This is a genomic window from Jatrophihabitans sp. GAS493, from assembly GCF_900230215.1.
GTDB lineage: Bacteria > Actinomycetota > Actinomycetes > Mycobacteriales > Jatrophihabitantaceae > MT45.
Map to the genome: position 1 here is coordinate 1,377,349 of NZ_LT907982.1, position 57,671 is coordinate 1,435,019.

At 67.6% G+C, this 57,671-nt stretch carries 50 protein-coding genes, 1 tRNA gene and 1 other RNA gene (2 of these 52 only partly in view); 43 read left to right on the top strand and 9 right to left on the bottom strand.

What is annotated here, in order from left to right:
• The 12 genes from CPH63_RS06300 to CPH63_RS06355 all read left to right on the top strand — a co-directional run.
• Positions 1-578, top strand: the final stretch of a protein-coding gene (locus CPH63_RS06300) for an acyl-CoA dehydrogenase family protein (protein ID WP_096302063.1). The gene continues 760 nt to the left of window position 1, outside the view; the window shows 578 of its 1,338 coding nt (coding positions 761-1,338); the start codon falls outside the window, past its left edge; the stop codon is at positions 576-578.
• A complete protein-coding gene (locus CPH63_RS06305; RefSeq protein ID WP_096302064.1) occupies positions 568-951 on the top strand; it encodes a carboxymuconolactone decarboxylase family protein in 384 nt (127 codons plus the stop codon). Before CPH63_RS06300 ends, CPH63_RS06305 begins: the two co-directional genes overlap by 11 nt.
• 11 nt (positions 952-962) lie before the next feature.
• On the top strand, positions 963-2,150 hold the full coding sequence (locus CPH63_RS06310; RefSeq protein WP_157749333.1) for an acyl-CoA dehydrogenase family protein: 1,188 nt from the start codon (positions 963-965) through the stop codon (positions 2,148-2,150).
• Entirely contained in the window at positions 2,150-3,157 is a 1,008-nt protein-coding gene (locus tag CPH63_RS22745; RefSeq protein ID WP_197704600.1) for an acyl-CoA dehydrogenase family protein, read from the top strand. The genes CPH63_RS06310 and CPH63_RS22745 overlap by 1 nt, the downstream gene beginning before the upstream one ends.
• 39 nt (positions 3,158-3,196) lie before the next feature.
• On the top strand, positions 3,197-4,330 hold the full coding sequence (locus CPH63_RS06320; RefSeq protein ID WP_096302066.1) for a thiolase family protein: 1,134 nt from the start codon (positions 3,197-3,199) through the stop codon (positions 4,328-4,330).
• A complete protein-coding gene (locus tag CPH63_RS06325) occupies positions 4,327-4,749 on the top strand; it encodes a Zn-ribbon domain-containing OB-fold protein (RefSeq protein WP_096302067.1) in 423 nt (140 codons plus the stop codon). The genes CPH63_RS06320 and CPH63_RS06325 overlap by 4 nt, the downstream gene beginning before the upstream one ends.
• A 13-nt stretch (positions 4,750-4,762) precedes the next feature.
• On the top strand, positions 4,763-5,530 hold the full coding sequence (locus CPH63_RS06330; RefSeq protein ID WP_096302068.1) for an SDR family NAD(P)-dependent oxidoreductase: 768 nt from the start codon (positions 4,763-4,765) through the stop codon (positions 5,528-5,530).
• A 10-nt stretch (positions 5,531-5,540) separates the two neighbouring features.
• A complete protein-coding gene (locus CPH63_RS06335; protein WP_096302069.1) occupies positions 5,541-6,416 on the top strand; it encodes a TIGR03619 family F420-dependent LLM class oxidoreductase in 876 nt (291 codons plus the stop codon).
• Positions 6,417-6,429: 13 nt separating this feature from the next.
• The gene (locus tag CPH63_RS06340) at positions 6,430-6,954 is read left to right on the top strand and encodes a DoxX family protein (RefSeq protein ID WP_096304981.1); all 525 of its coding nucleotides are present in this window, start codon (positions 6,430-6,432) and stop codon (positions 6,952-6,954) included.
• A gap of 364 nt (positions 6,955-7,318) precedes the next feature.
• Positions 7,319-8,857 (top strand): class I adenylate-forming enzyme family protein, encoded by a 1,539-nt coding sequence (locus CPH63_RS06345; RefSeq protein WP_096302070.1) that lies wholly within the window; start codon positions 7,319-7,321, stop codon positions 8,855-8,857.
• Positions 8,858-8,908: 51 nt separating this feature from the next.
• On the top strand, positions 8,909-9,853 hold the full coding sequence (locus CPH63_RS06350; RefSeq protein ID WP_096302071.1) for an SMP-30/gluconolactonase/LRE family protein: 945 nt from the start codon (positions 8,909-8,911) through the stop codon (positions 9,851-9,853).
• Positions 9,850-10,230 carry a nuclear transport factor 2 family protein gene (locus tag CPH63_RS06355; protein WP_096302072.1) on the top strand — a complete coding sequence of 127 codons (381 nt, stop codon included), beginning with the start codon at positions 9,850-9,852 and terminating at the stop codon, positions 10,228-10,230. Before CPH63_RS06350 ends, CPH63_RS06355 begins: the two co-directional genes overlap by 4 nt.
• 130 nt (positions 10,231-10,360) lie before the next feature.
• Here the strand turns inward: CPH63_RS06355 and CPH63_RS06360 are convergent, their stop codons facing one another.
• A complete protein-coding gene (locus tag CPH63_RS06360; RefSeq protein ID WP_096302073.1) occupies positions 10,361-11,518 on the bottom strand; it encodes a CaiB/BaiF CoA-transferase family protein in 1,158 nt (385 codons plus the stop codon).
• Positions 11,519-11,733: 215 nt separating this feature from the next.
• On the opposite strand from CPH63_RS06360, the gene CPH63_RS06365 reads away from it, so the two are divergent.
• The 15 genes from CPH63_RS06365 to CPH63_RS06435 all read left to right on the top strand — a co-directional run bounded on the left by CPH63_RS06365 (position 11,734) and on the right by CPH63_RS06435 (position 28,247).
• On the top strand, positions 11,734-12,846 hold the full coding sequence (locus CPH63_RS06365) for a homogentisate 1,2-dioxygenase (RefSeq protein ID WP_096302074.1): 1,113 nt from the start codon (positions 11,734-11,736) through the stop codon (positions 12,844-12,846).
• Positions 12,843-14,030: a serine aminopeptidase domain-containing protein gene (locus CPH63_RS06370; RefSeq protein WP_096302075.1), complete on the top strand. Its 1,188-nt coding sequence runs from the start codon at positions 12,843-12,845 to the stop codon at positions 14,028-14,030. Before CPH63_RS06365 ends, CPH63_RS06370 begins: the two co-directional genes overlap by 4 nt.
• A 126-nt stretch (positions 14,031-14,156) precedes the next feature.
• Positions 14,157-15,365: an acetyl-CoA C-acyltransferase gene (locus CPH63_RS06375; protein ID WP_096302076.1), complete on the top strand. Its 1,209-nt coding sequence runs from the start codon at positions 14,157-14,159 to the stop codon at positions 15,363-15,365.
• A complete protein-coding gene (locus tag CPH63_RS06380; RefSeq protein ID WP_206745651.1) occupies positions 15,362-16,153 on the top strand; it encodes a crotonase/enoyl-CoA hydratase family protein in 792 nt (263 codons plus the stop codon). The genes CPH63_RS06375 and CPH63_RS06380 overlap by 4 nt, the downstream gene beginning before the upstream one ends.
• Positions 16,150-16,902 (top strand): SDR family NAD(P)-dependent oxidoreductase, encoded by a 753-nt coding sequence (locus CPH63_RS06385; RefSeq protein ID WP_096304983.1) that lies wholly within the window; start codon positions 16,150-16,152, stop codon positions 16,900-16,902. Before CPH63_RS06380 ends, CPH63_RS06385 begins: the two co-directional genes overlap by 4 nt.
• An 18-nt stretch (positions 16,903-16,920) precedes the next feature.
• Complete coding sequence (locus tag CPH63_RS06390) at positions 16,921-18,102, top strand: acyl-CoA dehydrogenase family protein (protein WP_096302077.1); 1,182 nt, start codon at positions 16,921-16,923, stop codon at positions 18,100-18,102.
• Entirely contained in the window at positions 18,099-18,929 is an 831-nt protein-coding gene (locus CPH63_RS06395) for an enoyl-CoA hydratase/isomerase family protein (protein ID WP_096302078.1), read from the top strand. The genes CPH63_RS06390 and CPH63_RS06395 overlap by 4 nt, the downstream gene beginning before the upstream one ends.
• Positions 18,913-19,689 carry an SDR family NAD(P)-dependent oxidoreductase gene (locus tag CPH63_RS06400; protein ID WP_096302079.1) on the top strand — a complete coding sequence of 259 codons (777 nt, stop codon included), beginning with the start codon at positions 18,913-18,915 and terminating at the stop codon, positions 19,687-19,689. Before CPH63_RS06395 ends, CPH63_RS06400 begins: the two co-directional genes overlap by 17 nt.
• A 17-nt stretch (positions 19,690-19,706) precedes the next feature.
• Complete coding sequence (locus CPH63_RS06405; protein ID WP_096302080.1) at positions 19,707-20,891, top strand: acyl-CoA dehydrogenase family protein; 1,185 nt, start codon at positions 19,707-19,709, stop codon at positions 20,889-20,891.
• The gene (locus tag CPH63_RS06410) at positions 20,884-22,269 is read left to right on the top strand and encodes a phosphotransferase family protein (protein WP_096302081.1); all 1,386 of its coding nucleotides are present in this window, start codon (positions 20,884-20,886) and stop codon (positions 22,267-22,269) included. The genes CPH63_RS06405 and CPH63_RS06410 overlap by 8 nt, the downstream gene beginning before the upstream one ends.
• 217 nt (positions 22,270-22,486) lie before the next feature.
• Positions 22,487-24,019, top strand: coding sequence for a sugar ABC transporter ATP-binding protein (locus CPH63_RS06415; protein ID WP_096302082.1), 1,533 nt, complete (start codon positions 22,487-22,489; stop codon positions 24,017-24,019).
• Positions 24,016-25,068 carry an ABC transporter permease gene (locus tag CPH63_RS06420; protein ID WP_096302083.1) on the top strand — a complete coding sequence of 351 codons (1,053 nt, stop codon included), beginning with the start codon at positions 24,016-24,018 and terminating at the stop codon, positions 25,066-25,068. The genes CPH63_RS06415 and CPH63_RS06420 overlap by 4 nt, the downstream gene beginning before the upstream one ends.
• 87 nt (positions 25,069-25,155) lie before the next feature.
• Positions 25,156-25,737: a TetR/AcrR family transcriptional regulator gene (locus CPH63_RS06425; protein ID WP_096302084.1), complete on the top strand. Its 582-nt coding sequence runs from the start codon at positions 25,156-25,158 to the stop codon at positions 25,735-25,737.
• Between the two features lie 257 nt (positions 25,738-25,994).
• Positions 25,995-27,200 carry a substrate-binding domain-containing protein gene (locus CPH63_RS06430; RefSeq protein ID WP_096302085.1) on the top strand — a complete coding sequence of 402 codons (1,206 nt, stop codon included), beginning with the start codon at positions 25,995-25,997 and terminating at the stop codon, positions 27,198-27,200.
• Positions 27,201-27,326: 126 nt separating this feature from the next.
• Positions 27,327-28,247, top strand: coding sequence for a hydroxymethylglutaryl-CoA lyase (locus CPH63_RS06435; RefSeq protein WP_096302086.1), 921 nt, complete (start codon positions 27,327-27,329; stop codon positions 28,245-28,247).
• 72 nt (positions 28,248-28,319) lie between these two features.
• Here the strand turns inward: CPH63_RS06435 and CPH63_RS06440 are convergent.
• Positions 28,320-28,407: transfer RNA gene (locus CPH63_RS06440), tRNA-Ser, on the bottom strand.
• Between the two features lie 106 nt (positions 28,408-28,513).
• Here CPH63_RS06440 and ffs point away from each other — a divergent pair.
• An RNA gene (gene ffs, locus CPH63_RS06445) (signal recognition particle sRNA small type) lies at positions 28,514-28,610 on the top strand.
• A 51-nt stretch (positions 28,611-28,661) separates the two neighbouring features.
• Entirely contained in the window at positions 28,662-30,620 is a 1,959-nt protein-coding gene (locus CPH63_RS06450; protein WP_241895825.1) for a DNA polymerase III subunit gamma and tau, read from the top strand.
• Positions 30,621-30,685: 65 nt separating this feature from the next.
• Here CPH63_RS06450 and CPH63_RS06455 read toward each other — a convergent pair whose 3' ends face one another.
• Positions 30,686-31,675, bottom strand: coding sequence for an N-acetylmuramoyl-L-alanine amidase (locus tag CPH63_RS06455; protein ID WP_197704601.1), 990 nt, complete (start codon positions 31,673-31,675; stop codon positions 30,686-30,688).
• Positions 31,676-31,821: 146 nt separating this feature from the next.
• On the opposite strand from CPH63_RS06455, the gene CPH63_RS06460 reads away from it, so the two are divergent.
• The 5 genes from CPH63_RS06460 (at position 31,822) to CPH63_RS06480 (ending at position 36,961) form a co-directional block, all read left to right on the top strand.
• Complete coding sequence (locus CPH63_RS06460) at positions 31,822-32,169, top strand: YbaB/EbfC family nucleoid-associated protein (RefSeq protein WP_256385817.1); 348 nt, start codon at positions 31,822-31,824, stop codon at positions 32,167-32,169.
• A gap of 41 nt (positions 32,170-32,210) precedes the next feature.
• Positions 32,211-32,807: a recombination mediator RecR gene (gene recR / locus CPH63_RS06465; protein ID WP_096302089.1), complete on the top strand. Its 597-nt coding sequence runs from the start codon at positions 32,211-32,213 to the stop codon at positions 32,805-32,807.
• Positions 32,808-33,908, top strand: a complete 1,101-nt coding sequence (locus CPH63_RS06470; RefSeq protein ID WP_096302090.1) for a hypothetical protein — start codon at positions 32,808-32,810, stop codon at positions 33,906-33,908.
• A complete protein-coding gene (locus CPH63_RS06475) occupies positions 33,905-35,539 on the top strand; it encodes a S8 family serine peptidase (protein ID WP_157749334.1) in 1,635 nt (544 codons plus the stop codon). The genes CPH63_RS06470 and CPH63_RS06475 overlap by 4 nt, the downstream gene beginning before the upstream one ends.
• Before the next feature lie 171 nt (positions 35,540-35,710).
• Entirely contained in the window at positions 35,711-36,961 is a 1,251-nt protein-coding gene (locus CPH63_RS06480; RefSeq protein WP_096302092.1) for a DUF4878 domain-containing protein, read from the top strand.
• 39 nt (positions 36,962-37,000) lie between these two features.
• Here CPH63_RS06480 and leuA read toward each other — a convergent pair whose 3' ends face one another.
• From leuA to CPH63_RS06495, 3 genes are all read right to left on the bottom strand, one after another.
• A complete protein-coding gene (leuA, locus tag CPH63_RS06485; RefSeq protein WP_096302093.1) occupies positions 37,001-38,743 on the bottom strand; it encodes a 2-isopropylmalate synthase in 1,743 nt (580 codons plus the stop codon).
• Between the two features lie 267 nt (positions 38,744-39,010).
• Positions 39,011-40,990 (bottom strand): glycosyltransferase, encoded by a 1,980-nt coding sequence (locus tag CPH63_RS06490; RefSeq protein ID WP_096302094.1) that lies wholly within the window; start codon positions 40,988-40,990, stop codon positions 39,011-39,013.
• The gene (locus CPH63_RS06495; RefSeq protein ID WP_096304985.1) at positions 40,987-41,406 is read right to left on the bottom strand and encodes an FdtA/QdtA family cupin domain-containing protein; all 420 of its coding nucleotides are present in this window, start codon (positions 41,404-41,406) and stop codon (positions 40,987-40,989) included. The genes CPH63_RS06490 and CPH63_RS06495 overlap by 4 nt, the downstream gene beginning before the upstream one ends.
• Positions 41,407-41,626: 220 nt before the next feature.
• Between CPH63_RS06495 and CPH63_RS06500 the strand changes: the two genes are divergently transcribed.
• The 9 genes from CPH63_RS06500 to CPH63_RS06540 all read left to right on the top strand — a co-directional run bounded on the left by CPH63_RS06500 (position 41,627) and on the right by CPH63_RS06540 (position 53,854).
• Complete coding sequence (locus CPH63_RS06500) at positions 41,627-42,655, top strand: GNAT family N-acetyltransferase (protein ID WP_157749335.1); 1,029 nt, start codon at positions 41,627-41,629, stop codon at positions 42,653-42,655.
• Entirely contained in the window at positions 42,652-43,407 is a 756-nt protein-coding gene (locus tag CPH63_RS06505) for a class I SAM-dependent methyltransferase (protein WP_096302097.1), read from the top strand. The genes CPH63_RS06500 and CPH63_RS06505 overlap by 4 nt, the downstream gene beginning before the upstream one ends.
• The gene (locus tag CPH63_RS06510; protein ID WP_096302098.1) at positions 43,400-44,785 is read left to right on the top strand and encodes an FAD/NAD(P)-binding protein; all 1,386 of its coding nucleotides are present in this window, start codon (positions 43,400-43,402) and stop codon (positions 44,783-44,785) included. The genes CPH63_RS06505 and CPH63_RS06510 overlap by 8 nt, the downstream gene beginning before the upstream one ends.
• Positions 44,782-45,549, top strand: a complete 768-nt coding sequence (locus CPH63_RS06515; RefSeq protein WP_096302099.1) for a bifunctional 2-polyprenyl-6-hydroxyphenol methylase/3-demethylubiquinol 3-O-methyltransferase UbiG — start codon at positions 44,782-44,784, stop codon at positions 45,547-45,549. Before CPH63_RS06510 ends, CPH63_RS06515 begins: the two co-directional genes overlap by 4 nt.
• Positions 45,550-45,605: 56 nt before the next feature.
• A complete protein-coding gene (locus CPH63_RS06520) occupies positions 45,606-46,184 on the top strand; it encodes a GNAT family N-acetyltransferase (RefSeq protein ID WP_096302100.1) in 579 nt (192 codons plus the stop codon).
• A 138-nt stretch (positions 46,185-46,322) separates the two neighbouring features.
• Entirely contained in the window at positions 46,323-50,378 is a 4,056-nt protein-coding gene (locus tag CPH63_RS06525; protein WP_096304986.1) for a Pls/PosA family non-ribosomal peptide synthetase, read from the top strand.
• Positions 50,375-51,685 (top strand): M1 family metallopeptidase, encoded by a 1,311-nt coding sequence (locus CPH63_RS06530; RefSeq protein ID WP_096302101.1) that lies wholly within the window; start codon positions 50,375-50,377, stop codon positions 51,683-51,685. The genes CPH63_RS06525 and CPH63_RS06530 overlap by 4 nt, the downstream gene beginning before the upstream one ends.
• A 212-nt stretch (positions 51,686-51,897) precedes the next feature.
• Entirely contained in the window at positions 51,898-52,884 is a 987-nt protein-coding gene (locus CPH63_RS06535) for a GDP-mannose 4,6-dehydratase (RefSeq protein WP_096304987.1), read from the top strand.
• Entirely contained in the window at positions 52,859-53,854 is a 996-nt protein-coding gene (locus CPH63_RS06540; protein WP_241895827.1) for a GDP-mannose 4,6-dehydratase, read from the top strand. Before CPH63_RS06535 ends, CPH63_RS06540 begins: the two co-directional genes overlap by 26 nt.
• A 213-nt stretch (positions 53,855-54,067) precedes the next feature.
• Here the strand turns inward: CPH63_RS06540 and CPH63_RS06545 are convergent, their stop codons facing one another.
• From CPH63_RS06545 to CPH63_RS06555, 3 genes are all read right to left on the bottom strand, one after another.
• A complete protein-coding gene (locus CPH63_RS06545) occupies positions 54,068-54,760 on the bottom strand; it encodes a class I SAM-dependent methyltransferase (protein WP_157749336.1) in 693 nt (230 codons plus the stop codon).
• A gap of 218 nt (positions 54,761-54,978) precedes the next feature.
• Positions 54,979-56,730 carry a glycosyltransferase gene (locus CPH63_RS06550; protein WP_157749337.1) on the bottom strand — a complete coding sequence of 584 codons (1,752 nt, stop codon included), beginning with the start codon at positions 56,728-56,730 and terminating at the stop codon, positions 54,979-54,981.
• 61 nt (positions 56,731-56,791) lie between these two features.
• Positions 56,792-57,671, bottom strand: partial view of a bifunctional 2-polyprenyl-6-hydroxyphenol methylase/3-demethylubiquinol 3-O-methyltransferase UbiG gene (locus tag CPH63_RS06555; RefSeq protein WP_157749338.1) — the 3' portion only. It continues 470 nt past the right edge of the window; only the last 880 of its 1,350 coding nucleotides appear in the window; its start codon lies beyond the right edge, outside the window; its stop codon occupies positions 56,792-56,794.

The window sequence follows — 57,671 nt, forward strand, 5'->3', positions numbered from 1 at the left end:
TCGGCGGCGTCGGGGAGGGGTTCCTGGTCGCCCAGACGCGGCTCTCCGGCGGGCGGGTGCACCACGCGATGCGCAGCGTCGGACATATGAAGGCCGCGTTCGAGATGATGTGCGAACGGGCCCAGTCCCGCTTCACCCAGGGTGAGGTGCTGGGCAACAAGCAGTTGGTGCAGGACATGATCGCCGACGCCTGGATGTCGATCGAACAGTTCCGCCTCTTCGTGCTGCAGACGGCCTGGAAGATCGACAAGTACAACGACTACAAGAAGGTCCGTAAGGACATCGCGGCGTCGAAGGTGATCGCCGGCCGCACCCTGGTCGACGTCGCCACCAAGGCCCTGCAGATCCACGGATCGCTTGGAATATCCGATGAAATGCCGTTCGTCAGCATGATCGTCAACGGACTGCACGTGGGCATCGCCGACGGCCCGACCGAGATCCACAAGATCACCATCGCCCGCGAACTGCTGAAGAGCGTTGAGTCCCATCCCGGTACCTTCCCCTCCCAGCACATTCCGGCGCTGGTGGCCCAGGCCCGGGAGCTCTACGCCGAGACGCTGGCCCGTCATGGCCGATAGCCAAACCGACCAGGCCGGGCCGCAGCGGCGGCGCCGGGCCCAGGGGGCAAAGGCCGACCGGCTGCAGGAGGCACTGGTGTCCCTCGACCCGACGGTGGCCCGCTGGGCCGACGAGTTCGTCTTCGGAGAGGTGTGGGCCGGCGAGGCGCTAGCGCACCGGGACCGGATGCTGGTCGCCATCGCCATGCTCAGCGCCACCACTCGTCGCAATCAGCTGCGCAACTACCTGCACGGCGCCCTGCAGGACGGGATCGCCGAAGCCGAGCTGCGGGAGATCATGAAGATGCTCGTGGTTTACTCGGGATTTCCGGCTGCCCTGGAGGGCATGCAGGAACTCGACGCGGTGCTCGCAGTACACGGCCGGCACGCGTGAGTGCGGCCCCGATGAGTCTCGTGACATCGGCCGAGCACGGGGAGTCCGTCCCCGGGGTGGCCGAGCACGTCATCCGGTTGCGGAACTGGCTGGGCGAACACGACGCCGAACTCGAGCCGTATCGCCGTCGCAGCGCGAACGGCGAGATTGCCCAGGACGTCGAGCACGATCGCGGCCTCATGTCGATGCTTCACGACGCAGGTTGGGGGCGCTGGGGTTGGCCGGTCGGGGCCGGCGGGCTGGGCGGTCCCGCCATTCTGCGGGCGGTGCTCTATGACGAGCTGGCCGGCGCCGGGATCGAGATTCCCGAGGCGTACGTGATGATGGAGACGCTGGCGTCGCTGCTGGTCGAGTACGCGCCGCAGATCGCGGCAGTTCACCTGCCGGCCTTCCTGCAGGGACGAGAGATCTGGTGTCAGGGATTCTCCGAACCCGAAGCGGGTAGCGACCTCGCCCAGCTGCGCACCCGGGCCCGCCCCGAAGGCGACGGCTTCAGGCTCAGCGGGCAGAAGGTCTGGACCACCCTCGGGCAGTTCTCGCAGTACGCGGCGGTGCTGGCCCGCACTGGCGACGCGGCGAGCGCCCACCGGGGATTGACCATGATCTGGGTCGATCTACGGAGTCCCGGCGTCACCGTCCGGGCGATCGAGGCGTCGAACGGCCGCGCCGAATTTGCCGAGATGTTCTTCGATGAGGTCGACATCCCACCTTCGGGCGTCATCGGGCAGGTCGGTGGCGGCTGGGCCGCTGCGATGTATCTGCTGCAGTTTGAACGGGGCATGTACGCCTGGCTGCGTCAGGCCGTGCTGCACCGCCGGCTCCGGGAGGCGGCGAGGCTGGTGGCCGGCCGTGGAACGAAGCCCGGCCCGGCCGCCGAGCAGGCGCTCGGGCGGGCGATCCAGGCGACCGCGATGCTGCGAGCCCGCTCCCGGCGCACCGTCCATCGTCTCTCCGACGGAGAGAATCCCGGGCCGGAGATATCCATCGACAAGGCATTGCTGGGTATCGCTGAGCAGGCCACCTTCGACGCGCTCCGCCTGCTCGATTGGGACGGCATGGCCCTTTCGGACGCCGGTGGCAGCACGACGCAGCGCGAGGAATGGTTCTACAGCCGCGCCACAACCATCTTCGGCGGCGCGATCGACGTGCAGCGTGACATCGTCGCCGAGCGGGTTCTGATGCTGCCCCGGACGCGCTGATGAGAGACGACGCGCTGATGAGCGAGCAGTTGATGAGCGAGCAGGAGCGGGGCCTCTTCGCGGAGTTGGCGACCGAGCTCCTCTCCAATGCCCAAGCCGAGACGCTGATCGAAGAGATCGTCGATTCCGGGATGGGGGGGCAGGTCTGGTCGGATCCGCTCGCGCTCGCCGCCCTCTTCGAAACCCACGGCCGGTACCTGGCCGCCTCCCCGCTACTCGACTACGCGGCGCTGCGTCCGCCGGCCGCGCTCGCCGCCCGGCTGGTGCTCCCCGGTCCCGGCCGGATGGCCGCGCCGGCCCGGCTGGACGGCGATCTGGTCGTCGTCGACGGCATCGTGCTGGCCGCCTCCGCTGCCGACGCCGGCGCATCGGCATCGGCCTCGAAGTCGTCGGGCTACGCACTGGCGACCCGGCACGACGGGGTGCTGCTGGTGGGCGGCGCCGGCCTGGTGCGCACCCCGTCCCCCGGCTTCGACCCCGACCTCGAGGTCTGCACCCTGCGTGGCTCCGTCGAGCGGTCGGCGGTGACGTCGGTGCTCGACGTGGACTGGGACGACCTGCGCACCCGGTTGGCCCGGGCACTGGCCTTCGAACTGCTCGGCATCGCCGCCGAGGCGACCCGACGCGCGGTCCAGCACGTCGGTGAGCGGCAGCAGTTCGGCCGGCCGCTCGCGGCGTTCCAGGTCGTGCGCCATCGGCTGGCCGAGGTGGAGATCGCCCGGATGGGGGCGTGGGAGTTGGCCAGCGCCACGGACGACACCCTTCCCGCCGACACCGCGGTCAACCTCATCAAGGCCGCCGCCGGCCGGGCCGCTCTGGCCGCCGTCGCCCAGGCCCAGCAGGTCTGTGGCGGGATGGGTTTCACAGCCGAGTTCGGACTGCATCGCCTGGTTCGGCGGGCGTATCTGCTCGACTCTCTCCTCGGTGGCTGTGAGGCGGCCGAGGTGGAACTCGGTGCGCAGGCGCTCTCCACCGGACTGGTACCGCAGCCTCTGGTTGCGCTATGAGAATCCGCTTCTCCCATCGGACAATTCTTGGAGGCCGTCATGCGTGAGGTCGTGATCGCCGGCGTCGGCATCCATCCCTTTGGGCGCTTCGACTACGGATGCCGTGAGATGGGGGAGTACGCGGCGCGTGACTGCCTGGCCGACTCCGGGGTCGACCCGCGGGACATCGACATGGTCTTCGTGGCCAACGTCGGGGCCGAGATGGCCAAGGGGCACAACATCATGGATCGGGTGGCCCGTATCGGCGTGCCGATCATCAACGTCGAGGCGGCCTGCGCCTCCAGCGGATCCGCACTCTTCATGGCCGCCCGCCTCATCGAGGGCGGCGGGGCCGACATCGTGCTCTGCATCGGGGTCGAGAAGGCACCGAAGGGATTCATCGCCTCCTCCGGCTTCGAGCCGTGGCAGATCGAGAACGGGCTCGGCGTAAACACGATGTACTTCGCCATCCAGGCCCAGGAGCTGATGGATTCGACCGACGTCACGCTGGCCGACCTGGCCGACGTCTCGGTGAAGAACCATCGGCATGCGGTGGACAACCCGAACGCGATGTTCCGCAAGCCGATCTCCCGTGAGGACGTGCTGGCCAGCCGCCAGATCTCGCCTCCGCTGACACTGCTGATGCTCTGCGCACCGAACGAGGGGGCGGCCGCCGTCCTGCTCATGAGCCGCCGCGAGGCCCGCCGCCGCGGGCTCGGTGACCTCGTCACGCTGGCCGGAATCGGGCTGGTCTCGCGTGGACCGGACGACTGGTTCGTGCCCGCGCCCTCCTATCCGGCCCAGAAGACCAGCCTCACCTCGCGAGCGACTGCGCTGGCGTTGGCCGACGCCGGTGTGTCGATCGACGCGGTGGACTTCGTCGAATGCCAGGACACCGACGCCGCCTCCGAGCTCATCGCCTACTCCGACCTCGGACTCTGCGAACCGGGCGAGGAGGCGCAGTTGCTGCGTAGTGGTGCGACGACTATCGGCGGACGTATCCCGGTGAATGTCTCCGGGGGCCTGCTCTCCAAGGGCGAACCGCTCGGCGCCTCCGGGCTCGGCCAGATACATGAACTGGTCGAACAGCTGCGTGGCCGATCCGGGCTGCGCCAACTCGACAATCCGAAGGTCGGCCTGAGTCATGTGATGGGCGCCGGGCACAACTCCTGCGTCGTCGTGGTGCACAAGTGAGCGCGTTGACGGGCGTCTTCGACGGCGAGCATCCGGCCCCGCCCGCCCTCTTCGCCGCCGCCGACCCCGGGGCGCAGACCACGCTCGGGGCCTCCCACTGCACGTCGTGCCGGCGGGTGCACTTTCCGCGCCGGGTCGAGTGTGCCGCCTGCGGCAGCCCCTGCACCCCGATCGACCTGGCCGGGCCCGCGCGGCTACGAGTTCTCACCGGTGTGCACGCGCAGCCACCGGGGTCGCTGGTCATCGCCCCGTACCTGGTCGGAGTGGCCGAATTTCCCGAAGGAATCTGTGTGATCGGGCTGATCGACGGCGAGGCCGAGCGCGGCGACAGCGTCACGCCGGTGGTGGTCGCGCCGTACGAGGGCGGGCTGACCTTCGGCTTCCGGCGCGCGCAACCTGACCACAACTCACCAGCATGAGGACGGAATCGCAATGAGGCTCAGAGATCGCATCGCCCTGGTCACCGCCGGGGGCTCCGGGATGGGGCGCGCCGCCTGCCTTCGCTTCGCCGAGGAGGGTGCGCATGTCGTCGTCACCGATCTCGACGCCGATGCCGCGAGGGCTACCGTCGCGGCGATCGAGGCAGTCGGCGGTTCGGCCGAGGCCCGTCAGCTCAATGTGGCGGAGACCGCCGCCGTGGCCACCGTGGCCGAAGAGATCCGCGCCCGGCACGGGGTGTTGCACGTCCTGTACAACCACGCCGGGATTCCCGGCGCCTCCGGCATCGACATCTCCGAAGACGCCTTCGACCTGGCTATCGACGTCAACCTGAAGGGCGCGTTCTTCCTGACCGCGCAGTGCGAGGACCTGTTGCGGGCGGCGGACGGGCGGGCGTCGGTCATCTTCACCGCGTCGGTCTCCGGGATCGTCGGCTCGCCGCTCAGCCCGCTCTACTCGATGACCAAGGGCGGTGTGGTGCTGCTGATGAAGTCGCTGGCACTGAAGTTCGGGCCGTTGGGCATCCGCGTCAACGCCATCTGCCCGGGACCGATCGCGACCACGATGCTGCCGCAGTTCTTCGGGCGCGACTCCGACGCCGACGTCTCGGACCTGATCCAGGGATTCACCGCGAACGTGCCGCTGGGGCGCACCGGACGGGCCGAGGAGATCGCCAACGCGGCCCTCTTCCTGGCCAGCGACGAGGCCAGCTTCATCACCGGGGTGGCGCTGCCGGTCGACGGCGGGTATCTGGCCCGATGAGGAGACGTCCATGAAAATCGGGGCAATCTCCTTCATGACCGACACCTCGATCGCTCCGGGCGAGATCGCCGGCGTGCTCGAGGCGGCCGGCTTCGAATCCTTCTGGGCCGGGGATCACTCACACGTTCCGGCGCCGAGCTCCGGAGTGCCGATCGACTCGCGCACCGGTCTACCGGTCCCGAGTGAGTACTGGCATCTGCTCGATCCGTTCCTGGCCCTGACCGCGGCCGCCGCAGCGACCAGCACCATCAACCTCGGAACCGGCATCTGCCTGGTCAATGAGCGGGACCCGATTCACACGGCGAAGTCGGTCGCGTCGCTGAGCCACCTCAGCGGGGGCCGGGTGCTCTTCGGGATCGGCGGAGGGTGGAGCGAGCAGGAGCTGCGCAATCACGGCCTGGAGATCGCCGATCGCTGGGTGTCGATGCGGGAGCGCGTCCTCGCCATGCGCGCCATCTGGTCGCAGGATGTCGCGGAGTTCCAGGGTGAACACGTCAACTTCAGCCCGCTGATGAGCTGGCCCAAGCCGAGTCCGCTCCCGCCCATCCTGATCGGCGGGAACTTCCGCAATATCCCTCGGGTCGTCGACTATGGCGACGGATGGTGCCCCGGTACTCCCGACCTGCCCGACGCTGAGGTCGTCCGGCTGGCCGGCGAGCTGCGCCGGCAAGCGGCGGAGGCGGGGCGCGAGGTGAGCATGACCGCCTTCCACGTCACTACTGTCGTCGGACTCGACCCGGAGTCGGAACTGCGACTGACCCGACGGCGTCTCGACGTGCTCGCCGCCGCCGGGGCCGAGCGAGCCGTCGTCGTGCTGCCGCCTCAGCGTGACGCCTGCCTGCGCATGATCGACCACTACGCGGAAGAGCTCGTCCAGACGCGATGAAATGAGAGACGCCATGAAGCCGAAGACCACCCACCACGCCAGTGTCGAGATCTCCCGAGGCCTGCTGCGGCTCGCGCTCGGCGGCACCATGATCGCCCACGGCGTTCGGCATGCCCGCAGCCTGGAGGGGACCGCCGGCTGGTTCGGCTCCATCGGCTTCCGCGAGCCCCGGCTGCAGGCGCAGCTCAGCTCCGTCGTCGAGGTGGGCGCCGGCACGGCATTGATCTGCGGTGCCGCCACGCCACTCGCGGCCTCGGCCGTGGTCGGCACGATGGCCGTCGCCGCCGAGACCGTGCACCGGCCGAACGGCTACTTCATCACCAGCGAGGGCTGGGAGTACGTCGGGTTCATCAGCGCCGCCGCCGTCGCCCTGGCCGCCATGGGCTCCGGACGCTACAGCCTCGACCGGCTCCTCGGGGTGGAGAACCGGGGCTCCGGGCTCTCCCGTGGGCTGCTCGCCGCCGGCCTGGGCCTCGGCGGTGCGGCCATCCAGCTGAAGACCTTCTGGACCCGACCGGTCGCTGACGCCAGCTCCTGATCGGGCGACCGGGCCGGCCCTGATCACCCCGCCCGCACCACCAAACCTCCGCCGCGCCGGCGCTTCGACTCCCCGGCGCCGGCGGCTTGCTGTCGTTCCTCGATGTAACGCTTGACACGTTCTGCCGCAAGGTTCATATTGTACTGACCGATTGGTACAGAACGGTTGAGCGTCCGAGGCGCTGCGCCAACGACGACTGACGGTTGACGTGAGCCCTCTCCGGGCCCACGGTGGTGCTGCGGCGGGAAGCGGGTTCTGACCTGCGCGTCAATGCGGTGACACCGACGGGAGAGCGCTCATGAGTTGCGGATACCCACAATCTGAGAACAGTCGCACTCACCGGCGATGATCGAGAGAAGGTCCCATGCTTTTCAGTGACGTGTTGCGGCTGAATGCGCACCGTACCCCCGACAAGAACGCCCTGCTGATGCTCGACGGATCAGGCTCGCGAAGTTTCGCCCAGCTCTACGCCCGCTCCAACCGGCTGGCCAACGCCCTGCTCGGCGTCGCCAACCAGGGTGACCGCGTCGCCATGCTGGCCGACAACTGCCCTGAGTACGTCGAGGCGTACTACGGCGTTCCGTCGGCCGGCATGGCGCTCACCATGCTCAACTACCGGCTCCACCCGAAGGAGTGGGTCTGGATCCTGAACAACTCCGGCGCGCAGGTGCTGATCGTCCAGGCGAAGTACCTGGAGACGATCGCCGACCATCTGGTCGAGTTGGATTCGGTCAAGAAGCTCATCGTCATCGGCGAAGCGGCCGCCGGAGCCACCTCCTACGAAGACTTTGTCGGTTTGGCCGCGGCCACCCCGCCCAACATCCGCGTGGCCGAGGATGACATTGCCTGGCTGCTGTACACCAGCGGCACGACCGGCTTCCCGAAAGGCGCGCAGCTGAGCCACCGCAACCTCTGCACCGCGATGCTCGAGTCGGTGCTGGCCTACGAGCCGACCGCTGACTCGTCGTTCCTGAACGCGATGCCCCTGTGCCATGTCGCGGGTTACCTGACGCCGGTGCACCAGTTCTATGGCGGTTCAGTGCTGATGATGTCCAACTGGGAGCCGGAGCTGTGGATGCGGCTGGTCGATGAGCACCAGGTGACCAGCGGCGGTTTCGCCCCCACGATGATGTCGATGCTGCTCGATCACCCGAAGGTGAACGACTACAAGCTCGACAGCCTGCAGTGGATGGGCTACGGCGCCTCGAAGATTCCGGCCGAGGTGCTGCGCCGGGCCATCGAGCGCTTCGGGCCGGTCGTCTACGCCGGCATGGGCATGACCGAACTCGGCGGCAACATCCTCACCCTCGACAAGGCGGCGCACATTCGGGCCGCGGCCGGCGAGGAGCACCTGCTCGACGCGGTCGGCAAACCGATGGCGCTGGCCGACGTGCGGGTTTTCGACGATAACGACGTCGAGTGCGCCGACGGCCAGGTGGGCGAGATCGTGGTCCGCGGTGACCAGGTGACCACCGGCTACTTCGGCAACCCCGACGCCACGGCGGCCGCCAACCGCAACGGCTGGTTCCACACCGGCGACCTGGCCCGGCGGGACGCGGAGGGCTTCCTCTACATCGTCGACCGCATCAAGGACATGATCATCAGTGGCGGCGAGAACGTCTACTCCAGCGAGGTGGAGAACGCGATCTACGCCCACCCGGCGGTGGCCGAAGCCGCAGTCGTCGGCCTGGCCGACGAGCGCTGGGGTGAGCGAGTCGCGGCGGTGGTTGTGCTGCGCCCGGGCCAGCAGGCCAATGCCGAGGAGATCATCACGACGTGCAAGGCCCGCTTGGCCTCCTACAAGCAGCCGCGCGAGGTGATCTTCGTCGACGCCATTCCGAAGAATGTGAGCGGAAAGGTCCTCAAGCGGGAGCTTCGCGAGAGGTACAGCGCCAAGGGCTGACCGGGCCCACCCCCACTCCGAACCCAAACAAGCTATTTGAAAGGTGAATTCATGACCATCACGACTGTGACGGAGGGCCTCCTCTTCCCGGAAGGCCCGGTCGCATTGCCCAACGGCGACGTTCTCGTCGTCGAGATCCACCGGGGCACGCTGACCCGGGTGTCTCCGGACGGCACCAGATCCATCGTCGCCAACGTCGGCGGCGGCCCGAACGGTGCCCAGCTCGGCCCCGACGGTCGCGTCTACCTCTGCAACAACGGTGGCCTGCGCTCCTTCGAGGTCGCGGGGTTCGTCTTCGCCGGCGGCACCCCGGATGATTACACGACCGGCAGCATCCAGGCCGTCGACCTCAGCACCGGCGCCGTCGAGACCCTCTACACCGAGTGCGACGGCAGCGGGCTGCGCGGCCCGAACGACCTGGTCTTCGACGCCCACGGTGGCTTCTACTTCACCGACTACGGCAAGAGCAACGGCGCGGTCGAGGATCTCGGGCGAGTCTTCTACGCCACCGCGGACGGCAGCAGCATTCGCCAGGTGGCCGGTGGTATGCAAGGCCCGAACGGGGCCGGACTATCACCGGACGGCACGCGCCTCTACGTCAGCGAGACCTACACCGCGCGGGTCTGGTGGTGGGAGGTGACCGGACCCGGCGAGATCGTCGGTGGAAAGTCGCTCGGCGGTTCCGGCGGCGGTAACTTCCTTTACACCGCAGCGAATTACACGAACTTCGACTCACTCGGCGTCGAAGCCAGCGGCAACGTCTGCGTGGCCTCGATGGTTCACTCGGGCATCTCGGTGATCAGCCCGGAGGGAGAGCTGGTGGAGTTCGTCGAACTGCCCGGCGACCCGGGTATCACCAACATCTGCTGGGGCGGACCGCAGTTGGAGACGGCGTTCATCACCTCCTCCAGCACCGGCAAGCTGCTGAAGGTGGATTGGGCCCGTCCCGGACTGGCCCCGAACTTCAGCGGCCTGGACCACCTCGTCGGCGCGTGAGCGGCGGCATCGAGGCAGTTGCCGACCGCTTCTTCGCCGCGGTCTCCACGGGAGACGTGGAGACGCTCGAGGCGATCTACCGCGACGACGTGGCGGTCTGGCACAACTATGACGACGTCTCGCAGTCCAAGGCCGAGAGCATCCGGCTGCTCGGATGGCTCACCCGCAAGGTCGGGCCACTGAACTACGTCGAAGTCCGGCGTCTGGTGCTCGCCGACGGGTTCATCCAGCAGCATGTGGTCGAGGTTGCCGCAGCGGCCGGCGATCCGATCCGGATGCCGGCCATGCTGCGGGTCTACTGCGACGCCGAGCAGGTCAGCCGGATCGAGGAGTACGTCGATCCAACGCCGATCAACTCGCTCATCCCGGCGACCTAGGACACACGGGAAGGTTAGGCAACTCGCTGCCATCGCGGCAACTCGCGAGAGAAATTGAACAGATGACAGAGGCGGGGCCGGCACCGGCCCCGCCTCTGTTTTTGTATGTCTGTGTAGCCGCTACCGCGACTCAACCAGCCTGCGGGGCCAGCCCGAGCTCGTCGATGACGGCGTCGTTGTGTTCGCCCAGGCGAGCGCCGACGTGCCGGATCGCCCCCGGTGTGCGGCTGAACTTGGGGACGACCCCGGGCATCGGCACCGGGTCGGCCAGTCCGTCCACCGGCATCCGAACCACCATCTCGCGCGCGGCGTACTGCTCGTCGTCGAGGATGTCCTGCGGGGTGTAGATGCGGCCGCGCGGGATTCCGTGCTCGTCCAGGAGCTTCTCCAGCTGTGCGACCGGTAGCGCCGAGGTCCACTCCTCGATGATCGAATCGAGGACAGCTGCGTTGGCGCCGCGGGCCTGATGGGTCTGGTACTTCGGGTCGTCCAGCAGGTCAGGGCGTGCCATCGCCGTGCAGAGACGCTGGAAGAGACTGTCGCCGTTGGCCGCGATGAGCAGTTCGTGGCCGTCCTCGGTGCCATAGACGTTCGACGGCGCAACGCCGGGGAGGGCGCTGCCGGCCCGGGAGCGCTCGACTCCGCCGAGCTGGAAGTCCGCCAGCAATGACTCGGTCAGGGCGAAGACCGACTCGTAGAGTGCGACGTCCACCTCCTGACCGACTCCGCTGACATCCCGCTCGCGCAGGGCGGCCAGGGCGCCTACGACGGCGAAGAGGCCGGCCGTCGCGTCGCCGAGGCTCACCCCGGTGCGGACCGGAGGGCGATCGGGGAAGCCGGTCAGGTTGCGCAGGCCGCCCATCGCCTCGGCGATACTGCCGAAGCCCCGATCGGTGGCCCGTGGTCCGTCCTGCCCGTAGCCCGAGACATGCACCATAATCAGCCGCGGGTTCTCCTTGGCGATCGTCGCGTAGTCCAGGCCCCACTGGGCCATCCGGCCGGGGGCGAAGTTCTCCAGCACGATGTCGACCTGGCTGCACAACTGGGCGGCTACGGCGCGGTCGGCCGGATCACGCAGGTCGAGGCGCACCGACTCCTTGTTGCGTCCGAGAGAGGGCCACCAGAGACCGATGTCGTCGCGCATCACGCCCCAGTTGCGGATGGGATCTCCGGCCGGGGGTTCGATCTTGATCACCCGAGCGCCGTAGTCGCCCATCAGCTGACCCGCATACGGACCGGCTATGAAGCCGCCGAGCTCCAACACGGTGATTCCATCGAGTGGGCCCATGCCGACACCCGCCTTCCGCCGCCGGACGGTACTGAACCGGTGGCGGCGGCTTGGCCCGACCGGAGGTTATCTGTGATGTAGTCGATGGGCGTCGGTCTTGCTTGACGACGACGACCTACAAACGTAATGTACCGATCGGTCGGTACTATTGCCAGCGCGGGTGGCAAACCGTGACCGGCCCCCTCAGTCTGAGACTGCGACAAGGAAGCGGAGCAATGGAGTCGTTCATTCAATTGCGCAAGGGCAAGACCCCCCGGCGGATGCACGCCGACCTCGATGGTCTGAAGGACGACGAGCTCGGTCGCGCCGGTTTCACCGGGCGCAGCACCCAGCTGTATCGCCGTCACGACCCGACGGCATTCCGCGCTGTCGGTGCCCTGGCCGGCGTCGACGTGGACACCAACCTGCTCGAGCCCACCGACCTGTCCGACCCGGCCGGTGAGCCGCTGATGCTCTTCAGCAACAGCGACTGCCGGATCCTGCTGAGCCGCCGGGCGGCCGCCGCTCCCTTCTACGTCCGCAACGTCGACGGCGACGAGCTGCACTTCGTGCATCGCGGCACGGGAAAGTTCGTCACCGAGTTCGGCGAGCTGCGCTACCGGCCCGGTGACTACGTCTACATCCCGAAGGCCACCACCTACCGGCAGGTGCCCGACGAGGGTGGTTCCTTCGTCCTCATCGTCGAAGCGGTCGAGGAGTTCCGCGTTCCCGAGGCGGGCATCGGTGGCCGGCAGTTCCCCTTCGACCCCGCGCTCGTCGTCATCCCGGAGCCCGCTCCGGTCGAGGACGACGGTCGGGCCGAGTACGAGGTGCGGCTGCACCACTCCGGCGAGCACACCTCGCTCTTCTACGCCTTCGATCCCTGTGACGTCGAGGGGTGGCGGGGCGACAACTTCCCCTTCACCTTCAACATCGACGACTACAACGTGCTCACCTCCGAGAGCACGCACCTGCCGCCGACGCTGCACCTGTTCATGCAGGCCACCGGGGTCTACGTACTGCACTTCCTGCCCCGCGCGGCCGAGTCCGTCCCCGGCACCGAACGCTTCCCCTGGTATCACCGCAACGTCGACTACGACGAGATCGCCTTCTATCACGGAGGAAATGTCTTCGGCATCGACATGCCGGCCGGGCTGCTGTCGCACGCCGCGCAAGGCGTGCACCACGGTGCGCCGGAGGCGGCACGCGAGCGTTCGCGACGCCGCTACGACAAGGACTCCCGGGTGGAGTGGAAGATCATCGCCATCGATACCCGCCGCCGGCTGGTGCCGAGCGCGGCCGTGCTGGCCGCCGCTCCGGTTCAGGTCGCCGGGGAGGTGCAGGTATGAGCAGCGAGACCTCGCGCGGTTACGACCGCATCCCCTATCTGGTGATCTTCGATGACACGTCGGCCTTCCGCGACACGTATGGCGGCTCGGCTTCCTACGTCGCGTTGGAGAGCTACCTGCTGAAGCCACGGGATCTCCCTTCCGACACCGCGATCGTCTTCATGCACCCGATCGGCGGTGGCGCCTACCTGCCGATGATGAACGCCTTGGCCAAAGCGGGCAACCACGTCATCTACTGCAACAGCCGCTATCGCGGTGTCGACAACGCGCTGATCATGGAGAAGGTCGTCCAGGATCTCGGCGCCTGCATCCGGGATGCCCGCGAGCGGCTGGGCTACTCCAAGATCGTGCTGGCCGGCTGGAGCGGTGGCGGGGCTCTCTCGCTCTACTACCAGCAGCAGGCCCAGCGCCCGACGGTCACCGCCACCCCCGCCGGCGACCCCTTCGATCTGGCCCAGCTCGGCCTGCACCCGGCCGATGGCTTGATGCTGCTGGCGGCCCACGTCAGCCGGCACGGCACCCTCACCGAGTGGATGGACGCCTCCATCCTGGACGAGACCAACCCTGACCTGCGCGATCCGGAGCTGGATCTCTACGACCCGAAGAACCCGAACCAGCCGCCGTACAGCGATGAGTTCGTGGCTCGCTACCGGGTCGCTCAGATCGCTCGGAACCGGCGGATCACGGCCTGGGTCAAGAATCAGCTGGCTGAGCTACGGGCGAGCGGACGCGGCCAGGAGGAGCGGGGCTTCGTCACCCACGGCACCATGGCCGATCCGCGCTGGCTCGATCCGGCGGTCGACCCGAACGACCGTGTCCCCGGGCAGTGTTTCCTGGGTGATCCGCGGATCGCCAACATGGGTCCAGTGGGCCTGGCCCGCTTCAGCACCCTGCGCAGCTGGCTGTCGCAGTGGAGCTACGACGACGCCAACGCCGACGGGCTGCGCTGCGCGGCCGACCTGCAGGTGCCAACCCTGGTCATCGGCAACGGCGCAGACGACGCCTGCACCCCGAGTCACACCCACCGCCTCTACGAGGCCGTCGGGCACCCTGACAAGACGCTGCACATCGTGCCCGGAGCGACCCACTACTACTCCGGCCCCGACCAGCGAGCCCCGCTCGCCGAGGCCGTGGCCACCGTCACCGAATGGTGCGCCAAACGGGGATTCTCGCCTCAGCTCTGATCCGCAATCGGGCACCGGCAAGCGCCAACCTCCCAGCGCCACCACCAAGCGCACCACCTCGCGACAACCATCGCCGGCCGCAGCTACGCGGTCGCGCGCCCTAAACCACGTTGAAGGAAGCACATCATGGCTGATGCCGTAATTGTCGACGCTGTCCGCACCGCCGCCGGGAAGCGAAATGGTTCGCTCTCCGGTTGGCACCCGGCTGAGCTCGTCGCCCAGACCCTGGTCGCCCTGCAGGAGAGCACCGGTATCGACCCGGCGATCGTGGACGACGTCATGATGGGCTGCGTGACCCAGATCGGGCCGCAGAGCACCAACATCGCCCGCACCAGCGTGCTCGCCGCCGGTTGGCCGGAGACCGTCCCGGCGACCACCATCGACCGGCAGTGCGGCTCGTCGCAGCAGGCGATCCACTTCGCCGCGCAGTCGGTGATGGCCGGCGTCAATGACGTGGTGGTGGCTGCGGGGGTCGAGTGCATGAGCACGGTCCCGATGTTCTCCAACGCGCCCGGCGGAGACATCCGAGAGGTGTACGGCCCCGCGGCCCAGGCCCGGTACAGCGACCGCAGCGCCTACGGCTACAGCGGGCTCGTCCCCCAGGGCATCTCCGCCGAGCTCATCGCCGATCGTTGGGGGTTGACCCGCGAGGAACTGGACGCCTACGGCCTGCAGAGCCAGCGGCGGGCCGCCACCGCGCGCGACGAGGGGCGCTTCGCCCGCGAGATCATCCCGGTGGTGCGCAAGCACCGTGACCTGGAGACCGGCGAGATCAAGGTCCTCGACGGACTGCTGGGCGAGGACGAGTGCATCCGCGCGACATCGGCCGAAGCGCTGGCCGCACTCAAGCCGTCATTCATACCCGAAGGGCGCGTCACCGCCGGCAATGCCTCGCAGATCGTGGATGGAGCGGCCGCCGTGCTCATCATGAGCGCGCAGCGCGCCCGTGACCTCGGCCTGCGGCCGCGTGCGGTGATCCGGCAGATGACCGTCGTCGGTGCCGATCCGGTGGAGATGCTCTCGGCGCCGATTCCGGCGACGCGGCGCTGCCTGCAGCGGGCCGGACTCAGCGTGGAGGAGATCGACCTCTTCGAGGTGAACGAGGCCTTCGCCCCGGTGGTTCTTGCCTGGCAGCGCGAGCTCGGCGCCGACCCGGCGAAGGTGAACGTCAACGGCGGTGGCATCTCGTTGGGACACCCGCTCGGCGCGTCCGGCGCCAAGCTGATGGTCACGCTGCTGCACGAGCTGGAGCGAACCGGAGGCCGCTTCGGCCTGCAGACCATGTGCGAAGGCGGCGGCATGGCCAACGCCACCCTTATCGAGGTGCTCACGTGACGGCGACGCTCTCGACCTCGGTGGACGGTCTGCGCGAGGAGCGCATCGGCGCTACCGTCGTCTTCACCCTGGACCGCCCGAAGTCCCGGAATGCCATCGACATCGCGCTGGCCCGGCGTATCGAAGCACGACTGGACGCGGTGGAGGCTGACGTCTCGGTGCGAGCCATCGTGCTGGCCGGCTCGCCTCCGGTCTTCTGCGCCGGAGCCGACCTCACGGTCATCAACGAAGGCCGCATCTCGGAGCTGAGCACCGAACGGGGCGGCTTCGCCGGCCTGGTCAAGCGTGAGCGCAGGCTGCCCCTCATCGCCGCCGTTGAGGGAGCGGCCCTGGCCGGTGGCTGCGAACTCGTGCTGGCCGCCGACCTCGTCGTCGCCTCCGAGACGGCGATATTTGGGCTCCCCGAAGTGAAGCGCTGCCTCGTCGCCGGTGCCGGCGGCCTATTCCGCCTCGGCCGGAAGATGCCGCTGAACATCGCCATGGAGTGCGTGCTGACCGGCGATCCAATCAGTGCGAAACGGGCCGCGGCCTTCGGGCTGGTCAATGTCCTCAGCGAACCCGGCGACGCGTTGGCGCAAGCCGTCGCGTTGGCTGAGGCGATCAGCGCGAACGCTCCGATCGCCGTGCAGGAATCCCGCGCAGCCGTTCTCGCCACCACCTACGCCGACGACGAGTCGGCTTGGGTGCGCTCGGCGCAGGCGATGGATCGCGTGCTGGCGAGCGAGGACGTCGGTGAGGGTGTCCGCGCTTTCCTGGAGAAGCGGCCGCCGCAGTGGAGCGGGCGATGACGGCGACGACCGACCTGACCGGACAGGTCGCGGTGGTCACGGGTGCCTCCAGTGGGCTGGGGCGCCACTTCGCAGTGGTACTGGCCGACGCCGGTGCCACCGTGGTCGCGGCCGCTCGACGCCTGGATCGCCTGGAGGAGTTGGCTGCCTCGCACACCGGCATCGTCGCCCAGCAGTGCGACGTGACCAACTCAGCGGACTGTGCAGCCCTGATCCAACGGGCTACGGAACTGGGCGGCGTCGACATCCTGGTCAACAACGCCGGCTGGGCCGACCCGCAGCCCGCACTTGAGCAGCCAGTTGAATCCTTCCGCAAAACACTGGACATCGACCTGACGGCCACCTTCGAGCTGAGCGCCGCCGCTGCCCGCTCGATGATCCCGCGCGGTGGCGGCAGCATCGTCAACATCGCCTCCGTCCTCGGTCTGGTCGCAGCCGCGCCGATCACCCAGGCCGCCTACTGTGCCGCAAAAGGTGGGGTAATCAGTCTCACCCGCCAGCTGGCCTGCGAGTGGGCCGCCCAGGGAGTGCGAGTGAATGCGATCGCGCCCGGGTGGTTTCCGAGCGAGCTCACCGACGAGATGCTCGCCACCGAGAGCTCGCGGCGCTGGATCGAACGCAATACCCCAATGGGACGCCCGGGGCGCCCGGCGGAACTATCAGGACCGCTCCTTCTGCTCGCGGGGCCGGCCGGCGCCTTCATCACCGGCCAGACCCTCGCCGTAGACGGCGGTTGGACAGCACGATGAATCGACAGGATCAAGCTCATGGCCGTTGACCGAGACCTCTTCGACGAGACCCACGAGGCGTTTCGAGACAGCTTCCGCAAGTTCGTCCGCGCCGAGATCGTCCCCCACCACGACAAGTGGGAGGAGGCCGGCGTGGTCGACCGATCGATGTTCCTGGCCGCCGGCGAACTCGGCTTCCTCGGCATGGCTGTCCCCGCGGAGTACGGCGGTTCGGGCGAGCCCGACTTCCGCTACAACGTCATCATCTCCGAGGAACTCCAACGGGCGAACGTCATCGGCTCGGGCATGTGCATCACCCTGCACAACGACATCGTGCTGCCCTACCTGCTCTCGGCGACGAACGAGGAGCAGCGGAGGAGGTGGCTGCCCGGGATGGTCACCGGCGAGCGGATGGGCGCGATCTCGATGACCGAGCCGGGTGCGGGCTCCGACCTCGCGTCGATCCGTACGACGGCCCGCCTCGACGGCGACGTCTTCATGGTCAACGGATCGAAGACCTTCGTTACCAACGGGCTCAACGCTGATGTGATCGTCGTGGCGGTGAAGACCGATCCTGCGCTGCGTCACAAGGGCATCAGCCTGATCGTCGTGGAGGAGGGGACCCCTGGCCTGCAGCGCGGGCGTCGCCTCGAGAAGATCGGCCTGAAGAGCCAGGACACCGCGGAACTCTTCTTCGACGACGCGGCCGTTCCGGTCGCGAATCTCCTGGGAGCTGAGGGCAGCGGCTTCGGGCTGCTCATGCAGAACCTGGCTCAGGAGCGGCTGGCCCTGTCGGTCTCGGCGCTCGCCGGTTCGCGCATCGTGCTGGAGTGGACGCTGGAATACTGCCGAAACCGCGAGGCCTTCGGCGAGCGGCTCTCCTCCTTCCAGAACACCCGGTTCGTGCTGGCTGAGCTGGTTACCGCAACCGAGGTGGCTCAGGTCTACCTCGACTACCTGATCCGCCGGCACCTGCGCGATGAGCTGAGTGCCGAGGACGCGGCCAAGGCGAAGTGGTGGACCACCCAGCTGCAGCAGGATGTCGTGAACCGCTGCCTGCAGCTGCATGGCGGCTATGGCTTCATGCACGAGACGCCGGTGGCTCGCGCCTTCCTCGATGCCCGCGTGCAGACCATCTACGGCGGAACCAACGAGATCATGAAGGAGATCATCGGACGGTCCCTGGACAAGCCGGCCGCCTCCCGCCGGAGTGGATCATGAGCACCGACGTCAGTCGCGATGCAGTCGACGTCAGGCGCTCCGGGGATGTCGTCACGATCACCTTGAATCGTCCGGCGAAACGCAATGCGATGACCGACGAGATGTGGCAGCGACTCGAACTGACCCTGACCGAGCTGCAGAACGACACCAGCGCTCGCGTCGTCGTCCTGGCCGGGGCCGGTGGGGCCTTCTGCGGCGGCTCCGACGTCACCGGACTCCTCGACGACCTCGACGCCCTCCCGGAACGGATGCGCGTCTCCAACCGATGCGTCCAAGCGGTGCACGACCTACCGATCCCCACGATCGCCCTCGTCGACGGCGTTGCCGCCGGCTCCGGCGTGAACCTGGCACTGGCCTGCGATTTCGTGTTGGCGACGGACCGAGCCCAGTTCGCCCAACTCTTCATCCGGCGCGGACTCTCCCTGGACAGCGGGGCCAGCTGGCTGCTGCCCCGGCTGGTCGGGGATCGACGGGCCCGTCAGCTGGCACTCCTGGGCGACGCGCTGGACGCTCCGACCGCGCTGGCCTGGGGAATGGTGAACGAGGTCGTCGAACCGCAGCACCTCGCCACCGCCACGGCCGCCCTCGTCGATCGGCTGTGTCGCTGCGCGCCGCGGGCCGTGGCCGGAACGAAGGCGCTGCTCAACCAGGCCTGGGAGGTCCCGCTGGCCGAGGCTCTGGAGGCGGAGATCACGAACCAGGTGACGGTCATCAACTCACCCGAGGCGCAGGCCTCGATCTCGGCCTTCCGCCGGAAGTCCGACGTCAGCTCGACCCCAGACGCGAAGTTCAGTTCAGAAGGAGATTGCAATGCAGTTGGCCGGTAGTTCAGCGATAGTCACCGGGGGCGGTTCGGGCCTCGGTGAAGCCACCTGTCGGATCCTGGCCGGCAACGGCCTCCAGGTGACCGTCCTCGACCTGGACGTCAAGGGGGGCACCCGCGTCGCCGGCGAGATCGGCGGCCAGTTCGTCGCCGCCGACGTCACCAGCCCCGAGCAGGTGATCGACGCCGTCGACGCGGCCGTCGAGCGGGCCCCGCTGCGCGTCGTGGTGAACTGCGCCGGTGTCCCCAGCCTGGCCCGTACCGTCGGCCGGGACGGCAACTACGCCTCCGCCCATGACCTCGACGCCTTCCGTCGAGTCGTCGAGATCAACCTGATCGGCACCTTCAACGTGGTGCGCCTGGCCGCGACCGCGATGTCGCACAACGAGCCGAATGCGGACGGGGAGCGGGGCGTCGTCATCAACACGACGTCGGTCGCCGCCTTCGAGGGGCAGGTCGGTCAGGTCGCCTATAGCGCGTCGAAAGGTGGCATCGTGGGCCTGACCCTGCCGCTGGCGCGTGACCTCGCGGTGGTCGGCGTCCGGGTCAACACCATCGCCCCGGGGCTCATCGAGACCCCGATCTACGGCAGTGGTGCCGAAGCTGAGGCGTTCAAGAGCGGGCTGGCCAAGGATGTCGTCTTCCCGAAGCGCCTCGGCCGACCGGAGGAGTTCGGGCGGCTGGCGTGGGAGATGATCAGCAATGGCTATCTGAATGGTGAGGTGATCCGGCTCGACGCCGGCGTTCGCCTCCCCCCGAAATGACAGATGCGGAGCCTTTGATGAGTACCGACAGCGGGATTCGCGCCGCGATGCGCGTCTTTATCGACGAAGAGGTGATCCCGGCCGAGCGTGAGCTCCGGGCACGTGACGATAACTCGGCCCAGGTGCTGGCGCGACTGCAGCGTAGCGCCAAGGCTCAGGGGCTCTGGGCGCTCGGGCACCCGACCGAGATCGGCGGCGGCGGGATGGGCTTCTACGACTTCGCGCTGGTCAACGAGATCATCGGGCGCTCCAGCTTCGGCCAACTGGCGGCCGGAACGCTCAGCATGCAGGACTCGATCATGCTGCACCGTTTCGGCAGCTCGTCGCAGCGGCAGCGATGGCTCGAACCTCTGGTCGCCGGCGAGATCCTGCCCAGCACCGGGATGACCGAGCCCGAAGTGGCCGGCTCCGATCCGACGCTGATCCAGGCGACAGCCCGTCTCGACGGCGACGAGTGGGTCATCGACGCGCACAAGTGGTTCACCACGGGCGGCGCGAGCGCGGCCTTCACCACCATCTTCGCCCGCACCGAGTCGGCGGATGTCGAGGCCCACCGGGCGCTGTCGGCGATCATCGTGCCGGTCGGCACCCCCGGCATGGAACTCGTCCGCGTCCTGAAGACGATGGGCTCGACCGACGGCGAGCACTGCGAAATCCAGCTCACCGGCGTGCGGGTTCCGGCCGAGAACCTGCTCGGCGAGCGTGGGGAGGGCTTCAGCGTCGGGCAGACGCGGCTGGGTCCGGGCCGGATCTTTCACTGCATGCGCTGGCTGGGTCAGGCTCAGCGGGCCTTCGAGCTCATGTGCGAGCGAGCCAAACACCGCTACGCACACGGCTCGTTGCTGTCGGAGAAGGGCGAGATCCAGCGCTACATCGCTGAGTCGGCCGCCCAGATTCACGCGGCCCGTTTGATGATTCTCGACGCCGCACGGCAGTACGACCTGGACGGGCAGGCTCGCGTGCAGATAAGCATCGTGAAGTTCTGGGCCGCGCAGATGCTGCACGACGTGATCGATCGGGCCATCCAGGTCCACGGCGCGCTCGGCGTCACCGATGACACCCCGCTCGAGCAGATGTACCGGGAGGCGCGGTATGCACGTATCTATGACGGCCCGGACGAGGTGCATCGCATGGTGGTGGCCCGTCGATTGCTGAAGGACCCGTCGTCGGCGCCCTGGCTGCAGTCCGACGGCCATGCCTGACCCGGCCTCGGTGACCGCGCTACAGCGTGCGCTGGAGCAGCGCCTCGAACTGCGCTGGGGGTCGGCGGTGGGCATCGACGGGCTGGCCGAACTGGCCGGGGGCGCCAGCCGCCAGACCACCCGGTTCGTCGCCCGAACCGGCACCGGCGAAAGGGCACTGGTGCTGCGCCGGGATCTCGCCGGGGCGGCCGGGGCGGCCGAGATGAACCGGGAGGCCGAGGCGATGGCCGCTGCGGCCAAGGTCGGGGTACCGGTCCCCGAGATCGTCGACAGCGGCGCCGATCTGCTCGGAACGCCGTTCATCGTGATGGGCTACGTCGAGGGCGAGTCGATCCCGCGTCGGTTGCTGCGCGAGGAGACCTTCGCCGCCATCCGTCCCACCATGGCCCACGAGCTGGGACGGCTGGCCGCGCGAATTCACACCATGTCGCTGGCCGAGGCGCCGAGCCTGCAGCGCCCCGATCCGCTGGCCATGCTGCGGCAACTCTCCGAGCGCTACGACGAACCTCGCCCCACCGTTGAGTTGGCCCTGCACTGGCTGCAGACGAACCGGTCGCCCGCGACCGTCGATACGGTCGTGCACGGCGACCTTCGCAACGGCAACATCCTGGTTGGCCCAGACGGCATCCGTGGCGTCCTGGACTGGGAGCTGGTGCACCGCGGTGACCCGGTCGAAGATCTGGGCTGGCTCTGCGTCAAGGCCTGGCGCTTCGGATCTGCCGAGGCGGTCGGTGGGTTCGGTAGCCGGCAGCAGTTGCTCGACGGCTACGCGTCGGTGGCCGGCTGGCGCCCGACCGAAGCGCAGCTGCACTGGTGGGAGGTCTACGGCCACCTGCACTGGGTGCTGCTGTGCCGGCTGCAGGCAGCCATTCACCTGCACGGGAAACGGGATTCTCTCGAACATGCGGTGATCGGCCGGCGCGTCTGCGAGGCCGAGTTCGATCTGCTGCTGAGTCTCGGGCTGGCCGAGCCGGTGGCCCAGGTCGATCCCTTGGACGGGGTCGAGGAACTGGCGACGCTCACTCGCGCCGCGACTCCCCACGACGCCCCGGATGCCGACCACCTGCTGGCCGTGGTGCAGCGCTTCCTCTCCGAAGGTTCCCCCACTCATACCGATGGGCCGCAGCGCTTCCTGGCCCGGGTTGCGGCGAACGCGATTCGGATCGCCCGGCGGGAACTACTGCTGCAGCAGGGGCAGGGCGAGGAGCATCGGCGCCGCCTCAACTCGCTGGGGTTCGCCGACGATGCCGCGTTTGCGACAGCTATCCGGGCCGCAGCGATCGATCCACTCGGGGGCGAGGCGGTGGCGGCCATTCGCGCCGCCGTTCTCGAGAAGCTCCTGGTTGCCAATCCCCGTTACAGCTCGCAACCGGGCTGACCGCCGGCGGTCCTGACGGCACTGGACGGCACCACCCAGCAGCCGGCCGAGCTGACTTCGGGCAGAGCCCCGCCTTGACTATGAGCCGGGCCACAACTACTGTACTGATCGGTCGGTACGTCGGAAGAGACGCGACCCTGCGCTCGGGCCGGCGGACCAGTCGATTCACATGGTCGGAACCGCGGACTGGTGCCTAACGAACGAAGGGTGTTAGCTGATGCATTCCGAAGCCGACGACGTGGTGCTCTCAGTATCTGGGCTCTCGAAGACCTACGGCGGAACCAAGGCGTTGGACGATGTGTCTCTGCGGGTGCGGCGAGCGACCGTGCACTCGCTCATCGGCGGAAACGGCTCCGGCAAGTCCACCCTGATCAAGATCCTGGCCGGGGTCGTCAAGTCCGACCCGGGCGGAGTCGTCACCGTGGGTGGCCTCGAGCGCCGCTGCGACCAGCTCACCCCAGCGTTGGCCCGCGAGGCCGGCCTGCACATCGTGCACCAGGAACTCGGTGTCTTCCCCGACATGTCAGTGGCGGAGAATCTGTCGATCGGCCGCGGCTTCGATACCCGGGTCGGCGGCCGAATCGGGTGGTCAGCGGTCGCGCGACGCACTCGCCGCGTGCTGGAGCGCTTCGACCTCGACTTCGAGCCCGAGCAGACAATGAGCTCACTCAGCCCGGCCCAGCAGACGATGGTCGCCGTCGCCCGCGCCCTTCAAGACCAGGAAGACACGCACGCGGGCGTGCTCATCCTCGACGAACCGACCGCGGCGCTGTCGGCATCGGAGGTCCAGTTGCTGTTGTCGGCGCTGCGTCGTTACGCCGAGCGAGGTCAATCGATCGTCTTCGTCAGCCATCGCCTCGACGAGGTCCTGGCGATCAGCGATTCGATCTCGGTGCTTCGTGACGGTCGCAACGTGGAGACGGTTGAAGCGGCCACCGCGAGTCCGGCGAGCTTGTCCCGGCTGATCGTCGGACGCGAGCAGCCGCCGGCTGCCCCGCGGACGCCCCCGCAGACTGGCGCCCCGCTGCTGCAGGTCAAAGCGCTGCGCTCCGGTCCGCTGCACGACATATCCTTCGATGTTCGCGCCGGGGAAATCGTCGGAATCGCGGGCCTCCTCGGCTCGGGGCGGAGCCGACTGCTGCGCGCACTCTTCGGCCTGCACGAGCGAACCGGAAGCATCATGCTCGACGGAGACCCGGTAGCGGTGCACGGAGCGGCGGAGGCGATGAACGCCGGCATCGGATACGTGCCCGAGGATCGTCCGGGCGAAGGCGCGTTCATCGAACTCAGCGTTGCCAGCAACCTGTCCGCCACGGACGTGCGTCGTTACTGGCGCCGCTGGTGGCTGCACGACGCGGCCGAGCGGGCGGACGCGCGCGATGCGGTGCGCGACTTCGGCATCAAGCTTCCCTCGATTGATGCGCCGATGGCGTATCTCTCCGGCGGGAATCAGCAGAAGGTCGTGGTCGCCCGCAGCCTGCGCCGCCGCCCGCGGCTGCTGCTGCTCGACGAGCCCTCACAAGGCGTGGACGTCGGTGCCCGGTATGAACTGCATCGGTTGGTGGAGCGAGCGGCCGCCGAGGGCGCGGCCATCATCGCGGTGAGCTCGGACTTTTCCGAACTGGCCGAGTTGTGCGACCGGATCCTGGTGCTCGTCGATGGGCGAATCGCCCACGTCCTTGACGGCGATCAGCTAGATCCCGCAGAAGTAACACGATTGGCCTATGTGCCCATGGAGGAGACGGCATGACAACAGAACAAGCCACAATCAACGAGCCGTCGGTCCCCGCCGTCACGGAGACGTCCTCGGCTCCCGGCGCCGAGTCGGCGACGACTCGATTCGGTCCTCGATCGCTGACCCTGCAACTTGAGCGCTTCGGGCTCCTCGGCCTGCTGCTGGTCGTCCTGCTGGTCTTCAGCCTGAAGAGCAGCCAGTTCCATTCCTCCAGCAATATCAGGATCGTTCTGGGCACCCAGGCCGTCCTGGGGTTGCTGGCGCTGGCCTCCATCGTGCCGCTGATCGCCGGGCAGTTCGACCTGTCGGTCGGCGCGATCATGGGAACAACTTCGATCGTGACGGCCGCGGTAATGTCGCGCTATCACGGCAATCTGGCGCTGGCGATCCTCGTCGCGGTCGGGGTCGGCTTGCTCATCGGCTTGGTCAATGGACTGCTGGTCTCTCGTGTCGGAGTGAGCTCCTTCATCGTCACCCTCGCGTCGGCTACCGTGCTGCAGGGTGTCGTGCAGTGGTACAGCAACGGAGAGACGATCTCTGATGGAATTTCGAAGTCGCTCATCAGCGCCGGCAGCGGCGATGCCCTCGGAATTCCGAAGGGCCTGCTCTGGCTACTGCCCGCGGCCGTGCTGTCCTGGTACATGATCGGTCATACCCCGTGGGGTCGATACCTGACCGCGATCGGCTCCAACGCCCGAGCGGCCAAGCTGGCCGGTCTGCGCGTCGACGGTATGGTGCTCTCATCGTTCCTGTACTCCGGGGCGCTGGCTGGGCTGGCCGGCGTGCTGCAGACCGGCCAGGCCGGATCGGCCGACCCACAGTCGGTGCTCGGCGCGATGCTGCTTCCGGCGCTCGCGGCAGCGTTCCTCGGGGCCAGTGCCTTCACCCCGGGCCGCTTCAACGTCTGGGGCACCCTGCTAGCCGTCTATTTCGTGGCATTCACGGTGAGCGGGTTCCAGTTCATCGGCGCGGCATCGTGGATCCAGCAGGTCTTCGACGGACTGGCGCTGGCCGGTGCGGTGGCCCTGTCGACGATTCTGCGCCGGCGCAACGGGCGAGCTTAGTATCGCGCCCCGCCTCAGTAGTAGAGCCGGCCCATGGTTGCGGGCTCATAGACTGGGCTTTTCTATCTCGGATGATTAGGTAGGTACATGGTTCGCGACTCACGCCAGAAGGCCCGCATTCTCTCTGCAGCGGCCGAACTCTTCGCCGAGCACGGGTATCACGGCACCGGGATGGCGCAACTGGAGGCGGCCGTCGGGCTGCAGCGCGGGGCCCTGTACCACCACATCGGTAGTAAGGAGGCGCTGCTGTATGAGATCAGCAGTTCCCCGCTGCGTCTGATGATCGAGATAGCGACCGCGATCGCCGCTCGGGTGAAGGACCCGGAGGAGCGAATCCGCGAGCTGGCCCGCGCGATCATGGCCAACGTCGCCGACCATCGCCTGGAGTGGACTGTGCACTACCGCGACTTCAACGCCCTGACCGGCGAGCGTCTGCAGTCCGTGCTGGAGATGCGCAGGGACTACGAGCAGATCTGGTGGCGAGCCCTCATGGACGGCATCACGGCCGGCGACTTCGAACCGATCCAGGAAGCCGTTGCTCTGAAGGGCATTCTCGGGATGTTCAACTACTCCTACGTCTGGTTGGACAAGAGCGGGCCGCAGAAGCCCCACGAGATCGCTGACATCTTCTGCAACACGTTCCTGGACGGCATCCGCCGCGTCGCCTGACCTGCGGTCGTTCCCCAGCCAGTTGGGTACCCACTGCGGCGAATGACCTTAATTTTGCGGGTGAGTCTCACCCGCTGACGACCGTCGCCCCGCGTGTCGGGTGCCAGTCTGCCCTGCCCGGACCACAACAGGCGTCTGTGTGCAGGGGTAGATCCGCCCCGCAGATCCACCTCAACTTTCGCTTGACGAGAAGAGACTTACGCCATACTGTACTGATCGGTCGGTACTCGACCGACTCTGGAACAGGAGTACATGACGTGATCCAAGAGCACACGAAGTCAAAGGCACGGCGTTGGACGGGCAGCAGCCGATTGCTGCAGGTCGTGGTCGGCGGTACGGCGATCGTCGCCCTGATGGCCGGTTGCACGAGTCAGGGCAAGTCCGATGCGACCGGCGCGGCCGGTACCTCGAGCGGTGGCGGGTCGGCGACGCAGAGCGCCGGCGATGCCGCGGCCCTGGTCGCGAAGTACTACAAGGGCACGGTCACCGCGCCACCGGCCGACGGGCCCGCGGCCGTCACCGGCAAGAAGGTTTGGATCATCTCCTGCGGCCAGGCGGCACCCAGTTGCTCCGAGCCCGTCGCCGCCATGAAGACCGCCGCACAGGCCATCGGCTGGAATGTCACCGTATTCGACGGGCAGCTCAATCCGGCGAAGTACTCGCAAGGCATCAGCCAGGCGATCGCCGCGGGCGCTGACGGCATTCTCGTCAACTCCATCGACTGCGCCGCGGCCCCGGGCCCGTTCGAACAGGCGAAGAAGGCCGGCATCGTGATCGCCGGTCTCTACGCCTTCGACTGTGACAAGGACCCCGTCTTCTCGACCTGGCCGAAGTGGAGCGGCTACGACGACCTCGCGCAGGTCTACCAGGCGTGGGGAGCGGCCCGGGCGGCTTGGATCATCGATCAGACCAAGGGCAAGGCCAACGTCATCGATACGACAGTCCCCAGCTACCGCGGGCTGGTCGAGGCTGAGAAGGGCTTCAAGGCTGAGATGGCCACCTGCTCCGGATGCAAGGTTGCGACGACCGTCTCGCTCCCCGTCGGGGACATCGTCGCCGGCACCGCCGGAGCCAAGGTCACCAACGCGCTGCAGCAGCACCCGGACGCGAACTCCTTCCTGTCCTACAACGACGCCGGCTTCACCCAGTTCGAGAACGCATCGTTCCACGCGGCCGGCGCCACCAAGCTGCTGACGATGGGCGGCGAATGCCTGCCTGGCAACGTTGATGAGATCCGCTCCGGTGGCCCTGAAGACGCTTGCGCCGTTCTGCCCCAGGACTGGCACGGCTGGGCCGTCGTCGACGAGGTCAACCGGCAGTTCGCCAAGCCGGGGAGTGCTCCGGTGGACGAGGGTCTGGGTATGCAGATCATCGACAAGGATCACAACCTGCCAGCCAGCGGCGGTTGGGTTCCCCCGGTCGACTTCAAGGCCGCTTACATGAAGGTGTGGGGCGTCAGCTGATGCCGCGGGCTCGCTGGTCACTGCAGTCTCGGTGGCCAGCGAGCCCATCTCCCGCACCTGCGATGCTAGTTGCGCCGACGGTGACCGATCCCGGGTCTGTCGGCCGACCATGAGGAGCCTTCCCGCATGACGTCACTGCCAGCCGTAGAACTTGTCGAAGTCGCCGCTCGCGACGGTCTGCAGAATGAAAAACGCAGCCTGAGCACCGACCACAAGCTGGAGCTGATCCGGCGGGCCGCCGACGCGGGATCGCGCCGGATCGAAGTGACTTCGTTTGTGAATCCGAGTCGGGTTCCGCAGCTCGCCGACGCTGAAGCGGTGGTTGCCGGACTCCCCGAACTCACCGGCGTGACCTACACGGCGCTTGTGCTGAACGAGCGAGGCTATGAGCGAGCCATCGCGGCTGGCGTCACCGAGATCAACACCGTTGTCATCTCCACCGACACTTTCAGTCGGCGCAACCAGGGTGTGGCCACTCGCGAGATGCTCGCGTCGCTCGCCCGGATTCGTGCCCGTGCTCGCGCCGACGCCGTCACTATGGCCGTGACTATTGCGGCCGCCTTCGGCTGCCCGTTCGAGGGTGAGGTACCTGAGAGTCGGTTCACCTCGGTCGTGGCGCAGGTGGCCGACCTGGCTCCGGACGAGATCTTGCTGGCCGACACCATCGGGGTGGCCGTGCCATCCGAGGTCGAGCATCGCTTCGGCATCCTTGGAGCGGCCGCTCCCCAGACCCAACTCCGTGCGCACTTTCACGACACCCGCAACACCGGAATCGCCAACGTCGTGGCCGCGGTGCGGGCCGGCGTGCTGCGGCTGGATACCAGTGTCGGCGGACTCGGTGGTTGCCCCTTTGCCCCCGCGGCGACTGGAAACGTCGCCACCGAAGACGTGGCTTACACCCTTGGCCGCATGGGCTACTCGATCGAAGTCGATGTCGACCAGACCATCGAGACGGCCCGTTGGGTGACCGATCTGCTCGACGTGCCGGTGGCTGGCAGCCTCACCCGCGCCGGCAACTTCCCGCCGAACCCGTCTCCGGCCGCCTGAAAACGACGAATCCTCCTGCGTTTCCGGGGCTATCACGCCCCAGACGCAGGAGGATCGGTCGGGCCAGACGATTGGCGGAGGATGGGGGATTTGAACCCCCGAGGGATTGCTCCCAACTCGCATTCCAAGCGAGCGCCATAGGCCACTAGGCGAATCCTCCGTCGGTGAGACTACTGCAATGGTGGCCCAATCGACGACTTCGGCCGTCCCTGCGAGGCCGCTCACACGATTTGGCAACGCCCCGGGGGCACCGCGTAGAGTTCAGGCCCGGCCCCTCGTGCGGCGCCCATCCTACGAACCTCCCCAGGGCCGGAAGGCAGCAAGGATAAGAAGGCTCTGGCGGGTGCGCGAGGGGTCCTTCACATCTTCCCGGCGAGTCGTCCACCTGTCGGTGGTGTCAATTAAGGTCGGTACGTGGCTTCACACTTGGCGTTGTATCGCAAATACCGGTCGGCCACCTTCGCCGACGTCATCGGCCAAGAGCACGTCACCGCGCCCCTAATGCAGGCCCTGACGGCTGGCCGCATCAACCACGCGTACCTCTTCTCCGGCCCGCGCGGCTGCGGCAAGACCTCCAGCGCCCGCATCCTGGCCCGCTCGCTGAACTGCGCCGAGGGCCCAACGGCCACCCCCTGCGGGGTCTGCCCGTCCTGCATCGAGCTGGCCCCCAACGGCCCCGGCTCCATCGACGTGATCGAGATCGACGCCGCCAGCCACGGCGGTGTGGACGATGCCCGTGACCTGCGTGAGCGGGCCTTCTACTCCCCGGTGCGCGACCGTTTCAAGGTTTACATCATCGACGAGGCGCACATGGTCTCGACGCAGGGTTTCAACGCCCTGCTCAAGCTGGTTGAGGAGCCGCCGGAGTTCCTGGTCTTCGTCTTCGCGACCACCGAACCCGACAAGGTCCTACAGACGATCCGCTCGCGCACTCATCACTACCCGTTCCGGCTAATCCCGCCGGCGGCCATGCGCGCCCACCTGGAGGGGATCTGCGCAGCCGAGGGGATCACCGTCGAACCGGCGGTGTTGCCGCTGGTCGTCCGGGCCGGCGGCGGCTCAGCCCGTGACTCGCTGTCGCTGCTGGACCAGCTGCTGGCCGGTGCCGGTGCGGAGGGCGTCACCTACGTCCGCGCGGTCGCCCTGCTCGGCGTCACCGACAACGCTCTGCTGGACGCGATGGTTGACGCGCTGGCCGCCGGCGATGCCGCCTCGGTCTACGGAACGGTCAACTCCGTCGTCGAGGCCGGGCATGATCCGCGGCGCTTTGCCGCCGACCTGCTCGACCGATTCCGCGATCTGCTCCTGCTCGCCGCCGTCCCCGACGCGGTGAGCCGTGGGCTCATCGAGTCCTCCGGCGACGACGCCGACCTGATGGGCAAGCAGGCCGAGCGGATCGGCGCCGCTTCCCTCGCCCGCTACGCCGAGATCGTGCACAACGCGCTGATCGAGATGCGCGGAACCACGTCGGCCCGATTGGTCCTGGAGTTGCTCTGCGCGCGGATGCTGCTCCCCGACGCCAGCGCCGACTCGGCCGCACTGCTGCAGCGTCTGGAGCGCATCGAGCGCCGCTTCGACGCTGCGCCCGCCGCCGCAACGGCGACTCCGGCGCCCGCCCAACCGACTCGGGAGGCAGTCGCACCGGCTCCCGTTACGGCCACTCCAGCTGCGCCCGCTCCCGCCGTGGCCGCTCCAGCTCCGGCTGTTTCGGCTCCGGTCGCTCCCGCTCCTGAGGTGCCGGCTGCAGCGGCGCCGATGGTTGCGGCCGACCCAGCTCCGTCAGCGACCCCAACAGCGGATGCGGCCACCGCCGTAGCGCCGGGGGCACTGGACGCCACCGCGATCCGACGTCTCTGGCCGCAGTTGCTGGACGTCGTCAAGCAGTCATCGCGGCGCACCCGGGCGCTGCTGGACAACGCTCAGGTCGGCGACGTGAAGGGCGATGTTGTCGTCCTCACCGCTCCGAGCGCAACGCTGGCCAAGATGATCAGCGACGACAGCAACACCTCCGTCCTACGGGCCGCGCTGACCGCCGAGATCGGCGGCAAGTGGACGGTCGAGGTGCAGGTCGAGAGTGATGACGTGCCCCAGCGTCAAGTGGTGCCCGAGACCGAGCCCAGCCCGGAGCAGGAGAGCGCAGCCAGTGCCCAGGCGGCGGCAGCGGCCAAGGCCACTGCGGCCCGGGCGGCGGCGGCTCGCGAGGTCGCCGACGCGCAGGCGGCTCAAGACAGCGCCGGTGACGCCGACCCGCGTGACAGCAGCGAGCCGGTGGCCACGGGCGAGGTCGCGGCCCGGCTGGATCCGGAGGCATCGGCCATCCAGCTACTTCGCAGCACTCTGGACGCCAAGCCGCTCGACGCCAGCGGCCGCTGACCCCTGAACGCTCCTGCTACTTGTAGGCTGGCGCGCCTAATTGGCAGGAGGGTTCGGCGAACAGCTCAGCGGCTCAGGTAGGCCAGAATCCCGGACGCCACGGCCACCGCGATCCGCTGGCGACCGGCCGCGGAGGTCTGGATCGCCGCGTCACCGGCGTTGCGCATATTGCCGATCTCCAGGAACGTGGCCGGCTTCAGGGCCAGGTTCAGCCCGGCCAGGTCGTCGCGGGGGTAGTACCCATTCTTACCGAGGTAGCTCGAGACGGTCATCCCCGACCCGGCCAGCAGTGAGTCGTGCAGGGCCTTGGTCAGCGCGCTCGACTGGGCGGCGACCGCCGCTCCGGCCGGCTGCCGGCTGTCCTGGCAGACGTGGAAGCCGTGCCCGGAGACCGGTGCCCCGTCGGCGTGGATGGAGATGACCGCCGCCACCCCAGGCTGATTGCCGATCGCGGCGCGCTGATCCACGCAGGGGCCGAATGAGTCGTCGTTCGGCCGGGTCATCGTCACCCGCACCCCGTGCGAGCGCAGCAGCGCGGCCACCCGGGTCGAGACATCCCAGTTGAAGGCATGCTCGGGGTAGCCGGCGTTGGTGTTCGTCCCGGTCGTCTCGCAGTCCTTCATCTCACCGAACCCAGCCGGTACCTGACGCCGCAGGGCGGCCAGGTTGGCCGCGTCCCCACCGTTGTGTCCCGGGTTGAGCACGACCAGCGGTGAGCCTGCGACATTCGGCAGCGGTACCGCCCCACCCACCGGGGGAGACGTGGCTACGACCGGCCTCGGCGTGGCGGCCCGCGGCGTCGCGGTCGGCTTTGGAGTTGGCTTCGCGGTGGGCGCCGGGGTCATTGTGGCGATCGGGGTCGGGATCGGAGTTGGAACCGGTGTCGACGCTGGAGTGGCGCTGGGCGAGGGGAGCTGGCTCAGCGCGGCCGGCTGAGCGGACTTATGCCCTGCGCTGCAGCCGCCGAGCGCGCCGGCGACCACGATCACCACGCCGAAGAGTGCGGCGGCGGTGAATGGGCGATGAGCGGGGTGAGAGGTCGCGGATGGTGGCACTTGCACACTCTGACACGTCGGGGCCGGCGACCCGATGAGCCCTTGGCCGTTACTCATGGCATGTTTATGCTGGCGCACCGTCGTCTTCTAGGGATTTTGTCAGGCGTTGCCGCTACCCTAATTGAAACGAGAGAGGTTGGATTGTTGTGAGTTCACGCAGTGGCGGCAGTTTCGGCGGAGGCGCGCCGAACATGCAGCAGCTTATGAAGCAGGCGCAGAAGATGCAGCAGCAACTTGCCGTCGCGCAGGCTGAGCTTGCTGAGACTGAAGTCACCGGTTCAGCCGGTGGTGGTCTGGTCTCGGCCACCGTCACCGGTTCCGGTGAACTCAAGTCCATCGTGATCTCGCCCAGCGTGGTCGACCCGGATGACGTCGACACGCTCCAGGATCTGGTCGTGGCCGCGATCCGTGACGCGAATCGAGTCGCCAGTGAGCTCGCAGAAGAGAAGATGGCGCCGCTCGGTGGCGCCAATCTCGGCATCCCCGGCCTGTGACCCTGCTTACTGATCGCAGTACGGAGAACTAGTTGTCCGCGATGTACGAGGGCGCCGTCCAGGACCTCATCGACGAGTTGGGTCGCCTCCCCGGCGTCGGACCGAAGAGCGCGCAGCGAATCGCGTTTCATCTGCTGGCCGCCGAGGCCGCCGACGTCGACCGGCTCGGCAGCGCGCTGCGCCGGGTGAAGGAGAAGGTGCGATTCTGCCGCATCTGCGGCAACGTCACCGAGCAGGAAGAGTGCCGCATCTGCCGCGACGAGCGGCGGGACCCCTCGATCATCTGCGTGGTCGAGGAGCCCAAGGATGTGGTCGTCGTGGAGCGCACCCGGGAGTTCCGCGGGCGCTATCACGTCCTCGGCGGCGCTATCAGCCCGATCGACGGCGTCGGACCGGACGATCTGCGCATCCGTGAGCTGATGGTCCGGTTGGCCGACGGCAGCGTCACCGAACTGATTCTCGCCACCGACCCGAACCTGGAGGGCGAGGCGACGGCAACCTACCTGGCCCGGCTCGTCATTCCGATGGGAGTGACCGTGTCGCGGCTGGCCAGCGGTCTGCCGGTCGGCGGCGACCTGGAGTACGCCGACGAGGTGACGCTCGGCCGCGCGTTCTCCGGGCGAAGGCGGGTGGAGTAGATGAGCCACCCCGACGACCCCTCGGTCGCCACCCAGACTCAGTCGCCGTCCGCGACACCCACCGTGGTTCCGACGGCGGAGTACGGCTACCCCGGCACCTCGTTCTCGGCACCACTGCCCATCGTGGATGCGACTCCGGCCTCGACCGTGCGCCCCCGGCGACGGCTGCGCGGCTTGTTCTGGGTCGCCGTCCTCGGCTCGGTCGCCGTGCTGGTGGCCGGGCTGGTCACCGCCGTCATCACCTACCTCGACGAGGGGAAGGCGGGCGGAGTGGTGCAGCGCTACTTCTCGGCGCTCTCCAGCGGTGACGCGGCGGCGGCGCTGGGCTTCGGTCAGGTGCCGGCCGGTTCCCGCACGATGCTCACCGAACCCGTGCTCAAGGCCCAGCTGGCCCGCGGACACATAGGCAACGTGGCCGTGCTGGCCGAGTCAGCGGTCGGCAGTGAGACGGACGTCGACGTGCAGTACACACTCACGGCATCGGAGGGGCCGATGACCGTCACCGACACCATCGCCATGGTCCCCAGCGGCCGCACCTGGCGGCTGAAATCGACGGCTGTTCCAGTGCAGGTGGCGTTCTCCGGGGCGGCCAACCGGATCACCGTCGCCGGCGCGATGGCCCCGATGGGTCGCCAGCTGATGTTCCCCGGGGCGGCCCCCTTCGCCTTCGACACGAAGAATCTGGAGCTGGCCCCCCAGTCGGCCGTGATCCGCTTCGCCGAGATGCCTTCGCCCCTGGACGTCCAGCTCAGCGGCGTCGGGAAACGGGCGGTCGAAGCCAGTCTGGACAAGGCCTTCAACGCCTGCATCGGCGGTAGCGCGCCAACCCCCGCGGTCTGCCCGGCACCGAGTGACACGCGTGCCGTTCCGGGAACCTTCAAGGGGGTGGCGAGCAAGCCCGCTTCGGCGAACGCGAACCTCTCGGTCAACGAGAGCGTGGACGGGGTCGTGCAGGAGAACGCGACCGTCCCGGTGACCGGCACCTATAGCCAACTCGACTTCAACAACCTGCCGCACCTCAAGCAGTTCACCGGAAGTATGGTCCTCACCGCGCAGGCGCTGGCCGGCGCACCGGCTCGTGTCGTCTGGGACAACCCGTGACGCGGCGGTTCGGGCGCAGGGCCCGCATCCTGGTCGTGCTGCTCAGCTGCGCGGTGGTGATCGTGGCCCAGACGGGTACGGCTGTGGCCGCACCCGGCCCGGACGGCGCCCCGCAGTGGTGGTTCGACAGCTGGGGCGTCCCGGCGCTGTGGGCCAGCGGGGCCCGTGGCGCGGGCATCACCATCGCCGAGATCGATACCGGCGTCAACGCCCAGGTCCCGCAGATCCGGGCCAGTCTGGTCCCCGGCTTCGACTTCGGCGTCCCGGGCGGCGTCGGCTTCGTCGACCATGAGGTGAAGGCCTTCGGCCACGGAACCGCAATGGCCTCGCTGATGGTCGCCCGCCCCAGTTCGCTGGGTGTCGTCGGGCTTGCTCCGGGCGCCAAGGTCATGCCGATCGCGCTACCGATCGACGGCACCGACGACGCCGCCGGCTCCGGAGCCGACCACCTACCGGACGCCATCCGCTGGGCCGCCGACAATGGCGGCAAGATCATCAGCATGTCGCTCGGCGGCGAGCGAGACCCGTCGCAGGACAGCGTCCCGTGTCCCAGCGACGAGCAGGCCGCAATCACCTACGCGATCAGCAAGGGCCTCATCGTGGTTGCCGCCTCCGGCAACGGCGGGGAGGATGGCAGCCCCGTAGAGGATCCCGGAGTCTGCCTCGGTGTGGTGTCGGTCGGCGCGGTAGACCAGTCGAACAACGTCGCCTCCTTCTCCTCGCGCCACCCCTACTTGACCACCAGCGCGCCGGGTGTGAATATCCCGACGCTGGGCCGCATTCCGGGGAAGGTGTACAGCGGCGAGGGGACTAGCCAGTCCACCGCAATCGTCTCCGCCGCGTTGGCCCTCATCTGGTCGAAGTTCCCGACGCTCTCCGGACGGCAGATCGTGTCGAAGGCGCTGTCCGGCCTCGACAAGCGTTCGCTGGTGCGCGACCCGGGGCTTGGATTCGGCATCATCAATCCGGCGACGGCGATCAAGTCCGGCAACCCGAACGCGCGGAACCCGGTCTACGACAGCGTCGATCCGTATGTATCCCAGCTTGTCGCCGCAGACGCCGACACTGTGCTGAAATCGCCGCCGGCGACGACCAACACCCATGTGCCGGGTGGCGTCATCATCGGACCGGCCCCGTCACCCTGGTCTTCGGCCGTCGTTGCCGCGCTGCTGGTTGCCCTCGTCGGGCTGGTGGTGCTGATACTGCTCACGCTGGGCGGGCTACGGGCCAGACGGCGGCGTGCCGCGTTCGCGCAGACGACCGCCCAGGTCTATGGCGTCACCATCGGTGGCGGCCACTTCGACGGTCCGCCGACGAGTGGGTACATCCTCCCGAACTCCTCGGACGGGCGCTTCGACCAGCCACCGGTCGCGCTCGCCCCTCCGGCGCAGGCGGCCCAGCCGCAACCCCAGCCGGTGGCTCCCGCATCGCCGGCCGCACCTCCCGCGCCGGCTCAGTCCGCAGCTCCGGTATCAACGCCGGCGCCAGCGCTAATCCCAACGCCGGCCCCAACGCCACCGCCACTGCAACCTGGCCGACCGATTAACCGGCCAGTCATGCCAACCGTGGAGGACGAAGACGCGGCGCAGTGGCAGGAAGTCATCTCGGCTGAGGACGAAGGACAGGACTGAGCGTCGGCCGGTGAGGTTCGGCTCAGTCCCCGACCCAAGCTGTGGATAGTCGATGGGGTGTCACAGCGGTTGAGTAGTGTCTAACCCGCCCGCGACAACCGCGGGGGTGCCCGGGTCGGAGTTTGGTGAACCCGCCTTGGGGGCCGCTGCGTCGCAAGCGGGAGGATTCTTATGACCGGTCCGACGGATCCAGTCGGCTCTGGAACGCCGGGGGAGCCCACCCCAGCCGAGTGGTCGGGGTACGACCCGAATCAGCCCTACGCCGCGCCGCCGCCGGGGTACGACCCGAATCAGCCCTACGCCGCGCCGCCGCCGGGGTACGACCCGAACCAGCCACCCCCAGCACCGCCGGCCTATCCGGGCTACGCCGCACCGTACGGCGGTTACGGACAACCCGGCCAGCCCGGACCGCTCGGACAACCAGGCCAGGATCCCAATCAGTACGGCTTCGCGCCGGCAGTCGCGACCAAGAAGTCGCGCAAGCCGCTCTGGATTACGTTGATCGTCGTTGCCCTGCTGATCGTCGGTGGCGGCGTCACGCTCGCCGTCCTGGTCAGCAAGAACTCCGGGTCGGCCGAGAGCGCCGTCAAGGACTATCTGACCGCGCTCTCCACCAACGACGCCAAGGGCGCGCTCAATGCGTCGGCGCTGCAGCCTTCGTCGACCACCTTCGTCACCAACGAGGTGCTGACCAAGCAGCAGTCGATCGCCAAGATCTCGAACATCAAAGTGACCAAGGTTTCGGGCTCGTCGACGCAGGCAATGGTGCATGCCACCTACACCTTCGGCACCCAGAACGCTGAGGAGACGTACGCGGTCTCGAAAGTCGGCGGTGAGTGGCGGATCGCCACCGCGACGCTGCCGATCGATGTCTCGACCGTCGATGACATCCCGGGGCTCACCCTCTTCGGAACCGAAGTGAAGGGGCTCGGGAAGGTCTTCGTCTTCCCCGGTCCACTGCAGTGGGGCACCAGCAACCCGGACTACACCGTGACCGACAAGGACGCGGAGAAGTTCGCCGTCAGCCCGGAGTCGACGACGTGGAACTCGTTCACGCTCGACTACGACCTCAGCGATAGCGGTCAGCAGAAGATCGTGACCGCCGTCGACGCGTACCTGCAGCAATGCGCGGCGGTGAAGACACTGGAGCCGCAGAACTGCCCGCAGCGGGTCTACGACTTCGAAGCTGTGGAGGGTACGGCCACCTGGAAGATCACCAGCGATGTCACGTCGTCGCTGAAGTATTCAGTCAACGACGACGATCCGACCAAAGTCGACGTCACCGCAGATGTGAAGTGGGGCGTGACCTACCAGTCCAAAGACTTCGAGGGGAAGGTCACGACCCACAGCGACACCGACAACAGCACTATCTACGGGTCGGTAGACATCTCAGCCAGCCCGCCCACTTTCACTCCTGATTAGCCACCACCGACCAGCTGCGGGCCAGTTCCGCGTGTGGTGTCAGGCGTTCGCCGCGTCCATCCGGGCGGCCCGGTTGACCGCACTGACGACCGCCCGCAGGGATGCCCCGACGATCGACTCGCTGACGCCGACCCCCCACAGCACCCGCTCGCCGATCTCGATCTCCAGGTAGGCGGCCGCCTCGGCGTCCCGGCCCGCGGTGAGGGCGTGCTCGGCGTAGTCCAGGACGCGCACGTTCACGCCGCCCAGCCCCATGTCGATCCCCGACAGCGCGTCGCAGAACGCGGCGATCGGGCCATTGCCGACGCCGTTGAGCTCGTAGCTGTGGCCGAAGGCGCGCACCGTTGTCGCGATGTTCTCGATCTCGTCGGCGCTGCGGGAGCTGAAGCTCTGCAGCTCGAACGGGCCGTCCTTGGAGAGGTACTCGTCGCTGAAGATCTGCCACATCTGGGCGGAGTCCACCTCGCCGCCCTCACCGTCGGTGTGGCGCTGGATCACCTGGCTGAACTCGATCTGCAGACGCCGGGGCAGATCGAGATGATGATCGGTCTTCATGATGTAGGCCACGCCGCCCTTGCCGGACTGCGAGTTGACCCGGATCACCGCTTCGTAGGAACGCCCCACGTCCTTCGGATCGATCGGCAGGTACGGGATCTGCCACGGCATGTCGGCGACCGGCTTCCCAGCCTCGGCGGCGGCCCGGTCGAGGGCGTCGAAGCCCTTCTTGATCGCGTCCTGGTGCGAGCCCGAGAACGAGGTGTAGACCAGGTCGCCGACGTACGGGTGACGCTCGTGGACGCCGATCCGGTTGCAGTACTCGACGGTGCGGCGGATCTCATCGATGTCGCTGAAGTCGATCTGCGGGTCGATGCCCTGGCTGAAGAGGTTCAGCCCGAGGATCATCAGGTCGACGTTGCCCGAGCGTTCGCCGTTGCCCAGCAGGCACCCCTCGACGCGGTCGGCCCCGGCCAGCATGGCCAGTTCGGCGTCGGCGGTGGCGGTGCCGCGGTCGTTGTGGGTGTGCACGCTCAGTGCGATGTGCTCGCGGCGGGAGAGGTTGCGGCTCATCCACTCGATCTGGTCGGCGTAGACGTTCGGGGTGCTCCGCTCGACGGTGCAGGGCAGGTTCAGCACGATCTCGCGCTCGGCGTCGGGCTGCCATACGTCCATCACCGCCTCGCAGATGTCCAGCGCGAACTCGGCCTCGGTGTCCATGAAGATCTCCGGCGAATACTCATAGCCGAAGGTTGTGCCGCTCAGATAGTTCTCGGCGTACTTCATCACCGAACGGGTGCCCGAGGTCGCCACGTCGCGGCACTGCTCACGTCCGTCACCCGGCCAGCCGAAGACGACGCTGCGGAAGACCGGTGCCGCCGCGTTGTACATGTGCACCGTCGCTCGCTGGGCGCCGACCAGAGACTGGACGGTGCGCTCGATGAGTTCGTCACGGGCCTGAGTGAGGACGGAGATGGTGACGTCGTCGGGGATTCGGTCGGACTCGATCAGTTCCCGGACGAAGTCGAAGTCGGTCTGGCTCGCGGCCGGGAAGCCGACCTCGATCTCCTTGTAACCGATGCGGACCAGCAGGTCGAACATGGCCCGCTTGCGGGAGGCGCTCATCGGGTCGATCAGCGCCTGGTTTCCGTCGCGCAGGTCGGTCGAGAGCCAGCGCGGTGCTGCGGTGATGGTGCGGTCGGGCCACTGCCGGTCGGGCAGAGCGACCGGGGGAAAGGGCTGATAGCGGTGGCACGGCATGCCGGACGGTTGCTGCAGGTTCTTCATCTGAGATATCTCCTGATGGGGCACAGCTTCAGTGTGCCAAGTCGTGGGGTCTGCCGACCAGCCTCGGCGGCGTGAAAGCCGGCCCGACCTGGTGGCGGAGGGGTACGAACTCGCTCAGGCGAGTTGTGAAACGCAGGACGACGTCGGCAGCACTGCGGCCCGCGACGAGGGGCCGACTGAGTGTGTTTCTCAGGCCTCGCCGCGGCTGGCAAGAAGTAGCAGCGCGCGCATAGTGAATCGACTATAACCGATCCTGGCGGTTCGAGCTCACGCAACCGCCACCGAATCGGCGAGCAGCGTCGGCGCTGGATCGCCGACGGGCTGCCGCCGCAGCAGCTGGTTGCTGAGGGCAGCGAAGAAGTCGAGCCCGTTGGCGGTGAACTGCAGGCGCAGCGCCAGCGCGTCGACCAGCTCGTCAGCCTCGATCGAGACGTTGCCACAGGAGTCGCCGTCCAGGCCCAGTTCGCCCAGCAATTCAAGGACGATCGCCAGTAGGGCCTCATCCTCGGCGCCCTCCAGCACCGGCAGGCTCAACGCGATCCCCGGGTTGGTCGAGCAGAGACGCAGCGCGCGCAGCATCCAGGCCCGGTGCTGCGGCCACTGCGGCCCGACGCGCAGCGTCAGCGGTGATCGGCTACGGCGGGCCCCGATGGTGGCCGCGAAGAGCTCGGCATGCAGCCGGGTCCCAACCACCTGGGCCAGCGGCAGGTTGATCCGCTCGAAGGGCGTCGGCTCGTCACTGCCGCGCATGAAACGCAGCAGCTCCCGGTTGTACTGAGCCTGGGCCGGGGTCGGCTCGACCTGGCTGACCGCCGCCAAGTCCGCCGACGGCACCCGGCGAGCCTGGGCGTAGACGGCCTCGAGGCGCTGCGACCAGCCCGAGCCGGTGTGCGCGGCCAGTACAGTCCGTCGAGCCGCCTCGCCATGCTGACGGCGCAGCTTGGCCGACGCGGCCAGCGCGGCGATGCGTTCGAGATACTCACCGCGTGAACCGGCCCGGTGCAGCGGGTCGGTGAGACCGGGGGACTCGGCCGTCCATACGTCGCTGTACTTCTCCGGCTCCTGCAGGCTCAGCGTCGGTAGGCCGGCGACCGCCGCCTCGAGCAGCGCCGTGCCGGACGAGATCGGGTAGGCGTCGAGGTAGATGTCGCAGACCGGGTAGAGGGACGCCGCGTCACTGAGCAGCCCGAGGGCGAAGAAACGATTCGGGAACCGATCCATCAGGTCGCGCCACTCGCCCTGGGCCGGCGGTCCGACCAGTAGCAGGGTCAGCGCCGGAACCCGCTCCAGCAGCTCGGCGGCGATCTCGGCGAAGCCGGTCCCGAAGACCGGGCGCAGCTTCCCCGCCCCGGCGACGCAGACGGCGATCACACTGTCGGCGGGGATGCCGAGCCGGGCCCGGAGTTCGCCCCGGCTGCTCCCGGCCGAAGCCGGCTGGGCGTCGACCGAGAGCGGGAGCAGGCTCAGACGTTGCGCCGGTATCCCGCGAACCTCCGCGCAGAGACGGCCGCCGATGGGCCGGTTGTCGGTGACCACATCCGCCATCGACAGCCCGAGCCAGTAGGTGTGGTCGGCGTGGTTTTCGAAGATGATCGGCGGGCGGACACCGGGCAGGTTGGCCGCGGCGATCGCTACGGCGTCGAACGGGTGGGTATGCATGACGACGATGTCGGCCCGCTCCATCAGCCGTCGTAGCTCATAGGCCTGCTCCAGCAGGCTTCCGTAGGCCGCGGTGAGGTCGTGCACGCCGCCGCCGGAGCGGGCCACCGCGGAGAGCATCTCGGCCGGCACCGCTGAGGTCTGGTGGGTGAGGGCGACGTCGGCCCTCCGGGTGTCACGCTGGATCCAGCGCCAGGCGAGGCGCGAGTGCCCGCCGATGTCTCCGCAGTGGGTGAGGACGTGCAACACTCGCCCGTTGCTGCGCGACCGGTCGACCTGCGGGGCGGCCGTACCGGGAGCCCGGACCGAGTCGGTGATCATCGACTCCAGCCTCGGGTCGTTGAGGATGCCGATCGCGGCGTTCCAGGCGAAGTTCGCGGCGATCGTCGCCGCCAGCAGGACGTTCTCGGGGTCCGCGGCGAGCAGATGTCCGGCCGCGACGTCGACGAGGGCGTCATAGCAAGCCCGATTGGCGGCCAGCGAGCGGTCAGCCGCCGAAGCCGAGATTCCGCTTGACTTCTCTCCGGTTGTCTTCTCTCCGGTTGACTTCTCTCCGGTTGACTTCTCTGTGGTGGCGCCGTCGTTCATGAGTCCCAGCCGAGCCGGTTCCCGGCGTCGACGGCGAACTCTTCGTATTCGCGGTAGTAGTCGTCCTCGTCGTAGTGGGCTGAGGCCAGCACCATGCAGACGGAGCCCGAGGAGAAGTTGTCGATCTCGCGCCAGACCATCGGCGGCACGTAGAGCCCCTTGTAGGAGCGGTTCAGGCTGTGGATGCGGCGCTCGACGCCGTCGTCGAGGACGATGTCGAAGCTGCCCGACATGGCGATGATGAGCTGGTGCAGCCCCTTGTGCGCATGGCCGCCGCGACTGGCGCCGCCGGGGACGTCATAGAGGTAGTACACCCGCTCGATGGCGAACGGGATGTGCCTACCGGCCTCGACGAAGGTGAGGTTGCCGCGCGGGTCCCCGACAATCGGGAGATCGACGACCAAGGAGCGGGTCAACGGGTTGGCCGGGCGGGTGCGCAGCGTGGTGCTCGGGAATTGGGTCAGATCCGTCAGGGGGGTGGCTGACACGCGATTTCTCCTACTCAACTCGGCGCCCGTGAAGTACCGGCTGAACCCCTCATCGGCCCGCCGCCGGGGAATGTGAGCGAGATCAACGCATTTACCTACCGTGACTCAGGTATCTGCGCCGGGGGCCGATAGCTCTTATGTGACCCTCGTGACGGAGCTCGACACCCTGCGCTTTGCCGCGCCCGGAAGTCAGAATGCCCGGTGGCGACGCCTCTTCAACTGGGCGTCCTTCCATGAGCTCAACCTGGGCGCCGCTCCCGGCGCCGGTCAGTCCACGCCGCAGACTGGCCTCAGCGAGCAGGACGTCCTCTTCACCGAGGTGCATGACGACGCCGGCCGCATGCTCGGCGGCCTCAGCGGGGTCCGCGACGGGGACACCTTCATCTCCGGCTACAGCGCGCCGTTCGGCGGAGTCGACCTGGTCGACGACCGCGAGACCAACGACAACATCGCTGACGTGGTGCTCGGGTCGGTGCGCAACATCGAGGCGGCCGGTGTTCGCTCGCTGCGGCTGAAGCTGCCCCCAGCCTGCTACTCCGACAACGAACCGGTCGTCCAGTTCACCCTCCTCAACGCCGGCTTCACCGTCGAACGCTGCGAGCTGAACCAGCACATCCCGGTGAGCAACTGGCGCACTCCGCTGGAGTACGTGCACGCCCTACGCCCGGCGGCCCAGAAGACGCTGCGCTACCTGCTCACCGAGGAGTTGACCTTCAGCGAGGTCAGCGACGACGCCCTCTGGGCGCAGGCGTACACGCTGCTGGCCGAGAACCGGCTGCGCAAGGGGCGTCGCTTCGCCCTCTCGGCCGACTACCTCACCCGCGCCCGCACTCAGCTCAACCCACACGTGCGGATGTTCGCGCTGCGCCACGGTGGCGGGCTGGTCGCGGCCGCACTGGTCTACCGGGTCGCACCCGGACGGGACCTTGTCGTCGCCTGGGGCGACGCCGAGCACGAGCTGAAGCGCTCCCCGATGATGCTGCTGGCCTACCGGCTGGTGGAGCGGGCGATCACCGACGGCGTCGGGGTCATCGACCTGGGCATCTCCAACGAACCCGAGCCACGACTGAACGAGGGGGGCTCCGGACTGGTTCCGAACTCCGGGCTCGTGCAGTTCAAGCGCAGCGTGCTTGCCAAGATCGAGCCGCGACTCACCCTGGTAAAGGACCTCCGATGACCGGAATCGACTACGCAGACACCTATGACCCGGATACCGACTTCGACCGGTACTACACGATCGCGACCTCGCGTCGCATCGCGGAGCGGATCACCGTCGGCGATCGGGTGCTCGAGCTCGGCTGTGCGACCGGCTTGATGTCCAGCAAAACGTTGGCTCTCAGCGCGCCCAGTTGCTGGGTCGGCGTCGATCGCTCGGAGGTCTTCCTGGATCGGGCCCGGCAGCGCGGTCTGCTCGGTGCGCGCTTCGAGGTAGGTGACCTCGACGATCTGCAGGTGGGGGTCAAGCGTTACGAGCATCTCCTCGCCACCAACGTGCTCCACGAGCTGGCCGACCCGGTCGAGTTCCTGCGCCGCTGCTCGCAGCTGCTGGTGCCGGGCGGAATGATCCACATAACGCTGCAGAATCCGCACTCCATTCATCGCCTCTGCGCGCTGGAGATGGGACTCATCTCATCCCTCGACGAGATCTCCGAGCGCGGCAGCCAGTGGGGCACCCGTGGGCTCTGGGGCGCCGACGAACTGCAGGCGCTGGCCGAGCGGGCCGGGCTCTCGGTCGCCGCGCGCGAGGGCATCATGCTCAAGCCGCTGCCGAACAGCCTGATGAGCCAGCTGCCCGAGGAGGTCATCGAGGGGTTCATCCGCGGTGCCGTCCACCTGCCCGACGTCGCGGCCATGACCTACCTGGTGCTGACGAACGACAGCCAGCTCGATTCGGCCCTCACCGACAGCCTGGTCTGCACCGATGACTGAACGGATCGTCGTCGGGTCGAGCATCGCCTCCCTGGTCGCCGCTGACCGCCTGGCCGCCGCCGGTGAGCCGGTGCGGCTGCTGGTCGACCGGCGCCCACCCGGAGGTGGCTTCGGCTCCATGCGCCTGGACGGGCGCGTCCTGGAGCTCGGCGTCCGGCTGCTTGAACTGAGCTACGAGCAGAGCACGTCGACGCCCCCGTTGAGCTCCTACGTGCCGGGTCCGGCCGGTCACCGGCACTACGTGTCGACGATCAGCACGTACCTCAGCGACCTCGTCGGTGATCGGCTGGTGCAGGTGGCGCGTCCGCAGATGCTCTTCAACGGCCGCGTCGTCGACGACCTGTATTTCACGACCGATGCCGCCGCCCTGCGCGAGGCGCTCAGCGACACCGAGCGCGCGGCGATTCGCTGCGAGGCGATGGCCTGCTGGCGGGGCATGGGTGACCCGGCCGGTCTGCTGGCCGCCGACACCGTGCGCCGGCTGGACCAGATGACTCTCGGCGACGCGTCGTTCGTCAACCACGGTGAGACCTTCCACCGTCTGTTCATGGAGCCGATGGCGGAGAAGTTCGTCGCCGGTGGCTGCACTGATGTGATCGCGGCGCTGCGCCGCAAGATCTGGCTGCCGCTCTTCTGGCCGCAGACGCTGGCCCAGGCCGCCGGGGACGAGAAGATTCAGTTCGCCGTCGACCGGCCGTTTCACAGCGTCGCCGGTGGTGGTGCCGGCGAGGTGGTGGCCGAGCTGCTGGCCCGGCTGGCGACTCACGGGGTGCGTCCGGAGCAGGTCGGCGCCCTCACGGCGCTGGAGTCGCTGCCGAACGGGGCGACCCGGATCGGCTTCGCCGACGGGCTCACCCTGGACGCCGACTACCCGGTCATCGGCGCGCCGGCCGGGCAGCTCTTCGCCGCCGTCGGGGCCGAGTACACCCCTGACTCGGCACGCACCGTCATCAGCTGGCTCGAAGTCGCCGACGACGACCTGCTGCAGCTGCCGTCGCTGCTGAACATCGTGGATTCCGACGTGCCGGCGATCCGGATCTCCTCCGGCGGCGTCGGCTCGCCGGGGCACAGTGTGCTCACGGTGGAGCTGCGTCATGACACGCCGGAGGTGGAGATCGTCGCCGCCGCCCGCAAATCAGTGGAGCGCGCCGCGATCCTGCGCGCCGGGGCCGAGATGGTCGAACTGCGCAGCGGCGCAGTCAACTCCTTCCCGCTGCCGACGCACGCGAACTCGCTGCGTTTCGGTCAGGCCGCGACCGCGGTTGACCACGCCAACCTCAATGCCGAGATCGTCGGCGCCGGCCTGCAGTTCGGCGCCGACGCCCTCGGCGAACAGATCGTCCAGGGACTACGAGCAGCGGAGGCGCTGAGCCGATGACACTGACCACCGAGACCCAGCCGGTCTCCAACGAATTGACGCCGGAGAAGCTCGACGCCTTCGCCGACGAGTACTACCTCAACGCGGCGGTGGCCGACGTCGACATCGAGGAGATGGGGCAGGAGCGTTCGCTGGACCGCACCCTGGCCGCCCTGCACGGCGCCGAGCGGGTGCTGGAGATGGGCTTCGGCACCGGTCTTGTCACCGGCGAACTGCTGGCCCGCGGCGTGAACATCGAGGTCGTCGAGGGCTCCCCCCGGCTGGCCCAGGCCGCGCTGGAGAAGCACGCCGGCACCGGCCTGGTCGTGCACACCGCGATGTTCGAGGAGTTCACCCCGGCCGAACCCTACGACGCCGTACTCGCGCTGCACATCGCCGAACACGTCGACGACCCGGTCGCTCTCTTCAGCCAGATCCGCACCTGGCTGCGTCCCGGTGGGGCGCTGATCGTCATGGTCCCCAATGCCGAGTCGCTGCACCGCCGCCTCGCCGTCCGGATGGGCTTCATGGATCGCCTGGACGTGCTCAGCGACCGTGACCGTCTGGTCGGCCACCTGCGGGTCTTCGACTTCGACATGCTCGGGCGGGACCTGAACGCCGCCGGGTTCAGTGTCACCGAGCAGTTCGGCTACCAGCTGAAGACGGTTCCGAACTCGATGATGCTCGACTGGCCGCAGGAGCTCATCGCCGCGCTGATCGACATCAGCCCGGAGATCCCGCCGGCCATGCTGGCCAACATCGGCGTGCGGGCCATCGCGAACTGACAGGGCGTCGCGCTAATTGCGGTGCTCGTCGCCGCGTCGTGGTGTTCGATGGGGTTATGGGCCTCAGCACGCAAACGTCCTCGGCCATCGCGCCGGTCGAACTCGCCTCCGTCCCCTCCCCCGGGTGGGCCGCGGTGCGCCTGCGCCCGCTCACCGATGCCGACGTGCCGGCGATCGTAGTCGCCTGCCAGGACGGGCAGACGCAGCGCTTCACCACCATCCCGATCCCGTACACCGAGCAGGATGGGCAGGAATTCATTGCCCTTGCCGCCTCCGGGTACGCCAACGGTCGTAACCCGATCTTCGCGATCTCGACCGACGAGCACCCATACGCCGGCAGTATCGATCTGCGCCTCGACGGCGAGGGTGGCGCCGAGGTGGGGTTCGCCGTCGCGCCCTGGGCCCGCTGCAACGGGGTCGCCAGCTCCGCGCTGCGCACCATCTGCGACTGGGGCTTCGACGCATTGGCGCTGCAGCGCATCGAGTGGTTGGCCTTCGTCGGCAACTGGGGATCGCGGCGCACCGCCGAACGGGTCGGCTTCCAGTACGAGGGGATCGCGCGCTCGCGCTGTGTCGCCCGCGGCGTCCGCCATGACGCCTGGGTGGCCGCGCTCCTGCCGGGCGACCGCCACTGACCGGCCTGTCGAACGCCGTTCACCTGAACCTGAGACTATGAGGGCACCTGCCCCATTGGCCGAGTTGGTGAAGACAGGACCGTGACCGAAGAGCCCGCACCGCCCGCCCTGTCGGCGACTCCGGCCCCGACCGGCGATGTGCACGGCCATGTGCACGGCGATGTAAACGGCCATGTGCTTGGCGACGTCGCCGCTGCCCCGGCGGTGCGCACCCTCATCGACGTCTTCGCCGCCACCGTCGCCGCGTTCCCGGCGGCGCCGGCGCTGGACGACGGCACGAGCACCGTCAGCTACGGCGAGCTGCAGCGGGCCGTGACGAGCTTTGCCGAGAACCTGGTCGAGGCCGGGGTGCGGCGCGGTGACCGGGTCGGAGTCCGGCTCCCGTCGGGAACCCACGATCTGTACATCGCCATCCTGGCTATTCTCAGCGCCGGCGCGGCCTACGTCCCGGTGGATGCCGACGACCCGCCGGAGCGGGCGGAACTGGTCTTCTCCGAGGCGGCGGTGCGCTTGGTCGTCGACACCGAATTCTGGGCCAGATCCGGGACCGAGTCCGGGTCTGAGTCCGGGCCGTCCCGTCCGACCGCGGACCAGAGCCGACCCGCACCGGAGCAGCCGACCCCCGCGGATGACGCCTGGATCATCTTCACCTCGGGCTCGACGGGAACGCCGAAGGGCGTCGCGGTGAGCCACCGCAGCGCGGCCGCCTTCGTCGACGCCGAGGCGAGAATGTTCCTGCCGAATCAGCCGATCGTCCCCGGAGACCGGGTGCTTGCCGGTCTCTCCGTGGCCTTCGACGCCTCCTGCGAGGAGATGTGGCTGGCCTGGCGCTACGGGGCCTGCCTGGTGCCGGCGCCCCGCTCCCTGGTGCGCAGCGGTATCGACCTCGGCCCCTGGCTCATCCGGCAGCGGATCACCATCGTCTCGACCGTCCCGACACTGGCCGCGCTCTGGCCGCCGGACTGCCTGGACGGGGTGCGGCTGCTCATCTTCGGCGGCGAGGCCTGCCCGCCGGAGCTGGTCGACCGGCTGGTCGAGGAGGGGCGCGAAGTCTGGAACACCTACGGCCCGACCGAGGCGACGGTGGTGGCCTGCGGCGCCCTGCTACGGGAGGATGAGCCGGTCCGGATCGGGCTTCCGCTGGACGGCTGGGAGTTGGCCGTGGTGGACGGGCAGGGTCAGCCGGTCGAGGTGGGTGCGGTCGGCGAGCTGATCATCGGCGGGGTCGGGCTGGCCCGCTACCTGGACCCGCAGAAGGACGCCGAGAAGTTCGCGCCGTTCCCGACCTTGGGCTGGCCGCGGGCCTACCGCTCGGGCGACCTGGTCCGCTACGAGACGGATGGCCTTGTTTTTCAGGGACGAGCCGACGAACAGGTGAAGCTCGGCGGGCGGCGCATCGAGCTCGGCGAGGTGGACGCGGCGCTGCAGGCACTGCCCGACGTGGTGGCCGCCGCCGCCGCGGTGAAGAGCACGCCGGCCGGCAACCAGATCCTGGTCGGCTACGTCGTCATCAGCCCGGAGCAGGAGTTCGTGCCGTCTGAGGCGCTCGCCCGGCTGCGCGAACAGCTGCCGGCCGCGCTGGTGCCGGTGCTGGCCGTGGTGGATGACCTCCCCACCCGGACCTCCGGCAAGGTCGACCGCAACGCGCTGCCGTGGCCGCTCACCGGCGGCGCTCCGGCCGAGGCGAACCACAATCTCACCGGCACCGCCGCGTGGCTGGCCGAACGCTGGTCGGGGGTGCTCGGCAGTCAGGTGCTGGGTGCCGACGATGACTTCTTCGCCCACGGCGGGGGGAGCCTGTCGGCGGCGCGTCTCATCTCGATGCTGCGGGAGCGCTTCACCAGCGTGACGGTGGCCGACATCTACCAGAACCCGCGACTGGGAGACCTGGCCGACCTGCTGGACGTGTCGGCACCGGCGAAGGAAGCCGTGGTGCGGTCCATGCGCCCGGTACCGCGAGCGACCCAGCTCGTCCAGGTGCTGCTCACCCTGGCGCTGCAGACCGTCACCGGACTGCGCTGGCTCACCGTGCTCGGGTTGCTCAACAACCTGTTGAACCGCTACGGCCGCCCGTCCGGCTACGAGTGGGCACCGACCGTCTCCTGGTGGTGGTTGCTGGGCGCGCTCATCGTTCTGGTCAGCCCGCCGGGGCGGATGGGACTGGCCGTCCTCGGAGCCCGGGCCCTGCTGTGGGGCGTGCAACCGGGGGAGCATCCGCGGGGTGGCTCGGTGCACATCCGGGTCTGGACGGCCGAACGGCTGGCCGATGCGGTCGGTGCGGCCAACCTGGCCGGCGCGCCGTGGATCGCCTACTACGCAAGGGCATTGGGGGCCAAGGTCGGGCGCGACGTGCACCTGCATTCGCTGCCACCGATCACCGGGATGCTGACCCTGGGCCGCGGCGCAGCGATCGAACCCGAGGTCGACCTCTCCGGGTACTGGATCGACGGGGACGTGCTGCGTCTGGGACGGGTGCACGTCGGGGTCAACGCCACCGTCGGCTCCCGCAGCACCCTGGCCCCCGGGGCCCGGGTCGGCCGGGACGCCCAGGTCGAGGCCGGCTCCTGGGTGACCGGGCAGGTCGGCGATGGCGAGAAGTGGGCCGGAGCGCCGGCCGCGTACGAAGGGCTGGCCAAGGACGACTGGCCGCATCAGGTGCCACGGCGACGGCGCTGGGTGATCGCCTACGCCCTGGCGTCGGCGGTCTTCGCGCTGCTGCCGGTGCTGGCGCTGCTGCCCGGCCTCGCCCTGGTCGCCCGCCTGGTGCACGAGGCCGACACGCTGGCGGCGGCGACGCGGGCGGTGGCGATCGCCGTGCCCGCGGTGGCATTGAGCTGGCTGGTCGGCTATGCGCTCCTGACCCTGCTCATCGTGCGGGCCCTCGGCATCGGCGTGCGGGCCGGCGAGTTCCCGGTCCGCAGCCGGATCGGTTGGCAGGTGTGGGCCACCGAGCGGCTGATGGACTCGGCCCGCTCGCTGCTCTTCCCGATCTACTCGAGCCTCTTCACCCCGATCTGGCTGCGGGCGCTCGGGGCGCAGATCGGTCGCGGGGTCGAGGCGTCCACGGTGCTGCTGCTGCCCAAGATGACCCAGGTGAACGACGGCGCCTTCCTGGCCGATGACACCATGATCGCCTCCTATGAGCTCGGTCGCGGCTGGCTGCGGATCGCGCCGGCCAAGGTCGGGAAGAGGGCGTTCCTCGGGAACTCCGCCATGGCCGCGCCCGGACGCTCGGTGCCGAAGAACGGCCTCATCGCCGTCCTCTCCGTCTCACCGGAGAAGGCGAAGAAGGGCTCCTCCTGGCTGGGGAGTCCGCCGGTGCAGCTGCGTCGCTCGGCCGACGAGGCGGACCGGGCCCGCACCTTCGCCCCGAGCCGGCGGGTCCGGCTGGCCCGCTCCCTGGTCGAGCTCTGCCGGGCCATCCCGCTCATCGTCACCTTCGCCGTCGGCGCCGGGGTGCTGCTCGCCCTGCAATGGCTGGCCGTGCAGCGTGGCTACTGGCTGGCCGCTCTCTGCGGCGGGCTCGTCCTGCTGGCCGCCGGTGCGGTGGCCGGTGCGATCACCACCGCGGCCAAGTGGCTGCTCGTCGGGCGGCTGCGGGTCGTCGAGCACCCGCTGTGGAGTTCCTTCGTCTGGCGCAACGAAGTCGTCGACACCTTCGTCGAGATGGTGGCCGCCCCATGGTTCGCCCGGGCGGCGACCGGCACCCCGGTCCTCAACCTCTGGCTGCGGACGCTGGGGGCCAGGATCGGTCGGGGCGTCTGGTGCGAGACGTACTGGCTACCGGAGGCCGATCTGGTGCAACTGGGCGACGCGGTGACGGTGAACCGGGGGTGCGTCCTGCAGACCCACCTGTTCCATGATCGGATTATGCGTATGGACACCGTCGAGTTGGCTGCGGGCGCAACGCTCGGGCCGCACGGTGTCATCCTGCCGGCCGCGGCGATCGGGCCCGGGGCCACCGTCGGACCGGCGTCGCTGGTGATGCGCGGCGAGCTGGTGCCGGCCGGGACGCGCTGGATCGGCAACCCGATCTCCCCCTGGAGCGAGCCGCTCAACGAGCCGGCGGACGGGGTATCCGATCAGGGCCAGCCGGCCGAGTTGAGCCACCGCCTCCAGCAGCCCGAGCAGTCGTCACAGGCTGCCCAGCCCGAGCAACCGATCCGGCCGGCCCGCAGCGAGTTGGGGCTTTGAGCAGCGCTCGGGGCGTCGCCGATCCCTACGTTCCGGATAGCGGCGACCTCAGCTTCGACGTCCACCGTTACGACCTTGAGCTGAGCTATCGCCTCTCCAGCAATCGATTGGCCGGCCGGGCGATCATCTCGGCCCGAGCCAACAGCGGTATCTCGATGTTCAGCCTGGACCTGGCGGGCATGCAGGTGAAGAAGGTGACCGTCGACGGCGCCCGGGTGAAGCGTTTCGTGCACGGCCGCCGCAAGCTCCAGGTGTGGTTGGCCCGAACGATCCCGGCCGGTGCGGGCTTCGTCGTCGAGGTGCACTACTCCGGTAACCCGAAGCCGTTACGCGGGGCCTGGGGAAGCATCGGTTGGGAGGAGCTCGATGACGGGGTCATCGTCGCCAGCCAGCCCAACGGCGCCGCATCCTGGTTCCCCTGCAATGACCGTCCGAGCAACAAGGCGAGCTACCGGATCACCTTCAGCACAGATTCGCCCTACCGGGTGGTCTCCAACGGAACCCTGCTCTCGCAACGGGCCGGCGCCGGGCAGACGACCTGGATCTTCGACCAGCCGGAACCGATGGCGACCTACCTGGCCAGCGTGCAGGTCGGGCAGTATGAGCTGCTCTCCATCGCCAGCGCGCCGGTGCCACAGCTGGCCGCCCTCCCACCGCGGGTCCGGCCTCGGTTCGACGTCGACTTCGGGCGCCAGCCGCTGATGATGGAGATCTTCACCCGTCTCTTCGGGCGCTACCCGTACGCGCGGTACACGGTGGTGATCACCGACGACGCGCTGGAGATCCCGCTCGAGGCGCAGGGGATGTCGGTATTCGGCTCCAACTTCGTCGACGGGCGGCGCAGCTACGAGCGGCTGGTGGCCCACGAGTTGGCCCACCAGTGGTTCGGCAACAGCCTGACGGTGGCCGGCTGGCGTGACATCTGGCTCAACGAGGGATTCGCCTGCTACGCGGAGTGGCTCTTCTCCGAGTTCTCCGGTGGCCCGACGGCCCAGCAGTTGGCGGCGAAATACTTCGAGCGGTTGCGTGGTCTGCCGCAGAACCTGATCATCGCCGATCCGGGACCGCAGCTGATGTTCGACGACCGCCTCTACAAGCGCGGTGCGCTCACTCTGCACGCGCTGCGGCGCCGTCTCGGAGATGCGGCCTTCTTTGAACTGCTCCTCTCCTGGACCGCCGAGAATGCCCATGGCTGTGTGCGGACGGCCGACTTCATTTCGCACGCACAGGCTTGGAGCAGTCTCTCGCTCGACGAGTTCTTCGACGGCTGGCTCTTCAAGGGCTCGCTGCCCAACGCAATTCGTTAGGGTCGGGTTGAGTTGAGCTTGCGACGCGGGTAGACCAACGCCGCCCCCAGGCTGCCACGGATTTTGGTTGGGCCGGGCTGACGGCTACGCTCGCCGTGGGGCTCCGGACGGAGCAGTTGAAGCGGATTGTCTGCGGTACACATCACGCGTCCACCGAGCGGCGCAGGGAGCTGCACCCGGATCGGTCCATGACACGACGAAGAGAGTTTTCCTTGGCACGCGCGCTCATCACTGGAATCACAGGCCAGGACGGAATGTATCTCGCAGAGTTGCTGCTCTCGAAGGGGTACGAGGTGTTCGGCCTGGTTCGCGGGCAGAACAACCCGAAGCGAACGATCATCGAGAGCGTGCTGCCTGACGTCAAGATCATCACCGGCGACCTCAACGACATGTCCAGCCTGATGCGCGCGTTGAAGGATTCGCAGCCGTCGGAGGTCTACAACCTCGGCGCGATTTCCTTCGTGCCGTATTCATGGGAGAACGCTCGGATCACCTCGGAGGTGACCGGCATGGGGGTTCTCAACATTCTCGAGGCCATTCGCCTGCACGCAGGTCCCGACGCGGCAGAGATTCGCTTCTACCAAGCATCTAGCTCGGAGATGTTCGGCAAGGTGCGTGAGGTTCCTCAGCGCGAGACGACTTTGCTGTGGCCGCGGTCCCCCTACGGTGTGGCGAAGGTTTTCGGCCACTACATGACGATCAACTATCGCGAGTCCTACGGCATGCATGCGTCTTCGGGCATGCTGTTCAATCATGAGTCCCCGCGCCGAGGGCCAGAATTCGTTACGCGCAAGATCAGCAAGGCAGTCGCGCGGATATCGTTGGGCCTGCAGGAGAACGTCGCACTCGGAAACCTCGAAGCCAAGCGAGACTGGGGCTTCGCCGGGGACTACGTCGATGCCATGTGGCGCATGTTGCAGCAGGACGTTGCCGATGACTACGTGATCGCGACGGGGGAGACCCACTCGATTCGTGAGTTTCTCGATGTCGCGTTCCGCCATGTCGGAATTGACGCCTGGGACACGTACGTGATCCAGGATCCGCGATTTTTCCGGCCTGCCGAGGTGGACCTGCTCGTCGGTGATCCAATAAAGGCGCATGAGCAGCTTGGGTGGAAACCGCAGGTCAGTTTTGATGAACTTGTCACGATGATGGTGGACGCAGACTTAGCACTTGAGCAGTCCACTCTGGACGACTGACGTGCCGCGTGCCCTGATCACCGGGATCACCGGCCAGGACGGTAGGTATCTCACCGAAAAGCTTCTCGAACTCGGATGGGATGTTCACGGTGTAGTACGCGAAGGTGACACGGAGATCAGACATCTCCCGGAGAGCGTCCCGAAAGAGAGTCTTCATTTCGGTGATCTCTCGAACTCGTATCGCGTCCAGGAGATCGTAGACGCGGTCCAACCTGACAACATCTTCAATCTAGGTGGCATTAGCTCAGTCGCGCTGTCATGGCAACAGCCCTTGATGACGGTTGAGGTTACTGGCCTTGGCGCCGCCGCGGTCCTTGAGGCGGCGTGGCAGCTTCAGGAGCGCTCCGGCCGTCAGGTGCGTGTCTTGCAAGCGTCGAGTGCCGAGATATTCGGAAGTCCGTGCGAGTCGCCACAGACCGAGCTGACGCCGATCAGACCTTCCACACCGTACGGTGCAGCGAAGTCGCTGGCCCACCACCTGGTGAGCGTATATCGCGGGCGGGGACTGTTTGCCAGTAGCGTGATCCTGTACAACCACGAATCGCCTCGGCGACCTGAAACCTTCGTCACCCGAAAGATCACCAGCTCGGTCGCTCGCATCGCGGCGGGAAAGCAGGATCACCTGACGCTGGGCAATCTAGAGGCTCGGCGTGACTGGGGGTGGGCACCAGATTATGTGGATGCGATCTACGGCACCATTAGCGCTGAGATTGCCGATGACTTTGTCGTTGCAACCGGTGTGGCCCACTCAGTTCGTGACTTCGTCGCCGCCGCGTTCTCCCACGCCGGCATAGCCGACTGGGAATCGCTTGTCAGTTCAGATAGTCAATTCACCCGCTCCGGCGACGCTCCTGAGCTCGTTGGAGATGCTACGAAGGCTCGTGAACGCCTCGGGTGGAGACCTGCAACGACGTTTGCCGAGATTGTCGGACGAATGGTCGATCACGATATCGAGCTGCTCAACGCTTAGCTCTTTTCAATCTTAGGACTCCGCTCTTCTCCAGTCGTCTTAACGGCTCGGGCGTTGCGATGGCCGGCGTTACGGCCGCGTTTGCCGGCCATCAACGCCCAGGCCTGCGTGACGACGGCAGGCCCATTCCGCATCCGCAGGCCCGGAGCAGTGTCGAGTCATGAAAATTCTTTGGTGGCTGGTTGGGCCAGGTTCGCTGCCAACCGCGATTGGTCAGCGTGTTCCGGCAGCGGCCGAGGGTCCGGCTTGCGTCGATGTCTTCGGTTTGCGGAGCACACAGACCGATTGTCCGAACTGGTAGGTCGGCGGTAGCCCACTGATGTCGAAGATGGGGGACGGCTTGCCTGAGCGTGGAAGGTCAGCCGAACCGTCGATGAAGCTCACATCATCGAATCCGACCTGAGTACCGAAGAGTGTGAGCACATCTTTGGTTGTGAACTTGAGGATGTCGCCGTGGCCCTGACGGTGGTAGCGGCTGTGGCTGAAGAATGAGGCCTGGTGCACCGGTAGGTTGAAGTCCATGAAGGAGAAGATCGCGATTCCCCCCGGGTGTAAGACGCGGTACGCCTCCTGGATGCATTCGAACACTTCCTCATCCATCAGATGCGTAATGAGGGAGAAACCGACCACCATGTCGACCGATTCGCCAGGCTCGGGGATTTGGCACTCGACAGATATCTCGAATCGGAACCGTCGGTCATCGCCAGCCGTCGCGACCGCCTGCTCGAGGATCTCCGGGATGATATCGAGCCCGAGGTAGTGGCCGATGGGTTCGTGCACGAGATATTGGGTCAATCGACCGATGCCGCACCCCACGTCCACGACCGAGAGACGATCTAGCTCCGAGAAGGTCTCGATCAGTTCAAGCTCCTTGTGCCCGACCTCGAGCGGGTCGCCGTCGCCCACATAAGTACGGCCGACCTCATCGGCTGGGAGCGAGTTGACTAGATGCTCGTACTTCGCCCGGTGACCGGCGACGTTGTCTGACAGAGCGGCTGGCATGGCACTCCTTTTCAGTAATTGAACTTGCTCCAGTTAGCCTAGCTGGACGCCGGTATTCGACGGCGGTACGGTGACTCGTCCGCGGCGCTCGTAGGCCGCACGCGAACAACCGGTGTTTGAGGTCACCTCGCCTGACCGGGCGACGCTTGTGCGCTGTACGCGTCTTGCGCATCGTTAGCGCGTTCGGCCAGGACGGACCTTGTTCGTTCGGGATCGAGCTCATGCAGGCCCACGTCAGGCGTCGCTGTCCATAGGCGCAGACCGATAGCCCGGCTAAGGCTCGTCGTGGCCGCGCGCTCGGCACTTCGCCACCAGAAGTCATGATCGACGTACTGCTCGAGGTATGGGTCCTCAGCGAACCCGCCGAGCGATTCCAGCCAGCGTCGCCGCACGAGGTAGCCGCGGGTCAGGTAGGCGCGGGATCGTAACCTTCGCAACTCTGGAATGAGGACATTGGCCATCGCGGACCGACCGTCCGCCGCCATCGCGAAAGCAATGTCAATGTCAGAGTCCGTGCTCATCACATCGACGAGCTGCGCCAAGCTGGCACCGATCAGCTCGTCGCCGCCATTGACGATGAAGATCAGATCAGCCGACGAATTGCTGACCAGCATGTTCCGCGCTCGACCTCGGCCGATCGGCAGATCACAACTCAGATGGGTCGCCCAGCGCGGGTCGGTCTCGCTGATCGCTCCGATGCCGTTCGAGGCGACGTGCAACGCATAGCTCGAGTCCAACGGACCGGAGAGACTCTCCGTGGTCAGCGAAAGAGGACCATCGCCCTGCTGACGGACACAGATAATGTCGACCTTCGTGCCGGGTCCCTGAGCGAGAGTCTCGATGCGAGTGAACGACCGCTCCGATTTCAACTGGATCAGAGATCGCCGGAGCTCTGTTGTCTCGATATCGGCCGCATGCGTGGCTCCACTGAGCGTGTAGTCGCCCGGCAACCAGACAGCCATCGGCGGCTGACTCAACGTCATATTGGGCGGCGGCGGAAGGGAACCGCTTGGATACGGCAGCGATCTTAGCGGCAGCGCAAGCTCGACCAGTCGCTCGGCAGAGAGCGTCATCGAAAGAGTTTCGCGCGCAAACGTGTAAGCATTTCGTGCGATCTGAGCAATTCGAACGGGGTCTCCCAGCGCAGCTCGGACCACAGCGCCCAACCGTTCTTCACGGGCGACGAGCAGGTGCTCACCTGGTACGAGACGGCCGATATCGGTACTGGGTTCGGTGACGACGACGCAACCGTTGCCCATCGCCTCCAAGGCTCGAACCCACTCGAACGCAGTCTTGCCGTCGCGATGAAGATTGATCAGAAGTTTTGTGCGAGCCAACAACTGCCATTTGGCTTCGCCGGTAAGAAAGTCGGGACGATTGGCAGTCATAGGCTCGTGCGGAGGAATGAGGAGTTCAGTTCGCAGACCCCTGAACTCGTCGGCGAAACCCGCCAGCAGGCCGAGTCGGCGAGCGTCCGACGTCCCGAGATACGCGACATCAATGTCTCGCGGCGCGTTACTCTGGTGCCACCGATCCCACCCGGATGAATAGCCAAGCGAATACAGAGTCGAGTCGCGGCCACGCCGACGCATCTCCTGCACGGAGTCCACGCTAATTTGCATGTCCGCACCCAAGGGCGCGGCAGCGCGCACTGACGATTCGAAGGTTTCCGTGCCGGGATGCTCGACCCCAAATCCAATGGTGCGGGCGTACAGCGCCGGATGCTCGGCTGCGGTCACGGCAAAGTATTCGTGCGGGACGACGACGAATACCGTGTCCGAATCTGCAACGTCGGTTATGGCGCCCCGGTGACTCGTGACCGCGACGCCGGTGGCGGACACTGCGGCCGCTACTCCGGCCAGCAACTCCTCCATGAATATGCTAGACCCGGGAGCCGAGACGAACGCGATGCGGACGGACGTACCGCGCACGGTGTCAGCTGATCCTGCCATGCCGACCCATCACGCGAACGCGCCGCAGTGGTTTCGTTATCCTCCAGCTGATCGTACGAACATGAGCGTCCAGTTCCGCCTCCAGATGGGCGTTTCGCTCGATCGCGGAGTTGAGCCTGTCGCGCAACTCGGCGAATGCGGGATCGGGCAGAGTCGATGCTGGCGTGCTCTCAGTGAGAAGCGGAGTGACTTTCGCGAGCGCCTGCTCGCACGATACGAGAGCAGCGGCGAAGTGGTCCCTGTCGTTCACACACTCCGACAACCGCTGTGCGACCTTCCCGAGCTCCTGCTTCTCCGATATGAGCGTCGCTGCGAGGTGGTTTCTCTCGTCCTCGACCGCTGACAATCCGGCCACCTGTTTGCTGAATTTCTCAGCTTGCGCTACCAGTGCCGCATTCTCGGACATCAGGTCACGCATGGACGTGTCTGCCGCACTCAGCTGCTCGAGCAGCCGGACTCGCTCCTCCAGGATGCGCCGATGGTCGGCGTGAATCGATTCGCGTTCTTCGGTGAGCGCCGCCGCGAGTGCGCCGAGGTTATCAAGTTGACCGGATGGCGCGACGGTCTGCTGGCTTCGAAGCTCAGGCAGCGTAGCGTTGCTCGCTACCGCGACGGAGTAAGGATCATGTCCCGGCGTTATCGCGCCAATGGAATAGGTTTCGCAGTTCAGCTGCTGGGGGTCGACTTGGTCTGCTGCATCGCCGGCTGTGTCGGGGAAAAGAAGCGATGACAGGTGCAGGTGCTGACGGAACAGTTCGACATGGGCGAACCGAGCGGCTACATCTGCTTCAAGTTCCTCCGGAACCATCTCGTGAAGATGGAACGGATTTCCAGCCGGATACACCCGCGGATTTGGCGACGAT

Coding starts and splice junctions, on each gene's coding strand:
- CPH63_RS06370 (WP_096302075.1), top strand. CDS start 12,843: ATGAGCAGCGAGACCTCGCGCGGTTACGACCGCATCCCCTATCTGGTG.
- CPH63_RS06435 (WP_096302086.1), top strand. CDS start 27,327: ATGACGTCACTGCCAGCCGTAGAACTTGTCGAAGTCGCCGCTCGCGAC.
- CPH63_RS06345 (WP_096302070.1), top strand. CDS start 7,319: ATGCTTTTCAGTGACGTGTTGCGGCTGAATGCGCACCGTACCCCCGAC.
- recR (WP_096302089.1), top strand. CDS start 32,211: ATGTACGAGGGCGCCGTCCAGGACCTCATCGACGAGTTGGGTCGCCTC.
- CPH63_RS06330 (WP_096302068.1), top strand. CDS start 4,763: ATGAGGCTCAGAGATCGCATCGCCCTGGTCACCGCCGGGGGCTCCGGG.
- CPH63_RS06520 (WP_096302100.1), top strand. CDS start 45,606: ATGGGCCTCAGCACGCAAACGTCCTCGGCCATCGCGCCGGTCGAACTC.
- CPH63_RS06365 (WP_096302074.1), top strand. CDS start 11,734: ATGGAGTCGTTCATTCAATTGCGCAAGGGCAAGACCCCCCGGCGGATG.
- CPH63_RS06340 (WP_096304981.1), top strand. CDS start 6,430: ATGAAGCCGAAGACCACCCACCACGCCAGTGTCGAGATCTCCCGAGGC.
- CPH63_RS06410 (WP_096302081.1), top strand. CDS start 20,884: ATGCCTGACCCGGCCTCGGTGACCGCGCTACAGCGTGCGCTGGAGCAG.
- CPH63_RS06490 (WP_096302094.1), bottom strand. CDS start 40,990: ATGAACGACGGCGCCACCACAGAGAAGTCAACCGGAGAGAAGTCAACC.
- CPH63_RS06505 (WP_096302097.1), top strand. CDS start 42,652: ATGACCGGAATCGACTACGCAGACACCTATGACCCGGATACCGACTTC.
- CPH63_RS06400 (WP_096302079.1), top strand. CDS start 18,913: ATGCAGTTGGCCGGTAGTTCAGCGATAGTCACCGGGGGCGGTTCGGGC.
- CPH63_RS06360 (WP_096302073.1), bottom strand. CDS start 11,518: ATGGGCCCACTCGATGGAATCACCGTGTTGGAGCTCGGCGGCTTCATA.
- CPH63_RS06405 (WP_096302080.1), top strand. CDS start 19,707: ATGAGTACCGACAGCGGGATTCGCGCCGCGATGCGCGTCTTTATCGAC.
- CPH63_RS06550 (WP_157749337.1), bottom strand. CDS start 56,730: ATGGAGGAGTTGCTGGCCGGAGTAGCGGCCGCAGTGTCCGCCACCGGC.
- CPH63_RS06480 (WP_096302092.1), top strand. CDS start 35,711: ATGACCGGTCCGACGGATCCAGTCGGCTCTGGAACGCCGGGGGAGCCC.
- CPH63_RS06515 (WP_096302099.1), top strand. CDS start 44,782: ATGACACTGACCACCGAGACCCAGCCGGTCTCCAACGAATTGACGCCG.
- CPH63_RS06305 (WP_096302064.1), top strand. CDS start 568: ATGGCCGATAGCCAAACCGACCAGGCCGGGCCGCAGCGGCGGCGCCGG.
- CPH63_RS22745 (WP_197704600.1), top strand. CDS start 2,150: ATGAGAGACGACGCGCTGATGAGCGAGCAGTTGATGAGCGAGCAGGAG.
- CPH63_RS06415 (WP_096302082.1), top strand. CDS start 22,487: ATGCATTCCGAAGCCGACGACGTGGTGCTCTCAGTATCTGGGCTCTCG.
- CPH63_RS06470 (WP_096302090.1), top strand. CDS start 32,808: ATGAGCCACCCCGACGACCCCTCGGTCGCCACCCAGACTCAGTCGCCG.
- CPH63_RS06425 (WP_096302084.1), top strand. CDS start 25,156: ATGGTTCGCGACTCACGCCAGAAGGCCCGCATTCTCTCTGCAGCGGCC.
- CPH63_RS06375 (WP_096302076.1), top strand. CDS start 14,157: ATGGCTGATGCCGTAATTGTCGACGCTGTCCGCACCGCCGCCGGGAAG.
- CPH63_RS06335 (WP_096302069.1), top strand. CDS start 5,541: ATGAAAATCGGGGCAATCTCCTTCATGACCGACACCTCGATCGCTCCG.
- CPH63_RS06350 (WP_096302071.1), top strand. CDS start 8,909: ATGACCATCACGACTGTGACGGAGGGCCTCCTCTTCCCGGAAGGCCCG.
- CPH63_RS06510 (WP_096302098.1), top strand. CDS start 43,400: ATGACTGAACGGATCGTCGTCGGGTCGAGCATCGCCTCCCTGGTCGCC.
- CPH63_RS06420 (WP_096302083.1), top strand. CDS start 24,016: ATGACAACAGAACAAGCCACAATCAACGAGCCGTCGGTCCCCGCCGTC.
- leuA (WP_096302093.1), bottom strand. CDS start 38,743: ATGAAGAACCTGCAGCAACCGTCCGGCATGCCGTGCCACCGCTATCAG.
- CPH63_RS06320 (WP_096302066.1), top strand. CDS start 3,197: ATGCGTGAGGTCGTGATCGCCGGCGTCGGCATCCATCCCTTTGGGCGC.
- CPH63_RS06395 (WP_096302078.1), top strand. CDS start 18,099: ATGAGCACCGACGTCAGTCGCGATGCAGTCGACGTCAGGCGCTCCGGG.
- CPH63_RS06390 (WP_096302077.1), top strand. CDS start 16,921: ATGGCCGTTGACCGAGACCTCTTCGACGAGACCCACGAGGCGTTTCGA.
- CPH63_RS06385 (WP_096304983.1), top strand. CDS start 16,150: ATGACGGCGACGACCGACCTGACCGGACAGGTCGCGGTGGTCACGGGT.
- CPH63_RS06310 (WP_157749333.1), top strand. CDS start 963: ATGAGTCTCGTGACATCGGCCGAGCACGGGGAGTCCGTCCCCGGGGTG.